This window comes from Bacillus sp. UNCCL81, from assembly GCF_900112535.1.
GTDB lineage: Bacteria > Bacillota > Bacilli > Bacillales > Bacillaceae_G > Gottfriedia > Gottfriedia luciferensis_B.
Map to the genome: position 1 here is coordinate 115344 of NZ_FOMF01000008.1, position 57671 is coordinate 173014.

At 33.6% G+C, this 57671-nt stretch carries 55 protein-coding genes and 3 riboswitches (2 of these 58 cut by a window edge); of the genes, 18 read left to right on the top strand and 37 right to left on the bottom strand.

Going from position 1 to position 57671, the window contains the following annotated elements; genetic code table 11:
* Positions 1–67: the 3' end of a small acid-soluble spore protein H gene (locus BM319_RS17475; RefSeq protein ID WP_056467551.1), read on the top strand. Its footprint begins 113 nt before the window's first position; only the last 67 of its 180 coding nucleotides appear in the window; the start codon falls outside the window, past its left edge; it ends in the stop codon at positions 65–67.
* 247 nt (positions 68–314) lie between these two features.
* On the opposite strand, the gene thiC is transcribed toward BM319_RS17475, so the two are convergent.
* Positions 315–2093, bottom strand: a complete 1779-nt coding sequence (thiC, locus tag BM319_RS17480) for a phosphomethylpyrimidine synthase ThiC (protein ID WP_091023866.1) — start codon at positions 2091–2093, stop codon at positions 315–317.
* A gap of 136 nt (positions 2094–2229) precedes the next feature.
* A riboswitch (TPP riboswitch) is annotated at positions 2230–2345 on the bottom strand.
* Positions 2346–2579: 234 nt separating this feature from the next.
* Positions 2580–2689, top strand: a riboswitch (TPP riboswitch).
* A gap of 87 nt (positions 2690–2776) precedes the next feature.
* On the opposite strand from thiC, the gene BM319_RS17485 reads away from it, so the two are divergent.
* From BM319_RS17485 to BM319_RS17505, 5 genes are read left to right on the top strand one after another with little or no spacing between them, the layout of a single operon-like run.
* Positions 2777–3391 (top strand): thiamine phosphate synthase, encoded by a 615-nt coding sequence (locus BM319_RS17485; RefSeq protein WP_069033238.1) that lies wholly within the window; start codon positions 2777–2779, stop codon positions 3389–3391.
* Positions 3375–4466, top strand: a complete 1092-nt coding sequence (gene thiO / locus BM319_RS17490; protein ID WP_091023869.1) for a glycine oxidase ThiO — start codon at positions 3375–3377, stop codon at positions 4464–4466. The genes BM319_RS17485 and thiO overlap by 17 nt, the downstream gene beginning before the upstream one ends.
* A 26-nt stretch (positions 4467–4492) precedes the next feature.
* Positions 4493–4696: a sulfur carrier protein ThiS gene (thiS, locus tag BM319_RS17495; protein WP_175495635.1), complete on the top strand. Its 204-nt coding sequence runs from the start codon at positions 4493–4495 to the stop codon at positions 4694–4696.
* 2 nt (positions 4697–4698) lie between these two features.
* Complete coding sequence (locus tag BM319_RS17500; RefSeq protein ID WP_091023873.1) at positions 4699–5466, top strand: thiazole synthase; 768 nt, start codon at positions 4699–4701, stop codon at positions 5464–5466.
* Positions 5463–6470, top strand: coding sequence for a ThiF family adenylyltransferase (locus BM319_RS17505; RefSeq protein ID WP_091023875.1), 1008 nt, complete (start codon positions 5463–5465; stop codon positions 6468–6470). The genes BM319_RS17500 and BM319_RS17505 overlap by 4 nt, the downstream gene beginning before the upstream one ends.
* A 236-nt stretch (positions 6471–6706) precedes the next feature.
* Here the strand turns inward: BM319_RS17505 and BM319_RS17510 are convergent, their stop codons facing one another.
* From BM319_RS17510 to BM319_RS24785, 4 genes are all read right to left on the bottom strand, one after another.
* Entirely contained in the window at positions 6707–7513 is an 807-nt protein-coding gene (locus BM319_RS17510) for a DUF8832 domain-containing protein (RefSeq protein WP_091023877.1), read from the bottom strand.
* Between the two features lie 80 nt (positions 7514–7593).
* The gene (locus BM319_RS17515; protein ID WP_069033232.1) at positions 7594–7794 is read right to left on the bottom strand and encodes a cation transporter; all 201 of its coding nucleotides are present in this window, start codon (positions 7792–7794) and stop codon (positions 7594–7596) included.
* Between the two features lie 13 nt (positions 7795–7807).
* The gene (locus BM319_RS17520; RefSeq protein ID WP_175495636.1) at positions 7808–10201 is read right to left on the bottom strand and encodes a heavy metal translocating P-type ATPase; all 2394 of its coding nucleotides are present in this window, start codon (positions 10199–10201) and stop codon (positions 7808–7810) included.
* A gap of 15 nt (positions 10202–10216) precedes the next feature.
* Complete coding sequence (locus tag BM319_RS24785) at positions 10217–10516, bottom strand: metal-sensing transcriptional repressor (protein WP_025671826.1); 300 nt, start codon at positions 10514–10516, stop codon at positions 10217–10219.
* 118 nt (positions 10517–10634) lie between these two features.
* Between BM319_RS24785 and BM319_RS17525 the strand changes: the two genes are divergently transcribed.
* The gene (locus tag BM319_RS17525) at positions 10635–11192 is read left to right on the top strand and encodes a hypothetical protein (RefSeq protein ID WP_091023879.1); all 558 of its coding nucleotides are present in this window, start codon (positions 10635–10637) and stop codon (positions 11190–11192) included.
* 131 nt (positions 11193–11323) lie between these two features.
* Here BM319_RS17525 and BM319_RS17530 read toward each other — a convergent pair whose 3' ends face one another.
* Positions 11324–12535: an acyl-CoA dehydrogenase family protein gene (locus BM319_RS17530; protein WP_091023999.1), complete on the bottom strand. Its 1212-nt coding sequence runs from the start codon at positions 12533–12535 to the stop codon at positions 11324–11326.
* Positions 12536–12704: 169 nt separating this feature from the next.
* Entirely contained in the window at positions 12705–13919 is a 1215-nt protein-coding gene (locus BM319_RS17535) for an MFS transporter (RefSeq protein ID WP_091023882.1), read from the bottom strand.
* 456 nt (positions 13920–14375) lie between these two features.
* Here BM319_RS17535 and BM319_RS17540 point away from each other — a divergent pair, with 456 nt between their 5' ends.
* Positions 14376–15107, top strand: coding sequence for an IclR family transcriptional regulator (locus BM319_RS17540; RefSeq protein ID WP_254664566.1), 732 nt, complete (start codon positions 14376–14378; stop codon positions 15105–15107).
* Positions 15108–15326: 219 nt separating this feature from the next.
* Here the strand turns inward: BM319_RS17540 and BM319_RS17545 are convergent, their stop codons facing one another.
* Positions 15327–16991, bottom strand: coding sequence for an acyl-CoA dehydrogenase family protein (locus BM319_RS17545; protein WP_069033227.1), 1665 nt, complete (start codon positions 16989–16991; stop codon positions 15327–15329).
* A 31-nt stretch (positions 16992–17022) separates the two neighbouring features.
* A complete protein-coding gene (locus tag BM319_RS17550) occupies positions 17023–17400 on the bottom strand; it encodes a MerR family transcriptional regulator (protein WP_091023884.1) in 378 nt (125 codons plus the stop codon).
* 247 nt (positions 17401–17647) lie between these two features.
* Between BM319_RS17550 and poxB the strand changes: the two genes are divergently transcribed.
* Positions 17648–19384 (top strand): ubiquinone-dependent pyruvate dehydrogenase, encoded by a 1737-nt coding sequence (gene poxB, locus BM319_RS17555; protein WP_091023886.1) that lies wholly within the window; start codon positions 17648–17650, stop codon positions 19382–19384.
* A 223-nt stretch (positions 19385–19607) separates the two neighbouring features.
* Here poxB and BM319_RS17560 read toward each other — a convergent pair whose 3' ends face one another.
* The 6 genes from BM319_RS17560 to BM319_RS17585 all read right to left on the bottom strand — a co-directional run bounded on the left by BM319_RS17560 (position 19608) and on the right by BM319_RS17585 (position 27446).
* Entirely contained in the window at positions 19608–20291 is a 684-nt protein-coding gene (locus BM319_RS17560) for an ABC transporter ATP-binding protein (RefSeq protein WP_069033224.1), read from the bottom strand.
* Positions 20291–21376, bottom strand: coding sequence for an ABC transporter permease (locus BM319_RS17565; RefSeq protein WP_069033223.1), 1086 nt, complete (start codon positions 21374–21376; stop codon positions 20291–20293). The genes BM319_RS17560 and BM319_RS17565 overlap by 1 nt, the downstream gene beginning before the upstream one ends.
* 123 nt (positions 21377–21499) lie before the next feature.
* The gene (locus tag BM319_RS17570) at positions 21500–22888 is read right to left on the bottom strand and encodes a sensor histidine kinase (protein WP_069033222.1); all 1389 of its coding nucleotides are present in this window, start codon (positions 22886–22888) and stop codon (positions 21500–21502) included.
* Positions 22885–23562 carry a response regulator transcription factor gene (locus BM319_RS17575; protein WP_091023888.1) on the bottom strand — a complete coding sequence of 226 codons (678 nt, stop codon included), beginning with the start codon at positions 23560–23562 and terminating at the stop codon, positions 22885–22887. The genes BM319_RS17570 and BM319_RS17575 overlap by 4 nt, the downstream gene beginning before the upstream one ends.
* 701 nt (positions 23563–24263) lie before the next feature.
* On the bottom strand, positions 24264–25526 hold the full coding sequence (locus tag BM319_RS17580) for a helix-turn-helix domain-containing protein (protein WP_069033220.1): 1263 nt from the start codon (positions 25524–25526) through the stop codon (positions 24264–24266).
* A gap of 216 nt (positions 25527–25742) precedes the next feature.
* A complete protein-coding gene (locus BM319_RS17585; RefSeq protein ID WP_091024000.1) occupies positions 25743–27446 on the bottom strand; it encodes a M4 family metallopeptidase in 1704 nt (567 codons plus the stop codon).
* A 263-nt stretch (positions 27447–27709) separates the two neighbouring features.
* On the opposite strand from BM319_RS17585, the gene BM319_RS17590 reads away from it, so the two are divergent.
* The 3 genes from BM319_RS17590 to BM319_RS17600 all read left to right on the top strand — a co-directional run bounded on the left by BM319_RS17590 (position 27710) and on the right by BM319_RS17600 (position 29798).
* Positions 27710–28513 (top strand): DUF4047 domain-containing protein, encoded by an 804-nt coding sequence (locus BM319_RS17590; RefSeq protein ID WP_091023890.1) that lies wholly within the window; start codon positions 27710–27712, stop codon positions 28511–28513.
* Positions 28514–28565: 52 nt separating this feature from the next.
* Positions 28566–29111 (top strand): signal peptidase I SipW, encoded by a 546-nt coding sequence (gene sipW, locus BM319_RS17595; RefSeq protein WP_439097773.1) that lies wholly within the window; start codon positions 28566–28568, stop codon positions 29109–29111.
* 72 nt (positions 29112–29183) lie between these two features.
* The gene (locus tag BM319_RS17600; RefSeq protein WP_069033217.1) at positions 29184–29798 is read left to right on the top strand and encodes a TasA family protein; all 615 of its coding nucleotides are present in this window, start codon (positions 29184–29186) and stop codon (positions 29796–29798) included.
* Between the two features lie 63 nt (positions 29799–29861).
* Here the strand turns inward: BM319_RS17600 and BM319_RS17605 are convergent, their stop codons facing one another.
* Both BM319_RS17605 and BM319_RS17610 read right to left on the bottom strand, forming a co-directional pair.
* A complete protein-coding gene (locus tag BM319_RS17605) occupies positions 29862–30242 on the bottom strand; it encodes a hypothetical protein (protein ID WP_069033216.1) in 381 nt (126 codons plus the stop codon).
* A 117-nt stretch (positions 30243–30359) separates the two neighbouring features.
* Positions 30360–32090: a M4 family metallopeptidase gene (locus tag BM319_RS17610; RefSeq protein WP_069033247.1), complete on the bottom strand. Its 1731-nt coding sequence runs from the start codon at positions 32088–32090 to the stop codon at positions 30360–30362.
* Between the two features lie 359 nt (positions 32091–32449).
* Between BM319_RS17610 and BM319_RS17615 the strand changes: the two genes are divergently transcribed.
* Positions 32450–33064 carry a TasA family protein gene (locus tag BM319_RS17615; protein WP_069033215.1) on the top strand — a complete coding sequence of 205 codons (615 nt, stop codon included), beginning with the start codon at positions 32450–32452 and terminating at the stop codon, positions 33062–33064.
* 255 nt (positions 33065–33319) lie between these two features.
* Here the strand turns inward: BM319_RS17615 and BM319_RS17620 are convergent, their stop codons facing one another.
* Positions 33320–33880 carry a DEAD/DEAH box helicase family protein gene (locus tag BM319_RS17620; RefSeq protein ID WP_091023892.1) on the bottom strand — a complete coding sequence of 187 codons (561 nt, stop codon included), beginning with the start codon at positions 33878–33880 and terminating at the stop codon, positions 33320–33322.
* Between the two features lie 313 nt (positions 33881–34193).
* Between BM319_RS17620 and BM319_RS17625 the strand changes: the two genes are divergently transcribed.
* The 4 genes from BM319_RS17625 (at position 34194) to BM319_RS17640 (ending at position 39216) form a co-directional block, all read left to right on the top strand.
* Positions 34194–35546: an Nramp family divalent metal transporter gene (locus tag BM319_RS17625; RefSeq protein WP_069033213.1), complete on the top strand. Its 1353-nt coding sequence runs from the start codon at positions 34194–34196 to the stop codon at positions 35544–35546.
* 133 nt (positions 35547–35679) lie between these two features.
* Positions 35680–37035, top strand: a complete 1356-nt coding sequence (locus BM319_RS17630; protein ID WP_091023894.1) for a spore germination protein — start codon at positions 35680–35682, stop codon at positions 37033–37035.
* A complete protein-coding gene (locus tag BM319_RS17635; RefSeq protein ID WP_091023896.1) occupies positions 37028–38098 on the top strand; it encodes a GerAB/ArcD/ProY family transporter in 1071 nt (356 codons plus the stop codon). The genes BM319_RS17630 and BM319_RS17635 overlap by 8 nt, the downstream gene beginning before the upstream one ends.
* Positions 38095–39216: a Ger(x)C family spore germination protein gene (locus tag BM319_RS17640; protein ID WP_091023898.1), complete on the top strand. Its 1122-nt coding sequence runs from the start codon at positions 38095–38097 to the stop codon at positions 39214–39216. Before BM319_RS17635 ends, BM319_RS17640 begins: the two co-directional genes overlap by 4 nt.
* Positions 39217–39819: 603 nt before the next feature.
* Here the strand turns inward: BM319_RS17640 and BM319_RS17645 are convergent.
* The 17 genes from BM319_RS17645 to dsdA all read right to left on the bottom strand — a co-directional run bounded on the left by BM319_RS17645 (position 39820) and on the right by dsdA (position 54667).
* A complete protein-coding gene (locus tag BM319_RS17645; RefSeq protein WP_091023900.1) occupies positions 39820–40695 on the bottom strand; it encodes an alpha/beta fold hydrolase in 876 nt (291 codons plus the stop codon).
* An 84-nt stretch (positions 40696–40779) separates the two neighbouring features.
* Positions 40780–41169, bottom strand: coding sequence for a YidH family protein (locus BM319_RS17650; RefSeq protein ID WP_069033207.1), 390 nt, complete (start codon positions 41167–41169; stop codon positions 40780–40782).
* Between the two features lie 273 nt (positions 41170–41442).
* Positions 41443–42633, bottom strand: coding sequence for a M20 family metallopeptidase (locus BM319_RS17655; protein WP_091023902.1), 1191 nt, complete (start codon positions 42631–42633; stop codon positions 41443–41445).
* A 46-nt stretch (positions 42634–42679) separates the two neighbouring features.
* Positions 42680–43528: a MetQ/NlpA family ABC transporter substrate-binding protein gene (locus BM319_RS17660; RefSeq protein WP_069033205.1), complete on the bottom strand. Its 849-nt coding sequence runs from the start codon at positions 43526–43528 to the stop codon at positions 42680–42682.
* Entirely contained in the window at positions 43525–44193 is a 669-nt protein-coding gene (locus tag BM319_RS17665) for a methionine ABC transporter permease (RefSeq protein ID WP_091023905.1), read from the bottom strand. Before BM319_RS17665 ends, BM319_RS17660 begins: the two co-directional genes overlap by 4 nt.
* Positions 44183–45199, bottom strand: a complete 1017-nt coding sequence (locus BM319_RS17670) for a methionine ABC transporter ATP-binding protein (RefSeq protein ID WP_091023907.1) — start codon at positions 45197–45199, stop codon at positions 44183–44185. Before BM319_RS17670 ends, BM319_RS17665 begins: the two co-directional genes overlap by 11 nt.
* 176 nt (positions 45200–45375) lie before the next feature.
* Positions 45376–45493: riboswitch (SAM riboswitch) on the bottom strand.
* Positions 45494–45785: 292 nt separating this feature from the next.
* Positions 45786–46220, bottom strand: coding sequence for a hypothetical protein (locus BM319_RS25140; RefSeq protein WP_091023909.1), 435 nt, complete (start codon positions 46218–46220; stop codon positions 45786–45788).
* A gap of 5 nt (positions 46221–46225) precedes the next feature.
* A complete protein-coding gene (locus BM319_RS17680; protein ID WP_091023911.1) occupies positions 46226–46576 on the bottom strand; it encodes an ASCH domain-containing protein in 351 nt (116 codons plus the stop codon).
* A gap of 198 nt (positions 46577–46774) precedes the next feature.
* On the bottom strand, positions 46775–47566 hold the full coding sequence (locus BM319_RS17685) for a sulfite exporter TauE/SafE family protein (protein WP_069033200.1): 792 nt from the start codon (positions 47564–47566) through the stop codon (positions 46775–46777).
* 68 nt (positions 47567–47634) lie between these two features.
* On the bottom strand, positions 47635–47862 hold the full coding sequence (locus tag BM319_RS17690) for a sulfurtransferase TusA family protein (RefSeq protein WP_069033199.1): 228 nt from the start codon (positions 47860–47862) through the stop codon (positions 47635–47637).
* 21 nt (positions 47863–47883) lie between these two features.
* Positions 47884–49011, bottom strand: a complete 1128-nt coding sequence (locus BM319_RS17695) for an MBL fold metallo-hydrolase (RefSeq protein ID WP_091023913.1) — start codon at positions 49009–49011, stop codon at positions 47884–47886.
* 44 nt (positions 49012–49055) lie between these two features.
* A complete protein-coding gene (locus BM319_RS17700) occupies positions 49056–49628 on the bottom strand; it encodes a sulfurtransferase TusA family protein (RefSeq protein ID WP_069033197.1) in 573 nt (190 codons plus the stop codon).
* A gap of 54 nt (positions 49629–49682) precedes the next feature.
* Entirely contained in the window at positions 49683–49979 is a 297-nt protein-coding gene (locus BM319_RS17705; RefSeq protein ID WP_069033196.1) for a rhodanese-like domain-containing protein, read from the bottom strand.
* Positions 49980–49999: 20 nt separating this feature from the next.
* Positions 50000–50476, bottom strand: a complete 477-nt coding sequence (locus tag BM319_RS17710) for a DsrE/DsrF/DrsH-like family protein (protein WP_069033195.1) — start codon at positions 50474–50476, stop codon at positions 50000–50002.
* Between the two features lie 135 nt (positions 50477–50611).
* Positions 50612–50872, bottom strand: coding sequence for a metal-sensitive transcriptional regulator (locus BM319_RS17715; RefSeq protein ID WP_069033194.1), 261 nt, complete (start codon positions 50870–50872; stop codon positions 50612–50614).
* A 672-nt stretch (positions 50873–51544) separates the two neighbouring features.
* Complete coding sequence (locus tag BM319_RS17720) at positions 51545–53020, bottom strand: aminotransferase class V-fold PLP-dependent enzyme (protein ID WP_091023915.1); 1476 nt, start codon at positions 53018–53020, stop codon at positions 51545–51547.
* 309 nt (positions 53021–53329) lie between these two features.
* A complete protein-coding gene (gene dsdA / locus BM319_RS17725) occupies positions 53330–54667 on the bottom strand; it encodes a D-serine ammonia-lyase (protein ID WP_091023917.1) in 1338 nt (445 codons plus the stop codon).
* Positions 54668–54828: 161 nt separating this feature from the next.
* On the opposite strand from dsdA, the gene BM319_RS17730 reads away from it, so the two are divergent.
* Positions 54829–56022 carry a chromate transporter gene (locus tag BM319_RS17730; RefSeq protein WP_069033191.1) on the top strand — a complete coding sequence of 398 codons (1194 nt, stop codon included), beginning with the start codon at positions 54829–54831 and terminating at the stop codon, positions 56020–56022.
* A 128-nt stretch (positions 56023–56150) separates the two neighbouring features.
* Here BM319_RS17730 and BM319_RS17735 read toward each other — a convergent pair whose 3' ends face one another.
* Positions 56151–57272: a glycerate kinase gene (locus BM319_RS17735; protein WP_091023918.1), complete on the bottom strand. Its 1122-nt coding sequence runs from the start codon at positions 57270–57272 to the stop codon at positions 56151–56153.
* A gap of 9 nt (positions 57273–57281) precedes the next feature.
* A protein-coding gene (locus BM319_RS17740) for a glycoside hydrolase family 65 protein (protein WP_091023920.1) crosses the window boundary here: on the bottom strand, positions 57282–57671 show its end. 1833 nt of this gene lie beyond the right edge of the window; 390 of the gene's 2223 nt are visible here — the last part of the coding sequence; its start codon lies off the right edge, out of view; the stop codon is at positions 57282–57284.

Genomic DNA, 57671 nt, shown 5'->3' on the forward strand with positions numbered 1-57671 from the left:
AATCTATCCGCTTGGTCAACCAGATCGGGAGGAAGAAGTTTCAATCAATAGTTTGTCGGAACATTAATTCTCGAGTAAAAAAACAAACCTCTTTGTTTTGAGGTTTGTTTTTTCATTGTTAATTCCTATTACCAGCTTAAACTTTCAATTAAATTGCATTTAAGGCATTCTTGTATCGTATCTTTCTTCTGGAAATCGTGTACACAGTTTTTTTGAATTGTGCTCAGTTCAATTTTCAACTGATTCATATTTCTTTCCAAATTCTTTATTTCTTTTATGATTTCTTCTACCCTATTCATATAAGGCTCACACCCTTATTGATAGATTTCTCCGCCTTGTTTTCTAAATTCAAGTGCTTTTTCTTGCATTCCTTCTTCAATGATTGAATCATTCTGAAGTTCTTCTTGTTTTACTATATCTCGAATATCTTGAGAGATTCTCATACTACAGAATTTTGGACCACACATTGAACAAAAATGCGCTGTTTTAGCTCCTTCAGCAGGTAATGTTTCGTCGTGATATTCAATTGCTCTTTCCGGATCAAGTGAAAGATTAAACTGATCACGCCATCTAAATTCAAATCTTGCTTTTGAAAGTGCATCATCTCTTTTTTGTGCACCAGGGTGGCCTTTTGCTAAGTCAGCTGCATGCGCTGCTATTTTGTATGTAATAACACCTACTCTTACATCTTCTTTATTTGGAAGACCTAAATGCTCTTTCGGAGTTACATAACAAAGCATTGCAGTACCAAACCAACCAATCATTGCTGCACCGATCGCTGATGTAATGTGATCGTATCCAGGCGCAATATCAGTCGTTAACGGTCCTAATGTATAAAATGGCGCTTCCTGACAAATTTCTAATTGTTTATCCATATTCTCTTTAATTAAGTGCATTGGTACATGTCCCGGTCCTTCAATCATAACTTGAACATCGTGTTTCCATGCAATTTTCGTTAACTCACCTAGAGTTTCTAACTCAGCAAACTGTGCTTCGTCATTTGCATCGGCGATTGAACCTGGTCTCAGTCCATCTCCTAAAGAGAATGTTACGTCATAACGCTTCATAATTTCACAAATTTCTTCAAAATGAGTATATAAAAAATTCTCTTTATGATGAGCTAAACACCACTGAGCCAAAATAGAGCCACCACGAGATACAATTCCTGTCACTCGTTTTGCCGTTAATGGGATATAACGTAATAATACACCCGCGTGAATTGTAAAATAGTCTACCCCTTGTTCCGCTTGCTCAATTAGAGTATCTCGAAACACTTCCCAGCTTAAGTCTTCCGCAATTCCATTAACCTTTTCAAGCGCCTGATAAATCGGAACTGTCCCTACTGGTACTGGAGAATTTCGGATAATCCATTCACGTGTTGTATGAATATTCTTACCAGTTGAAAGATCCATCATCGTATCCGCACCCCAGCGAGTAGCCCATGTCATTTTTTCTACTTCTTCTTCGATTGAAGAGGTAACCGCTGAATTACCTATATTGGCGTTTATTTTTACATGAAAATTACGACCGATGATCATTGGCTCACTTTCAGGGTGATTAATATTCGATGGAATGACAGCCCTTCCTTTTGCAACTTCATCGCGAACAAATTCAGCTGAAACATTCTCTCGAATCGCAATAAATTCCATTTCAGGTGTAATAATCCCTTTACGAGCATAATGCATTTGAGTAATATTTCCATTATCTTTTGCACGTAACGGTTTTCTTTTTAACCCTTTAAATACCTCAACATTATGTTGATCTGACTCTTTTCTATATCCATTATCTTCAGGCTTAATTTCACGCCCTTCATACTCTTCAACATCATTTCGTTCGATTACCCAGTTTTGTCTAATCGCCTTAAGTCCCATTCGAATATCAACTGAGCTAGCTGAATCTGTGTAAGGTCCGCTAGTGTCGTATACTCTAACTGGAGCATTTTCTTCTTCGCCAAAAGTGCCAGTTGTTGGACTTAATTGAATCTCACGCATTGGCACCTTAATGTCAGGTCTAGATCCTTCAACATACACCTTCTTACTCCCTGAAAAACTAGACATGATGGAAAAATTCATTTCATTTACAGAATTGTTCATTTGATTTCATTCCCCTTTTTAATTAGTTTAAAAAGGACGAAATCCAATCCATTTAAAGCATGAAAAAAGCCGGAATCTTATATTTAAGACCCGGCTAAATGTTAGTAAAACTACATTAACAATTATGTAATCATTAATGAGAAATTTCTAACTTCCCCACGCTGGTATGAACCAGATCAGGTCCTGAGGGTTAAGAAACTAAGATCGCGTTTCTCTCTCAGCCCAACTAATTGGACACCCCTAGTCAATCTATTAACTTGTTCCACCTAAATATAAACCCACAAATTTAAAATGTAAATGATTTTATTTCCCTAAATTTTTACAGAAATTCCAAATTAAAAAAATTATTAGTTTTTTTATCACCCTAAAAACACTGATTTCACTATACTTCAAGCCCAATTTCTGGTAATAAATTGGACTAGTAAAAATAAATTTAGTATTGAATATTATTTTTTATATGCTATGCTAAGATTAATTTTCATACATATTCATCACTAGGGGATCCCTTGATAAGGGCTGAGAATAAAGTAGTTACTTTTAAACCCTCAAAACCTGAACAGGCTAGTACCTGCGTAGGAAAGTGGCGCATTTTATACTTTTTTCGCGTGCAATGTAACCACTTTCTTTTTTTAGGGAAGTGGTTTTTTTGTTGAAAAAATTTTGATAATGAAAGTGGCTGGGACATGGAACTTATTGCAATTACAGATGATCAGCACACAGTGGAAGTACTTGCTACAAAAATAATTCAAATAATCGATGCAGTTGATTATGTACATATTCGCGAAAAATCGAAAAAGGCAATCGAGCTAATATCACTCTTAAATCTACTAAAAATGAACAAAGTAGATATGAAAAAAATTGTTTTAAATGATCGATTAGATATAGCTATTTTCTCTAACCTAACAAATATTCACTTGCCAGGACATGGTCTTCCACTTGTTGATGTAAAAGAATATTTTCCTAATTTACGAGTAGGAAAATCAGTTCACACACTTACTGAAGCAATACAGGCAGAAAATGATCAAGCTGACTATATTATGTACGGTCATTGTTTTGAAACAGAGTGTAAAAATGGATTAACACCTAATGGAATTGAACTAATTCCAGAAATGAAAAAAACGTTAACCATACCAATCTATGCGGTCGGAGGAATATTACCTGAACATATACAAGTTCTAAAAAGGAACGACATTGACGGTATTGCTGTAATGTCTGGTATATTTTCTGCCCGAAATCCCCTAGAAGCTGCGTTGCAATATTTTGAAAGGTGTAAATTTACTTATGAACAAGAAATTTGATGTTGTCGTAATTGGTGGTGGAATAATAGGTTGTTCCATTGCTTATTATCTGGCCAAAGAAAACATTAATGTCGCAGTTCTTGAAGGACAGCAAGTTGGGCAGAAAACAACTAAGGCAGCTGCTGGAATGCTTGGTGCCCATTCCGAGTGGGATCACTCTGAGTCATTTTTTACTTTTGCTAGAAACAGTCAATTAACTTATTTTCACCTTCAAGAAGAATTAAAGGAATTATGTGGAATTGATATTGAACTTAAAAAAGGTGGCATTTTCAAACTAGCTTATACAGATTTAGAAAAAAAACAATTAACTCCCCTACTCACTCAAACTTCGGCACGTTGGTATAACGAGGAAGAGTTAAAAGAACAGATACCTGGCATTTATCCAAACATAATTGGAGCAGCTTATATTGAAGACGATGTGAATGTATTGCCTGTTTCTGTCTGTAACGCATTTTGCAAAGGTGCTCAAATTTTAGGTGCATCTATTTTTGAATATACACATGTATTTCAGATTCAAAAAAATGATTCACATTATTTAATTAAAACAACAAATGGCAATTTTGAAGCAAAAACCATTGTAGTTGCAAGTGGAGTCTGGAGTAATTCATTGTTTGGACAGCTTGGATTACATCACGAAATTATTCCCGTTAAAGGTGAATGCATCTCGGTTAGAAGTGAAAAGGTTGCATTAAAACATACTCTTTTCCATGAACAAAAATATATTGTTCCAAGGAATGACGGTCGCCTTGTCATCGGAGCTACTATGGTAGACAACGAATGGAATGAGAACCCTAGCTTAGGGGGGATTGAGTCATTAATACAAAGCGCTAAAAAAATGCTTCCTGACATTGAAGACATGAAAATTGATTCATTTTGGGCAGGATTACGTCCGCGAACTCTCGATTATAATCCCTTTATTGGAACTCATCCAGAAGAAGATCAAATCTTATTTGCTACTGGCCATTTTCGAAATGGAATATTGCTTGCACCTGCAACTGGAAAGTTAATTCGAGATTTGATTCTTAAGCGGAAAGTCAATCGTAATTGGATCGAAGCATTTAAAATCAATCGTTAATTTTAACTCTTTGGAGGTGTATGCATTTGGAAATAAGATTAAATGGAAAGAATATCGATATTTCGAGCAATACCTATACAATTCAGGATCTGCTTAATAAATATCAATTAGAAAACCGAATTGTTATTGTCGAGGTTAATAAAGAAATTATTTATAAGGAACAGTATTCATTAACTCATCTCTCTAACGGAGATTCTGTAGAATTAATACATTTTGTAGGTGGTGGCTAATCATGTTAAAAGTAGGAAATCATACGTTTCATTCAAGATTATTATTAGGAACAGGAAAATACCCTTCATTTGAAGTCCAGAAAGAAGCTGTTGAAGTATCGGAAGCCGAGATACTAACTTTTGCTGTTAGAAGAATGAATATTTTTGAGGAATCTCAACCAAATTTTCTTGAACAATTAGATCTAACGAAATATAAATTATTGCCAAATACAGCTGGTGCAAAAACTGCTGAAGAGGCAGTTAGAATTGCAAGATTGGCAAAAGCGTCAGGCTTATGCGATATGATCAAGGTAGAAGTAATTGGGTGTGATAAATCATTATTACCTGATCCAATCGAAACATTGAAGGCATCAGAAATGTTATTAAACGAAGGATTTATTGTATTACCTTATACTTCCGATGATGTTGTGCTTGCAAGAAGACTAGAAGAACTTGGTGTCCATGCGATTATGCCAGGTGCATCTCCAATCGGTTCCGGAAAAGGAATTATTAATCCATTAAATCTTAGATTTATCATCGAGCAATCCAATGTACCTGTTATAGTAGATGCCGGAATCGGATCTCCAAAAGATGCAGCTTTTGCAATGGAGCTAGGTGCTGATGGAGTCCTTTTAAATACTGCGGTCTCTAACGCAAAAGATCCTGTAAAAATGGCAGTTGCGATGAAACTTGCTATTGAAGCAGGAAGACTTGGTTATGAGGCAGGAAGAATTGAAGAAAAAAATTATGGTGAAGCTAGTAGCCCAATCACAGGGTTGGTGAATTCTTGACAAACCGTTATGCAAAACAAGAATTATTTTTAGGAAGAGATCGTCAATCACACTTACAAAAAGCCAGTGCTATTATTATTGGTGTTGGTGCACTAGGCTCATCAATAGCAGAAATGCTTGTAAGAGCGGGAATTGGAAAGATAACAATTGTTGACCGTGATTACGTTGAATGGACTAATTTACAAAGGCAATCTCTTTATACGGAAGAAGATGCTAAAAATAAACTCCCTAAAGTAATTGCGGCTAAAAATCGACTTCAACAAATTAATAGTGAAGTAGCGATAACTAGTTTAATAAAAGATATTACTAGTCTTAATATTGAAGAGTTGATTAAAGGTCAAACAATCATACTAGATGCAACAGATAATTTTGAAACTAGAATGGTAGTAAATGATGCAGCAATTAAACATGGCATTCCTTTTATTTTTGGTGCGTGTGTTGGAAGCTATGGCCTCTCGTTTCCAATTATTCCAGGAAAAACTCCATGCCTTAACTGTTTATTAAATCATATACCAACTTTAAATATGACTTGTGATACAGTAGGCGTTATTAGTCCAATTGTGCAAATGATTGCTGCCTACCAAGTAACCTATGCCATGCAATATCTTACTAACTATGAACTCTTACCAATCTTACAATCGATTGATGTTTGGAAGCATGAAAAGTCTGATATAAACATCGAAAAATTAAAAAATAAAAACTGTCCAACATGTGGTCCTATAAGAAGTTATCCATTTTTAAAAGATGATGACCATATGAAGTCATATGTCTTATGTGGAAGAGATGCAGTTCAATTAAGAGTATCATCTCCTAAAATTCCAACACTAACTAACCTTTCTGATAGATTACAAGGGATAGTAAATGATTTGATTGTAAATCCTTATTTATTGTCATGTACTTATGAAGAACATCGCATTGTTTTATTTAAAGACGGTCGAGCGATTATTCACGGTACAAAGGAACCATCTGTTGCTAAGGAACTCTATCGGAAAGTTTTAGGTTGAAAAAGAAACCCTTTCAAAGACTACTAATTTACTAGTTTTTGAAAGGGCTAATTATATAAAATCTCTATAAATTAATTAGACTCAAACTAAATACTTATCACTTAACGATGCTAGCAAGACTGATGGTTTAAATAAAACCAATAGTCGACCAGCAGATATTAAGCCGAATATTTTATAAAGCGATTAAATAAAAAAGCAGGAAGACTTTAAAAGTTTCCTGCTTTTTTCTGTTTAATTTATGGTACGTCTACTATAAATGGTACGATAAACACATTTCCATTTTGCTTAAACTGTCCCCATATTTTATATAATCCCTTTTTTGGAAAACTCGTCATGAATTCCGCAACAGGTCCGCTTGATTTTTCATTCATAGGGTGCACATGTAAATATGTATTAGTGTCGCCACTAATCGCAACTACATGACCAACTGCACCTAAATAAGGCTGTAAATCATTAATCTCTTTTTTTGTTTTAGCATCTTTGATCGTATATGTCATTTTAACTTCTTGATCTGTCGTTAATTTATCAAATTTTAATGTAATTTCTTTTCCATCGATTACTTTTGTTAATACTTTATCTGGTATTAGTGATACTGGTCCTGCTGGTTGCCCCGTTACCTTTACTAATTTGGATTTTACATTTTTATCTGAGCCCTTAGGGATAAAATCAGTAAATAACTTATACTCACCCCCATTTGGAAAGTTCGGTATTACTGTAAATAATCCTTTACCTTTATATTGTGGATGCAAATGGTCAAAAAAAGATAAATCCTTACTTACAATGATCAGGTGCATTAATTTTTCATGTTCAAGTTCAAACTGATCAACTGGTTTACCTTTTAAACTATTAACCTGTATGTTTAAATCTACTTTATTATTACTCTCTGGAGTACCATTAAATGAAAAGCTCACTTGAGTAGTATCTTTTTTTTCTTTTGTTTCATGATTCATATTTTGATGAGTTGATCCTACGTGTGTCTTACTTTCACAACCACTTAAACCTATAACAGTAAAAAAACTAAGTATCAACAATAAGTATTTCATCTAATTCTCTCCCCGATATAGTATTTTTCCCAAATAAAAAGCGAACCTATAGTTCGCCTTTTATTTGTTCGATATCACTTTTAAACGATATCGTAACCTTGATCTTCAATAGCCTCTTTCACTTTCTCAACTGTTTCAGCGTTTGAAGTATTGAAAGTTACTTCTTTATTTTCCAAACTTACGATTATATTATTTGTACCAGACACTCCTTCTACAGCTTTCATAACTGCAGCTTTGCAGTGTCCACATGTCATACCTTCTACTTTTAAAATTGTTTCCATTTTCTAAATCCTCCTAAATTTTTATGCGTTTTAATCGTAATGCATTTATGACAACCGATACAGAGCTAAATGCCATGGCAGCACCTGCAATCCAAGGCTGCAACAGCCCTAAAGCTGCAATCGGTATACCTAAACTGTTATAAAATAGCGCCCAAAATAAATTTTGGCGAATATTATTCATTGTTTTCTTACTTAAGCTAATAGCTTTCGGAATATGTGATAAGTCGCCACCTACTAGCGTAACATCCGCTGTTTCAATCGCTACATCTGCACCAGTACCAATTGCCATCCCAATATCAGCTTTCGCAAGAGCTGGTGCATCATTAATCCCATCTCCAACCATCGCAACAATTTTCCCTTGTTTTTGTAGTTCAGCTACTATATCTGCTTTTTTCTCTGGTAGAACTTCAGCAAATACATTTTCAATCCCAACTTGATCTGCAATCGCTTTTGCTGTGTGTTTATTATCACCGGTTACCATAAAAACTTGTATTTTTAGATCCTTTAATGCTTTAATCGCATTTCTTGAAGATTCTTTAATTGTATCGGCTACAGCAATAATTCCTTCTAGCTTGTCGTCAATTGCTACTAACATTCCTGTTTTCCCGGCAGATTCAAATACGATTAATTGTTCTTCAATTGGAGAAAAATCGATATTCTTTTCATTCATTAACTTTCGAGTACCGATATATACCTTTTTATTTTCAATCAAGGCTTCTACACCATGTCCAGGTATAGCAATAAACTCTGTAAGATCCGTTAGTTGCAATTCCTGTTGAAGAGCGTATTGAACAATTGCTTGTGCTAAAGGATGCTCTGACATTTTCTCTACACTTGCAACAAGCTTCAATAAATCATCCCGATGATTTAAATTAATGATATCTGTTACTTCAGGCTTTCCTTTTGTAACAGTTCCTGTTTTATCAAGAATGATTGTATTAATTTTTTGTGTAGTTTCTAAAAATTCTCCGCCTTTATATAAAATCCCATTTTCCGCACCTTTTCCACTTCCAACCATAATCGAAGTTGGTGTAGCAAGCCCTAAAGCACAAGGACATGCTATGACTAAAACAGCTATTGCTACTTCAATTGACTTAGGTAAATTTTGTGGATCGACTACAAAAAACCAAATGATAAAGGTCAATATGGCTATGCCAATTACAATTGGAACAAATATATTCGAAATTCGATCAGCTAATCTTTGAATTGGAGCTTTTGAACCTTGTGCCTCTTCAACTATTTTCACAATATTTGCTAATGCGGTATCCTTACCAACCTTTTCAGCTCGTATTGTTAAAATACCATTTCCATTAACTGTTGCTCCAACAACTTTATCATCAGTCTTTTTATCAACTGGTAAAGACTCACCTGTAATCATTGATTCATCAACTGTAGATACTCCCGAAACAATAACACCATCCACTGGAATTTTCTCACCTGGTTTAACAAGTAGTAGATCTCCAACTTTTACAGCTTCCAATGGTACATAAACTTCATTTCCATTTTCTAAAACAATTGCTTCCTTAGCTTGTAATTCCATTAGTTTTGAAATTGCTTCAGTCGTTTTCCCTTTCGCGATATGCTCAAAATATTTTCCAAGTAAGACTAATGTTATTAATACTGCACTTGTCTCAAAATAAAGATGTGGCATATACGAGCTATTATTTATTGTCTTAATCGACTCAGCTAAGCTATAAAAATAAGCTGCCGAAGTTCCGAGTACGACGAGCACATCCATATTTGCACTATAATTTCGTATTGCTTTAAAAGCTCCTACATAAAAATGCCAACCTATAATAAACTGAACAGGAGTTGCAAACAATAATTGAAACCATGGATTCATTAATAAATGTGGCATCCAAATATTTGAACTAAATGGAAGATGAGATACCATCGAATACAATAGTGGAAGTGAAAGTAAGATTGAAATCATCAATTGAATCTGTTTGTTTTTTGTTGTATCTTTTTCTTTCACTGCATTTTCTTCTTTTATAGCTGCTGCATAACCGATATGACTAATTTTATCGATTATCGATTGAAGTGAACGTACTTCAGGTAAATATGAAATCGTTGCTATATTCATAGCTAGATTAACATTGATTTGAACAACTCCATCCATTTTCCCTATTACTTTTTCAATTCGAGCTGAACAAGCAGCACATGTCATTCCTTCAATATTTAACGTAATTTTTTCAACTGCAACCTCGTAGCCAATCGAATGGATTTTTTCTATTAAATCAGAAGTTTGATATTGTCCGTTATCATAGACAATAGTAGCTTTTTCTAATGCCAGATTCACATTCGCATTCAAGCCATCCATTCGATTTAAGCTTTTTTCGATTCGGGTTGCACATGCGGCGCAGGTCATACCCTCTATACCAAGGGTTAACTGCTTTGCATTATTCATTCTAATCAACCCCCTTTACTTTACGTAACGCTTAATAACCTCCATTAATTCGTTTACGGATTCTTCGCCATTATTTTCTTTAACTGCCTTAACCATGCAATGATTCGCATGTCTTTCAATTAATGAAAAACTTACCTTTTTCATAGCAGCTTCAACTGCCATAATTTGGGTCAAAATATCTATACAATATCGGTCCTCTTCGACCATTTTTTGAATTCCTCTTACTTGGCCCTCTATTCTACGAAGACGCTTCATTAAATCATTAATTTCGTCTTCACTTCTTGGAACCATTTGGTCATCATGGCAATTTTCCATTTTTTATCACCTCTCCATTATTATATACTCATAGGGGGTATAGGTGTCAATTTTTTATTCTATTTATTTTTAGTTGTCCATATGATGATATAAAGCGAAAAGTTAGGGGGTATCATATATGTTCACCAGTTGGGTATGTATTAGCATTATGCTCTTTATCACAATCATTTCGATCCACCTCAAACCAACAAAAAATGACCAGATGCATCAAATGATGTATATGATGATGATCAGTATGACTACTGGTTTAACAATAGGTGTGCTCATTACACTTTCAAATCACCAACAATTTTTCAATTCTTTACTCATTTCGATGGGCTTATCTGCATTCATCGGATTATGTATCGGCTTTCGATTACATTTCCTTGCATTACTTGAGGGGATCTTTACTGGCATGATGGCCGGTATGATGGGGAGCATGATCGTCGTTATGATTTCAATATCAGAAGCACATGCTTTATTATTAATTTGTTTATTATTATTAACTTGTTCGGCCATATTTTGTTCTACTATGTTTTTAAGTCAGCGATTCCCAAAACTACTATCATCATTCTTTCCAGTAATTATTATTTCTAGCCTGCTGCTCATCGTAACTGTTTTTTATTCTTTCACTCATTTTGAAACTACTGTTTTTTCAAACTATGATCAAAATCCACTTAAATTTTTAAAAAGCTGATTTATTCAACTTTAGTGCTATTATTAAGTAGAAAATAATTAACATAGAGGAAAGCAAAAAAAAGAACAGACATGAAGATTTCTTTTTCAAGTCTGTTCTTTTTTCACATCTTAAGATACAAAAAATATTATTTATTTACTAGTTTCTAAACTCTCGACAAATGGCCATGTTGGAAGCTTTTTACTAATTGGTTTATCTTCACGATAACCTAAAGTATATTCAGCTTCCGTAATTGTGTGAATTTCTCTTGTGGCCTCGTATATATCAGGTGCTTTTGCATTTCTTAGAAATCTTTCTACCGAATACTCATTCGAATATTCGTATGCTCTGTGTATTTGAATCGCATCATTCGCTGCTTCAATCGCAGCATCACATGCAAACCATTTTGCAATCGATGTTTCATGGGTATTTCGTTCCCCTTCATTTTTTAAAGAGCCTGCCCGAAAGACAATTTGACGAGAGATTTCTAGATTCGCAGACATCTTGGCAATCATTTGCTGTACTAATTGGGGGTTTTCTGTTTCTTTACCAAATGTTTTACGTTCATGACAATATTTAATACTTTCTTCTAAGCATGCATTAATTAATCCACAAGCACCTGCTGCTACAGTAAACCTGCCATGATCTAAAGCAGACATTGCAATTTTGAAGCCTTCACCCTCTTCGCCTAATAAATTTTCAGCCGGTACATGAACTTCTTCTAGGAACATTTCTCCAGTATTCCCTGCACGAATACCTAAATTTCCTTTGATTGCTTTTGTCGTTAATCCCGGGAACGTTCGTTCAACTATGAAACAGCTAATGCCGTGATGGTTCTTATCTTTATCCGTTTTTGCAAAAATTAAGAAATGATCGGCTACATCACAAAGCGAAATCCATGTCTTATAGCCACTTAAAACATATTTATTTCCTTCTCGTCTCGCTGTTGTTTGTAATGCAGCAACATCCGATCCAGTATTTGGTTCTGTTAAACCAAATGCACCGATCTTTTGACCACGCGCTTGTGGTACTAGATACTTTTCTTTTTGAGATTCATTGCCCCACTGTAATATAGTCATACTGTTCAAGCCAGTATGAACTGATAAGGCTGTCCTGAATGCAGTATCACCTCGTTCTAACTCGTCACAAACAATCGCTAGTGTATTGTAATCCATTCCGACACCGCCATATTTCTCCGGAATACCAACTCCCATTAACTCTAAATTAGATAATCGTTTCAAGATTCCTCTTTCAAAATGCCCTTTTTCATCCCATTCTTGAATAGAAGGAATAATTTCGCGATCAACAAATTTACGTACCATTTTTCTTACTGATTCTTGCTCTTCCGTTAGTGAGAAATTCATCATTTCAAATTCCTTCTTTACAAATTGTTTTTTACTTTTTATATACCGTCTTACAAGGTACTCTTATTGATCAATAGAATGAGGTTTTCAATTTCAATAAATGCTTTTCAGCTTTTGAATTTTATATAATACGCACACTGTTTGCGCTCTCTTTTTGATTTATGTTTTTTTAATTTTCAAATGGATCATACATTTTTTCTCGGATGAACAATGCTGGAATAAGTGCAGATATGATATAAGCAATTCCTAATGTAGCTAAGCCGAATCCGATTGACTGAGATTCTGCAATGATGCCAATAACATAAGGTGCGATTGCTGACCCAACTCTACCAATATTATAGGAACCTCCAACCGCTGTACCGCGAATAGAAGTAGGGAAACTTTCGCTCATATATGTTGCATTAACTGCATAAGGCATTCCATAGAAAAACCCTAATATTGTAAGTAAAACAATAATATTAGTCGGTGAATGATAAAGATAAACGACTGGTAAAACAATTGCTGTAGACACTCCTCCAATGATAAACATTGTGCGGCGTCCAAAACGGTCTGCCAGCCAACCTGTAATGATTTTTCCTAAAATTGCTGCTAAATAAGTTCCAACAATGTATCCTGTCATCTTTTTAAAATCAAAACCTAAATCAGTTACTATATATGTAGGAAGCCAAGTACCTACTCCGTAATAGGCAAATTGCAAGAAGGTTGCAGTAATAACCCATAATATAAAAATTGATCTTGTTTTTGAATCTTTAAAGATTGCCAGCCATTCATTTTTCTTTGATTCTTGAAATTTTTGTATTTTATCTGTCCATCCTTTAGGCTCTGGAATCCTAAATCCAATGTAAACGGCCAATACGACAGGTATAATCGCAATAAAGTAAAGTGGTCTCCATCCGTATTGAGGTAAAATTGAGCCTGCTAATAATGCTGACACTAAATATCCAACTGAATAAGCCGCTTGTAAGGATCCTAGAATTGTCGTTCTCTTTTTTGTAGGTACGTATTCTGCCATCAACATCGTACATATTGTATATTCCGCTCCTATTCCGATGGCAGAAATAAGCCGAATAATAATAAATTGTTCGTAGGTTTGAGCAAACCCTAGTAACGCTGTTCCGACAGAGAATAGAACCATCATCCAAGCAACCATTCTTACTCGGCCTAAACGATCAGATAGCCATCCCCCAGTAATTCCACCAATTGCCATACCTACTAAAGACCATGTAGCAATTAGTCCCGCATCCACTGCTCCAATATTGAACTCTTTCATCAAACTTGGCATCGTTATTGAAAGCATTTGTAAGTCCATACCATCAACCAAGAGACTTAAAAAACATGTAACAAAGACTACAGTCCATGTTCGATTAGATGTATTCTTCTCCATCATTAACACCACTTCTTTGCCTATTCTTACACCTTCTATTTTCGATTTCTTTTACATGGGAATGGAATTAATTTTTCACTAAAGAAAATAACTCGATAACTCGTTTTAAAATTCTGATAATGTATTAAATTCGGACGTTGATTTCCATATTGTAAAGGAAGTTTTCCCGTATCTAGGAAACCTATTCCAATATTAAGCAATATCTGTTATTTCATTTCCTACAATACTAACTTTACTAACTAATTCATAATATCGGAATTTAGATTCCTTTATTATGAATATAAAGATAATTTTCTTAAGGGTCAATTAATTTTTACTGGAAATTGCTTCATATTTTTGGTAATTAAAATCGATCAATTCTACTATCGCCTTACCTCTGTATGGCCAATTATATTAGTATGATATAATGTATTTATTAACTAAATCGGAATGGAATTGGCTTGGGGGAACATATTTATGAATTCAAAGATTTCGTCAACAGTTCAACGCGCAATAAAAATTATTAACTATTTAAATGAAACATACGGGCCACAAGGAATAAAAGATATCAGCGAAAACCTTAATATTTCACCTCCAATCACTCATAGACTACTTACGACTTTAAAGTTGGAGGGAATGGTTTATCAGGATCTCAATTCTAAAAAATATTCACTCGGTACGGTATTTATTGATTATGCAAATAAAGTAATTTCTGATGTGCCTATTATTTCTTTAATTGATCCACATTTAATGAAGTTACGGGACGAAACTGAGGAAACTGTAGGCTTATATATGTTAACGGGAATGGATCGGATATGTGTTGTAGAACACGAAAGTAAACAGGAAATAAGCAGAAGAGCGGGAGTTGGGAATAAAATACCACTTCAACTAGGTTCAAGTGGACGAGTAATTTTAGCGTTTCTAAGTGAAGATATAAAAGCTCAAATATTAAGTTTCCTATCCGAGGAAGAAAGAAACATACTTCAAGCGAAATTAGAAACAATCGTAAAAACTGGTTACTCAACTAATGAAGAAGAACTTACAGAGAATGTAGCTGCATTATCTGCTCCTGTATTCGGTGCAAAAGGTAAAGTTATTGGTGCCATAGCCATTTCAGGCCCTCTTTTTCGCTGGAATAAAAAATCAATGGAACAACATATACCGTTATTGTTGAAAACTAGTGAAATTATTTCTAAATCGTTATATTAAAATAAGTTTTCACCTAACTACCAAAATAGTGTATTAAAAAGAAACCTTGTCGACTGACGGCCTTTTAGGCGAAGTCAAAAGCGTGGCATTTATACTTTATTACTAAAATTGGCAACTACGGCGAGTACTCATCATCGCTGCCAATTTATACTTACTAAAATTGAATTAAAAGGAACCCCTTATTCGCAGAGTAAGGGGTTCCTTTTTTTTATATTAAGATTATTTATTAACCGAAACTTTATAATTAACAATTTCATCAAAATACTTTAAATGAATTTGTTCCTTATTAATTTCATCCTTAAAATATCGTTCATGGATCAATACTTTTGCAATATACTCTTTTCGAACATGCTCTTTTGTATCTTCAAGAGCAGTAACCGCTTCTACTAAATCTGCCATTTTATTTGCTATTTTCTTTGCATAATATGTTTGTTTATTAGTATCTAAAGTAAATAGATACTGAACATTTTCATGTAATTCATCCAGCTTTTTCTTTATTATTTCACCTTCATTTACTAGTGATTGAGGTATATCTAATAATTTTTCTTCAATGAATAATTTAAAGGCTTTGTAACCATTCATTTTGTTAAACAGTCTCAAAATCTCTAAACCTAAAATATTGGCAGTTCCTTCCCAGACTGTAAGTACTTGAGCATCTCTTAAAAGTCGAGGTGTAACAAAATCTTCAATATAACCATTTCCTCCATGCATTTCAATCGCCTCATGAGAAAAATGAATTGCTTCTTCTGCTGTACGCATTTTTAAAATAGCAATTAAAATTCGTACTAATGTTTGTTCTTCAGTTGTTCCATTTTCTTTCCCGATTACTCGATCATATAAAGCAACTAAATTAAATACTGCATTAGTTTGTACTTCTTGAATCGATGCAAGTTTTGCTAATGTCTCTTGAATCATCGGAAAATTTGTTAGTAATTGTCCAAATGCTGGCCTATTTTCTGCATATTTCTTCGCTTCTACATAAGCTCTTCTCATTATTCCAACTGATGCTACAGCATTACATATTCTAGATAGATTCAATGCTTCCATCATATAATTAATTCCTCTAGAAGGATCTCCGATTAGAAATGCTTTCGCTCCATTAAACTCAACTTCTCCTGATGGAACAGCTCTTACACCTAGCTTATCTTTTAATCGCCTAATCGTGAATCCGTTATTTGTACCATCATCATTCTTCCAAGGAACTAAAAATAAACTTAACCCCTTACTCCCAGCAGGAGCTCCCTCAATTCTTGCTAAAATCGTTGTAATACCACACTGACCTGCATTGCTAGCAAAATATTTTTCTCCGTAAATACGATAGTAGTCTCCTTCCTTAACTGCTTTCACTACATTGGCTCCAACATCTGAACCACCCTGTCTTTCGGTTAAAAAAGTCGCTCCTTCATATAATTCTGTTTCCCCAGTCGATAATAAATGAGGAAGATATTTTGCTTTTAATGCTTCATCTGCATATCTCTCAACTAAAAACGTAGCAGCCATTGATAATGTTACCGGACAATAAAAACCAGCTTCAGTCTGCGATAGTAAATAACCTTGGGCATAGGAATAAATATAATTCCCCTTAGTACCAAGCTCTGGTATTGGCTTATGGATATAGCTAACAATCCCTCTATTATAAGTATCTTTTACAGTTTGTTTGTAACCTTCATTTACCCAAACATGTGAAATATCATTACCATATGCATCATATTTGATTAAACGGGGTTGGCCTTCTCTGTCAGTGTGGATTGCATGTTGATCAATTTCATTCGCACAAAGCTCTCCGTATTCTTCTAGTTCTCTATTAGCCCATGTAAAAAAATCTTCATTAAAATATTTTCTTAAAATCATCTGTAGATTAAGATCTTCTTTATAAAAATTCATTTAGCCTTCCACATCCTTTTTCGGAAGTATTTCATTCGATTTCAAATAAATTTCGCTCAAGATTGCTCTTAATCCTCATAATTTCTTCTTTTAATTGGATTAAATCGTTTATTTTTTTATCTAACTCTCTAATCTTCTGGTTCCCATATTCAATTGTTTTTTGTAATTGTTTTTCACCTGTTCGATCAATCATAAATAAATCAATCATTTCTTTTATTTCCTGTAAATGAAAGCCTAAATTTTTACCTCTTTGAATTAAATAAAGACGTGTACAATCTTTTTGGGAGTACTTTCTTCTACCACTTTCAGTATAGGTAGGCATTAATAATCCGATTTCTTCATAATATCTAAGGGTTCTATGAGTCGTATTAAATTCCTTCGTCATCTCTCGAATCGAATAAAACTTCAAAATGCCCTCCTCCTTCTAGCTATAGATTCATTATAAATCTTACGTAAACGTAAGTTTCAAGATAGATTCCTTCGACAAAAAATTCGAGGATAAGAGACTTTTTAAAGTATTTATTCTCAATACCTCCTACTTTTCCTGCCTTTTTTTGGTATAACGTTTTAATGTTCTGCAAAACATAACTTTATCTGTAGCCTAAGGTTTAATAAATTGAATTAGTTCCATCATGGTGAACTAGAAGGAGATTACAATGAGGAAAACAATTGCAGATTTACTAATCGATTCATTGATTCAAGCAGGGGTTACTAGAATTTATGGTATTGTTGGTGATTCTTTAAATGCTGTTTTGGATTCAATTAAAAGCTCAAAAAGAATTGAATGGATCGGCGTTCGACATGAGGAAGTTGCAGCTTTTGCTGCAGGTTCAGATGCTCTAATGAGTGGAAGTATCGCAGTTTGTGCGGGAAGCAGTGGTCCAGGTAACCTTCACCTAATTAATGGATTATACGATTGTCATCGAAGCCGTATTCCTGTACTTGCGATTGCGGCTCAAATTCCAAGCATCGAAATTGGAAGTGAGTATTTTCAACAAACTCGTCCCGAGCAATTATTTAAAGAATGCAGTCACTTCTGTGAAACGGTGTATAGAGCAGAACAAATGCCTCGTCTAGCAACAATTGCTATGCAGCATGCAATCGCAAGAAAAGGTGTATCTGTACTTGTTTTACCTGGTGACATTGCTGCTTTAGAAGATCAACAAACTGTTCCAGAACAAGTTATTCACGTAACTAATCCACTGATTAGTCCATCGAAACCTGAATTAGAAAAACTAGCTGGCTTTCTTAACGATGGTAAGAAAGTTACATTACTTTGCGGAGCAGGCTGTGAAGGTGCTCATTCTCATTTAATGCTTCTTTGTGAAAAGTTAAAATCTCCAATGGTTATTGCACTTAGGGGAAAAGAATTCTTAGAATACGATAACCCATACAATGCAGGGTTAACCGGATTAATTGGCTACTCATCAGGTTATCACGCCATCATGGATTGCGATGTCTTATTGATGCTAGGAACAGATTTTCCTTATCGACAATTTTATCCGGACGATGCAGTTATTTTGCAAGTAGATGTTCGAGCTGAGCATCTAGGTCGACGAGCTGCACTTACTTATGGACTATGTGGTGATGTAAAAGAGACAATTAGTCAGTTACTACCTCTCTTAACTGATGTAAAAGATTCAATCCATCTAGAAAAGTATGTTTCAGCATACAAAAATGTACGTGAAGATTTAGATAAATTTGCTGTAGGAAAACCAGGGCGCACGCCGATCCACCCTCAGTATTTAACAAAGATTGTAAGTGATCTTGCAAGTGAAGATGCTATATTTACATGTGATGTCGGTACGCCAACATTATGGTCTGCACGCTATTTACAAATGAATGGAAAAAGAAGATTACTTGGGTCATTTAATCATGGAACTATGGCTAATGCCATGCCTCAAGCAATTGGTGCTCAAGTTTCCCAACCTGGACGTCAAGTAGTCGCATTATGCGGAGATGGTGGATTATCAATGTTATTGGGTGACTTATTAACAATCCATCAACATAAATTACCTGTAAAAATAGTTGTATTTAACAATAGCGCGCTAAGTTTCGTAGAATTAGAAATGAAAGCTGCTGGTTACCTAGAAACTGGTACTACTTTAGAAAACCCTAATTTTGCATCATTAGCTCAAGCGATGGGGATTGAAGGAATTCGTGTAGAAGATCCTGCTGATTTAGAATCCGCTGTACAACGTGCGTTTGAACACAATGGACCGGCATTAATCGATGTTTTAGTAAACCGTCAAGAACTTGCAATGCCTCCTAAAGTAAGTATTGAGCAAGCACATGGATTTACACTTTGGACATTAAAAGCTGTATTAAATGGCCATGCAAGTGATGTAATTGATCTTGCTAAAACGAATCTTTTAGATCGATTCCATCTATAATTAAAGAACCCGTTCGATTTGAACGGGTTCTTTATTGTTTATTATGAAATTGGCAAATCAAAAAGTTATTACTCATAACTGCTTCATGAGTCACTATAATAGCTCTATTTTCAAATTTACTTACTCATAACACCTTCATGACTCACTATAATAGCTCAATCTTTAAGAGTACTTACACATAAACAATCTGAAAAGAACCCGTTCATTTAAAACGGGCTTTTCTTTAAATTTGTTCAGTTAGTTTTCCATTTTCAATATAAACAACACGGTCACACAAGTCTAGCATCCTTTTATCATGAGTAACCATTATCGCAGCTTTTTGTCTTTGCTTTACTTCTCTAGATAGCATTTCAACTACTGATCTTCCTCTTTCAGAATCGAGACTAGCTGTAGGTTCATCCGCAAAGATTACTTCTGGATCATTCATTAGTGCTCTTGCAATGGCTACTCGTTGTCTCTCTCCTCCTGATAAATTTTCTGGATAGTTTTTCATTCTCTTTGATAATCCTAATTGTTCAAGTAATTCGTTAGCTTTCTTCTCGGCAATTTTGTTTTTTATTCCAGCTAATTCGGCAATTAATAGAAGCTGATCCTTAACTGTTAAATACGGAATTAAATTAGACATTTGAAAAATGAATCCGATTTTAGATAATCTAAATTCATTCAATTTATTTGCTGGGAGATTACTTATTTCAATATCATCTATTAAAATTCTCCCACTAGTAGGAGATAATAAGGCACCTGCTATTGAAAGGAAGGTACTTTTACCTGAGCCTGATGGACCAACAACTGCTACTAGTTCGCCAGCTTTTACTTGAATAGAAACTTGGTCTAATACTGTTGTTGCTAAAGAATCTCCGTCATTGTATGTTTTGCTAATATTATCTAACACTAGTTTATTACTCATTAAAAAGCCCTCCCTATTGCTTCAATCGCATCAATTTTTATTACTTTTAATAAAGATATTAACGAGCCGACTATTGCTACAAATAGGAATAATAATGAACTTCCGATGATTAACTGAGTATCAAATACAAAAGGTAAGCTTGCTGGTAATACTTTAGATAATCCAAATGTAATTGAAATACTAATCATTAGACTTAACAGTGTAAGTGTTAAAACTTGAAAAATAATATTTTTAGCTAAATAACTAGTTTTTGAACCAATTGCTTTTAGCACGCCAAATTGATTAATTTTTTGAATCGTAATGATATAGAAAAAGACTGCTAACACAAAAGCACCGATAAAGAATAAAAAGACAATCATCATTAATAAAGAACCTTGTTCTTCTTTATAACCAGGTATACCTTTTAATGCTTGATTTTTATTAATTACTTCTACTCCTGTGACTTTTTCACTTACCTTTTTTGCCGTACTTTCGTTTGTTTTTAACGCAATTGCATTAAATGAATTCTTGCTATTCACCATCGACCACTCATTGTAATTCATATGAATTACTGGAGCGTGGCTATATGATTGATTTTCAGTAAATCCAACAATTTTAAATTCTTTACCCGAGATTTGATCAGAAATGCTGTCACCAAGCTTGATCCCTTTTTCTTTCAAAGAAATATCACCGACAACTTCATTCTTTGTTGAATTATTAATCATTTCGCCTTCAATTACCTTTGGAGCCGCTAAACCATTCACATCAATTCCAAATAAGGTAGCATCAATTTTTTTAGATGTTCCTTCCTTTAGAAAAGTAGTCATTTGAACTCCTAAAGTTGCAGAATTCTTTTCATCAACAAATTTCTGAACTTCATTTATTTGACTTTCCGTTAACATTGAATGATTAATTTGTTTACCTGATTCCTTTTGTAATACAAAATAGTTTGAAGCCATGCTATCAATAGAAGAAGCATTATCAAAAGATAATCCTTTCGCTAATCCTGAAACGAATAATACTAGGAATGATATAAGGATCATGATTAGACTAATTAATAAAAAACGTAATTTTGCGTGTTTAAATTCCCTTAATGCAAGAAACACCTGTCATTCATCTCCTTTAAATTACTAAATTTTAAAAAGTGTAAAAAGTAGAAGCACTCTTTGTAATTCAGAGTATAGGAATGTTAGATGAACAACAGGTGAACAGTCGATTACAATTTTAAATCAGAACTCTTTAATATTAGGTATGGTTAGATGAAATTTTGTTCCTTCTCCTACTTTACTGCTAACTTCTATATGGCCATTATGTAATTCAATGATTTGTTTAACAATTGCTAAACCTAAGCCACTACTGGATTCCTTTCGATTCCTTGCTTTATCAACAATAAAAAACCGATTAAATATTTGTTCCAGATCCTTTTCGGAAATGCCAATCCCAGTATCTTGAAATTCAATATGAACATACTCTTCATTACTACTAAGTTTGATTGAGATTGACCCACCTTCATGGTTAAATTTAATGGAATTCGTCATTAAATTTGTCCAAACTTGATGCAGTAGATTCTTGTCACCAAACACATAAGTTTGTGGTAATTCCAAATCAATGGCCAACTCTTTGTTTCTCCAACTCCATTCAGTTGTAAAAACTACTTGTTTAATTTGTTCGGCAACATCAAAAGTTGTTTTTTGAAGAATACTTTCTTCTTTATCCAATGCAGCTAACGTTAATAATTGTTTACTTAACAAAGACATTCTTTTACTTTCTTCCTCTATAATCGATAAGTAATGTTTCTTTTGCTCTTCGGTTAATGTTTCAGTTTGTAGAGATTGCGAAAAACCTTGTATCGATGCAAGTGGTGATTGAATTTCATGAGATACATTCGAAACAAACTCCTGACGCATCGCTTCAATTTGTCCTAATCTTTGTGACATATGCGAAAAGTGATTAGCAAGTTTTCCTATTTCGTCTTGGCGTTTAATTTGCAATTGAACATTATATTTTCCTTCTGCAATTTTTTTAGTTGCTTCAGTTAATTTAATAATCGGTTTTACTATATATCTTGTACTAACTAGAACGAATACAATACTTAATACAATTGTCAGTAATAGGAGAATAGAAAAGAGTATACGCAATTCACCAAATTGAAGCTGTACATTCGGACGCATAAATAGCGCCAAATGATTAGTAGTCGACTTTATAGGAACACCAACTGTATTACTCAATGTATTATCAAAAAATCCAGTCACAAATAATGATGTTGGAAATTCGGCAATACCATGATAGACCTTTCCGTTTAAAACTGAATCAATCACTTTACGATCTAGTTTTTTTTCTCTAAAAGAACCACCATAAAAAGATTGATTTCCTTGTTGATCTACTAATAAAATTTGATATCCTAATTTACTAATACTTTTTAAGTAATTGCTTAATTCAATATCATTATTTTCTTCATAAAAAGTACCAACGTCTAAAGCCATTTTAGTTAATTTTTTATCATTATAAGGCTTTAAATTATAGTGGTAATACACATTTGAAAGAAAGAAAGCCAATAAACTGCTACAAATCATTACACCGAGGATTGTAAGAACAATTCTTATGTATAAAGTTTTCACTTTTTAGTGACCTCCAATTTATAACCAACACCGCGAACGGTTTTTATACTAAAGTCATTCGTTAAACTAGAAAACCTTTCACGTAAACGTTTAATATGAACATTTATTGTTCGATCATCACCTTCAAAATCAGCACCCCAAATTAATTGGATCAGCTCATCACGTGTAAAAATTCGATCCGGATAACTTGCCAATTGAGACAATAATTCAAATTCCTTCATTGGAAGCATAAGTAATTTTCCATTACAGTAAACTTCATAGCTTTTTCGATCGATAACGGTTTCGTTCAGTTTTATTTTTTGAGCACTAATCATATTGTATCTTCTTAACAGTGCCTTAATCCGGAATAGTATTTCTTTTGGTTCAAATGGTTTAGTCAAATAGTCATCTGTGCCTACTGCAAACCCTTTTTCTTTATCAGAAAGCTCACTTTTTGCAGTTAACAATATGACTGGAAAATCATAATACTCTCTTATTTCTTCACAAAGCTGGTACCCATCTTTACCTGGCATCATTATATCTACAATCGCTAAATTAATTTGTTGTTGCTCAAGCAATGCAGAAGCTTCGTCTCCGTTAGCTGCTTCAAATGTCGTATAGCCTTCAGTTTGTAAATACATTTTCAGTAACTCTCTTATATGAGAATCATCATCCACAATTAAAATTCGAATCATACTTTATCCCCATTCTTAGAATTTAGTGCAATTATTTAAAAAATCATATCATATTTTAATTTTAATATCCTTATTCTCTTTTTCATGGGCAGAAAATGCTGATGAATTATAACTTTATAAAAAAAATTTCTATAATATAGTTTGTCCCCCATACATTTTTGTATTTTAAACATAAAATTATTATTGTAGTACATTAAAGCTGTTTTCGTAATTCTTGTTGCTCATTAAGAAGATGACTAGTTGATTTTAGTCTGAACATAGAGTAGTCCGTTAGCATCTAAACTATTTCACTTTTTCTGATACTCCTACAGAAACCCCACACCTTGTTTTAACAATCAGCTTTAAAAAGCTTGTTTACAACAATTATTTCGAAAAGAGTCTACCTACAAAATGAGTGGTATTTCAGCTTATACTCCTGGAGCTACGGGTGTTAGTTAATTAGCGATCACTGTACCTGCTGGAGGAGACGGAATATAGCTGACACTCCAATTGTGTTAGAAATAGTAAGTACTGCACCTACTTCCGATATTACTGTTTCAACATAATAACTGATCAAAAAAAAAGTTCCTTAAGGGAACTTTTTTTGAATCTTATCTTTTTTAATCATTGTCTTTTATAGGACCACTTTTTATCATGCATTAATGATAAAATTTTGGTCAGATAAAAGAGATTCAATAAAAGAACTGTTCTAAAACAATCCTTTAGTTATACGTTTTAACAACAGGATCAATTAAGAAATTAGACATTTCTACTGCCTTCTCAAACTCTTTTTCTTTTACATAATGATCATACAACTGCTTACCATATCGTTTTATTAGAACTGTATGATTCCGTGACTTAAAATAAGGGAACGCTTTCTTTTCTATGTATTTAATATATTCTTTCGTTTTATTTTCAATCGAATAGATTAGCAAAGTAAAGAGTACTTGATAATGTTCATTGTTTAGATCTTCTGCGATTGTTAGCCCTTTTTGAGCGCTACTTAATAAGGCAGATTTGCGCATTAATTTACCTTCGAAACAGCTCTTAAGATAATTATTAAGTCGCTGAAGATAGATTACTGATGGCTTTTTCTCTAATTGCAACGCAGCTTTATAATATTTTTGCGCTTTTTCATAATCTTTTCTTTTAAAATATTCCAAAGCAAAATTATTTAATAACATCCCTGTTTTATCTGGTGCATTAAGTGTTTCACTATCATGGATCAAATTTTTATATGATTGTTTCAATTTTTTGAAATCCAAGTGAGAATCATGACTTGATTGATAAAGCATAATTGATTCAGCATTTATGGCACGTAAATAATTACTTGTATCTTTGAAATATTTAAGTGCCTTTTCTGCGTATACATATGCCATCACCTTAGAATCTGCCCAACCGTAAGCAACTGCTAAATGATAATAGTATTCTGGATTGCCGTACTCATTTATATCAATTTTCTTTAATGTTTGTATTGCTTTATGATGATTCTCTGTACTTGAATTATTATAATTATTTAAATAATAAACCCCTATCACGTGCAAAAAGAGGTTTCTTTCAAAAGGAGGTAGATCCTTATAGTTTCTTTGGATAAATTGAATAATCGTATCAGTGTTCTTATAATCATTCTTTAAAAGATAATATCTTGCTAGTAATAATTGATACATTACATCGTATTTTGGTGAATTAATAAAAGGACTTTCTTCCAACTCTTTCTTTAATGATTCAACTTCCTTCATTCTTAGTTTAATAATTGCTGTATGCCAGTTATGTAGTTTATTTTCAAGATTTTCAAAGTTCGCAATTTCTTTTCGAATATCAATTTGTAATCGTTCAGAAAACAAGGTAATAATTTCAGAAGAGTAGGATGTATTCCCTCTTTCAATTTTTCCTACGTGCTTGGAAGAGCAGATTCCTTTTCCTAGTTCTTCTTGTGTTAGACCGGCTTTAGTACGATAAAATTTTATAACTTCTCCTTCGATCATTGATTGCTCCTCCTATCCTAAAACTTATACTAAATATACAATAGTTCAACTAAGTTTCCATCATGCTATTCACACAATTTATTAGGATAATCTAATGAAGAATTAATAATAAAATATAGTATTTTATTACTATCACATTGGAATAATTAGGAAAAATTTAATATGAAATAAGAAAACCATGAACAGGCAAGCTAGCTCATGGTTTGAGGTTTATTATTAATTTACACCTACAGAAGAATATGCATCCATTACTGCTTTCGTTTGAGCAGAAGGCGCACCAGTAGTTTTATTATCTGGGTATAGATCACGAGCTGCTTGTACAGCTGCTTCACGCATTTCTTTAAATCCAGAAGAAGCAGTTAAGTATTTCGTTAAAGCTCGATAGTAAATTTTTTCTGCAGTTGTTACACCTACACCTTTAATCGTGTATCCTTCATTCGTACCACCTTGTGAAATTAAATATGCAGCTTTGTTGTTAATTCCACTATTAATGTGAACTCCACCATTATCTTCAGCACCTAAATATCTTTCAGCATAAGTATCTGGGTAGTAGCCAGATGGCATATATTTTGTGCTGACACGTACTGAACCTGGATCTTTTAATGAACGAAGACCTCCGTCACCTGGTTTAGTTGGAGTGTATACATCTTCACCCATCTCCCACTCGTTTTCCTTAGTCGAATAAATTTCAACGAATGTTCCAAAAATGTCTGCTAGTGACTCATTAATAGCCCCAGATTCGTTTTTATATGTTAAATTAACACCGGACTTTTCAATAACACCGTGAGTCATTTCATGTCCAGTAACGTCTAATCCTCCAGCAAGTGAACCTAGTACGATTCCGTCGCCATCTCCGTATAACATTTGTTTACCGTTCCATGCAGCATTATTCCATTTTGATCCAATGTGCACCGTACTAATTAAAGTCATGCCTTTATCATCCAGGCTGTTACGCTTCTGAACAGTTTGATAATATTTGTTTACTTTATCAGAGTTCATATGCGCTGATACTCCTGCAGGATCATAGAAGAAATTAGTTGAACTAGTAGTAGAAATTTCAAATCCTGTAAAACCTAAAAGTCCTGATAATAAAATAAATGCAGTTTCAGGCATACGATGAGCATCAAAAGTTGCTAATGGAACAATATTTGGTGCCGTTGTTGTACCACCCGCAATTGATCCACCATACATATAACTAGTACCAGTTGCCGCATCTTTTCCTACTGGGAAAGATTGCATTTTACCAAACACGTCCAAACCTCTTCCAATCGCAACTGTAAGATTTGCAGGATCTACTAAGTTATCAATTGCATCAAAGCTATCAATTATTTCTCCGCTAGTAGCATCTACAAAATAATGGAAGTATCCCGGTGCTGGAACAGATGTTGAAGCCTTAACTAAGTATGCTAAATAGTACTTACCATCATGAGGATAAATGGTTAATTCAGTATCAATTCCATCATATCGTTTAACTTCACCAAGTTGTTCTTCAACTTTTGATTTTGTAATATTAACTGCTTCGTCCTCAGAAATCGATGCTTCAGTTGGAATGATTGCACGTGATAATCTTTGTGTTACATTACCGAATGATGCATATACATTGTTATTTGCATCTAGTGCTACAGTTTGTCCTGATCCGAAGATTGGAATTCCTTTGTATTGTTCAACTGTTCTCACATGGTATGTATTAGTTGTGCTGTCAGCTTGTTCACTAACAATTTTAAATTGTTCCCATGCAGAACCTGATCTTGCTAGACCATCTACTTTTGAATTAAGAAAGGCTTTTACAACATCTTCCTTACTTAAAGCTTGATTAACAGTTGCTGCACTTGCTTTTACATTTACAAATGAAGGTAAAGTTAGTCCGCCCCCAAATGCTACAGTTAATGCCATTACTGATGGTATTGCTTTTCTGCTCATTCTTTTCTCTTTTTTCATTCTCAAAACTTTCACCCCTTATTAATTTGTGTTGCGATTGCAATTTTCATTATTGAGAAAATTCTAAATTAAATCAATATGTCAAACCCGGGTTCTTTTTGAGCTGTCTTTTAAGCTTTTTATCCTTCTAACGACTATTTACGACAAAATACTACCTATAATTAGTCCGAAAATAACCCGGTTTCAATTTTCTGATAACTGAGCAATAATGAATTTCAACAGGGCTTTTGCAAAGGAGTGAAAATTTGAAACAACCAATGAAAAAAGTCTACATAATAGTAAGTTTATGTTCGATTCAATTTTACTTAGCAATGCAAACAGTTGGTCAAACCGAGGCAACATTTTCTAGTCAGGCTTCATCAGAACAAGTCGTTTCTGCCGCAATTGTGTTTCCTAAAACAATTCAACAACTAGCAACAGCTGCAAAAGATCATTCAACAAGAGCTAATCAATTATATGAATCGATTATGGAAGCAACACTATCTGGTAGCGAACCTGAATTGTCCAAGTTACTTACAAATGTTCTTAATGAGGAACATGAATTATATGGTGAATTACAAAGTTTACATACCATTCAAGACCAAATGGACACCTATCATAATCAAATCCATGAACTTCCAGAAACTGAACAAAGTAGTTATGAATTTGAGAGAAAAGGCTACCAAGCTCTTAACAAACTAATTCTTCAAGTAAATGAAACAATTAATCTACAAAAAATAGAAAGTATTAAATCCACAATTCAAACCGAGCTAAATGAAAGTAAGGAGAAGATTAATAACGATATTATTGAACCTAAAAATGATACAGAATCAAATAAAAGTCATAATTCTGAAAAAGATTCAACTCTAAAGCATGATTCAAATAATTCTGATACAGATTCAACTCTAAAGCACGATTCAAATGATTCTGATACAGTTTCAACTCTAAAGCTCGATTCAAATAATTCTGATAAAGATCCAACTCTAAAGCTCGATTCAAATAATTCCGATACAGATCCAACTCTAAAGCACGATTCAAATAATTCCGATACAGTTTCAAACCAAAATTAAAATTCTAATAATTCTGCAAATACAACTCAAAACGAATAGGTGATATCTCATGTTGAAGAAAGTTTTATCAATTGTAGGTAATATTTTTAAAAGTATTTCTATTGTCATCTTGTGCTTCTTAGCTTTTATTGTGATTTCTTCTAGGTTTACAGGTGGTGATTCCACCATTTTAGGCTATCAATTAAAAGCTGTTTTATCCGGATCAATGGAACCTACCTTTCATACGGGCTCAATAATTGCCATTAAGCTAGGAGCAAATCCTTCAACTTATCAGAAAGGTGATATTGTTACCTTTCACATGGACAATAAGCTGATCACTCACAGAATAGCAGCTGTCCATAAAAAAAATGGTGAAATTTCCTATAAAACAAAAGGTGATAACAATAACGCCCAAGACTTATGGACCGTGTCCCCTCAGAATATCGTAGGAAAATATTCGAATTTCACGATTCCATATGTTGGTTATGCATTAAATTTTGTAAGCTCAAAAGCTGGATCTGCACTATTGTTAATTGTTCCAGGGCTTCTTCTAACTCTTTCAGCAATACGCAATTTGTTTCAATTAAAGAAAGAGTTTGAGCAAAAAACTGCAGGATAAAGTTGGTTAGATCTCTTAAGTACAAAATAAAAGCTTAAGAGTTTAATAAATAAACCTTAAGGGGGAAATGAAATGAGTTTTACTAAGAGAATAGGTCAAGTAGTAATGAGTGGAGCAGTTGGATTATCGTTAATTAGTGGAGGTACATTTGCGTATTTCAGCGATACAATTAAAACTGATAATACGTTTGCAGCAGGTACATTAGACTTAGGTATGAATCCTAATGCTGTAGTTAACATTAGTAATTTAAAACCTGGTGATGAAATCTACCGTGAATTTACGCTTGAAAATAATGGTACTTTAGATATTAATAAAGTTTTATTAAACACTAAATATCAAGTTGAAGATGTAAAAAATGATAACAATGAAGATTTAGCAAAGAATATTAAAGTAACAATCATGTACAACACTAGCAGTGCTACAAATGAGATAGTTGACACGACTTTATATGACTTACAAAATCAAACACCAGATCTAACAGAAATTCAAGGATTTGTTGGTAGTACGAAGGTTCCAGATGGAATTCCAGCAGGTCAAAAGGAAAAGATTTTCGTATTATTCGAGTTTATTGATAATGGACAAGACCAAAATCAATTCCAAGGCGATAAGTTAAAAGTTGATTGGACATTTAACGCTCAAACTGGCGGAAGTACATACTACGACGACACTGATCCTAACAACAACTAAAAATAAAACCACCTAATAGATTAGTTAGGTGGTTTTATTTTTTTAACCTTTTAATCTCCTTTGCTATGGAAAGCTATTCTCGTATATATCCAAAAATTTTGAAATGTCCACGCATTGCTTTTGAATTCTTTCATTCATAACCGTAGTTTGCCAGCTGTACACTTCGTACTCTTTATAATTATGATGACTGATCGGCTTTAATTTGTATTCAAGAGCTATTGCCTTAAAGGCTTCTTTATAGTCTAATTTAGCTTGTTTTAATGCCTTTTTAGTATCCTTAAAGACTGGCATACCTTTGTAATTAGCTCCTATATTATATGCTTTGTTCTCACTAAATTTTATATTCAACTTACCCACATCATACTCTTTTACAACAATTGATAAAGAGTTGTTTTCACATGCAGTTAACCAAAATATTGAAAAGAAAATAAATAGTTTCTTCATTTTATACTCCTCTTAAAGAAGTTCATTCTTCCTATTCTATTTCTATAAGTTTTGAAAAAAGTACTTATTTAAAAGACCAAATCGCTTGCGCGGTTTGGTCTAAGAAGTTGATTCTTATTAATTTATACCTACAGAAGAATATGCATCCATTACTGCCTTTGTTTGTGCAGAAGGCACTCCATTTTTGTCAGGATACATCTCTCTAGAAGACTGAATTAGAGCCTCACGCATATCTTTAAAGTTAGAGGCAGGAGTTAAATGAAGGGTTAAAGCACGATACAATATTTGTTGTAAGGTTGCATTACCCAATCCTTTAATAGTATATCCATTATTCGTACCGCCCTTTGCAATTAAATAAGCAGCCTTGTTGTTAATTCCACTATTAATATGAACTCCACCATTATCTAAATCACCTAAGTATCGCTCATCATACGTATCCGGATAGTAACCAGAAGGCATATAGGTTGTACTAACACGTTTAGAACCTGGATCACTTAGAGAACGAAGTCCCCCATCACCAGGCTTGGTTGGAGTATAGATCGTTTCTCCCATTTCCCATTTAGGGTCCGTTGTAGCGATTGTTTGATACTCTAAATAATCCTGCGCTAATTGTCCAAAAATATCGGCAATTGATTCATTAAGAGCCCCTGACTCCCCTTTATATGTTAAATTCGCTGAATTTGAAATAACACCGTGAGTCATTTCATGTCCTGTTACATCTAATCCTCCAGCTAACGAACCAAGGACAATACCATCGCCATCACCATATAACATTTGCTTTCCATTCCAAGCAGCATTATTCCACTTCGAACCAACATGTACTGTACTTGTTAATGACATACCTTTCCCATCTAAACTATTACGCTTCACCGATAGTTGATAGTACTTATTAATTTTATCAGCATTCATATGAGCAGATACCGCAGCTGGGTCATAGAAAAAGTTAGATGAACTATTTGTTTGTACTTCAAATCCAGTAAACCCTAATAAACCTGAAAGAAGGATAAATGCTGTTTCTGGCATACGATGAGCATCATATGTATTCAAAAGAACAGTATTAAGTGTGCTAGGAGATGATCCATATACAGAGGCACCATGTAAATAACTTGTACCTGTCTTAAGATCTTTCACAGCAGCAAATGATTGCATTTTTCCATTTACATCCAGTCCTCTACCCGCTACTGGAGTCACCTCTGGTAAAGCATAATCAATTGCATTAAAGCTATCAACGATTTGTCCATTTGTCGCATCTACAAAATAGTGAAAATATCCAGGTGCTGGAACTGAAGTTGATGCCTTTACTAAATAAGTTAAATAGTACTTACCTTTAAACGGATAAAGCGTTAATTCTGTATCAATTCCATCGTATCGTTTAACTTCACCAATTTGATCTTCTACCTTTGATTTTGCAATACTAACCGCTTCTTCCTCAGAAATTGCTGCTTCACTTGGAATTATAGAACGACTTAAATTTTTCGTTACATTACCAAATGAGGCAATTACGTTATTATTCTCATCTAACGCTACAGTCTGTCCAGAGGCATAGATTGGTATTCCTTTATACTGTTCGACAGTTCTTACATGGTATGTATTGGTCGTACTATCCGTTTGTTCGCTTATAATTTTGAATTGATCATAAGGTGTTACAGATTTAGTAAATCCACTATCAAGTTTTGAATTAAGGTATGCTTTTACTACTTCTTCTTTACTCAATGCTTCATTAACTGTTGCTGCACTTGCTTTTACATTTACAAATGAAGGTAAAGTTGTTAATCCACCTGAAAAAGCAACAGTTAAAGCCATAACAGCTGGAATAGTCTTCTTTCTCATTCTTTTTTCATTTTTCATTTTCAAAACATTCACCCCTTATTTGAATTGTGTTGCAACCACATTTCTAATTATTCAGAAAATAATGTTTTAAATCAATATGTCAAGGGCGGGTTCTTTTTTGCAAGTATTTACCTTGCATTTTGTCTTTTTACGTTTAAATTCGATAAAAATTTCATGAATTTCTAATCAAAATAACCCGGTTTTAATTTTCTGAAAATTAAGTAATAATGGATTCCAACAGGGCTTTTTGCGAAGGAGTTCTCGATAATGAAAACATCACAGAACAGTTCTTACTCTGAGTTAAAAAATCTGTTAGATCTCTTAAGCACTATAAAAGCTTAAGAGTTTAATAACTTAACCTTAAGGGGGAACATGGAATGAGTTTTACTAAGAGAATTGGTCAAGTAGTAATGAGTGGAGCAGTTGGATTATCGTTAATTAGTGGAGGTACATTTGCGTATTTTAGCGATACAATTAAAACTGATAACACATTTGCATCTGGTACACTAGACTTAAGTATGAACCCTAATGCTGTTGTAAACATTAGTAATTTAAAACCAGGTGATGAAGTATATCGTGAGTTTACTTTAGAAAACAATGGTACTTTAGATATTAATAAAGTTCTATTAAACACTAAATATCAAATCCAAGACGTAAAAAATGATAACACTGAAGATTTAGCTAAGAATATTAAAGTTACAATTATGTACAACACTAGCAGTGCTACAAATGAGATCGTTGAAACATCATTATATGACTTACAAAATCAAACTCCTGATTTAACAGAAATCAATCAATTCGTAGGTAGCACAAAGGATCCAGATGGCATTCCTGCTGGTCAAAAGGAAAAGATTTTCGTATTATTCGAGTTTGTTGATAATGGACAAGACCAAAATCAATTCCAAGGCGATAAATTAAAAGTTGATTGGACATTTAATGCTCAAACTGGTGGCGGTACATACTACGACGACACTGATCCTAACAACAACTAATACATAACAAATAACCACCTAATATACTAATTAGGTGGTTTAACTTTCCCTTAAGAAGCTGACCACTTTGCTTGCGAAGCTTGTCAATTAAGTAGGTGTAAGTTAACAGTTGCAAAGTTGTGATGAAGTAAAATTAAACGGATAAATCTATTCGTTATCGTTAGAAAAAACTTTTTTATTCACAAAAGCAATTTTCTACAATAATGGGTAAACATTATTAAAATGAAAGTTAGAAGTGAATCTATTAATTACTACTTACAAATCAAATCTTTCTTTAATTAATTTAGCAACTTCTTCTGCACTCATATTTGTGTTATTTATTTTAAGATAATTTTCCTTCTGAATTTCCCCTTCTATCGAATTTAATCTAAATTTTTCCATTGTCTTCAATAAATTATCTTCAGACCATTCAATGTCTCTTTTTGTTGGCTTATGTTCTAATCTGTGCGGAGTTTTATTTCGTGCAAGTCTCTCATCGAGTTCTGCTTCAAGTTCAACAAAATAGGTTGTCGCCCCTTTTGACTCAAATATGGTACAAACTTTCTCGACATATTCCCAATCAGATTTTAGATCGAGAGCCCAAACATAAGTAAAAATCATGCCGTATAAGTTACTTTTGGACACCTCTTCAAATATTTCATTTCGAAATAAATTAACTAATCTACTCCCTTCCTTTGTTCCATAATCAAAAAACTTACTAACTAAATCGATTGTCATGTGATTATGAAACAATTTTAAATCTGTTATTTTTTCTAGTGCATGCCCTACAGTCATTTTTCCGACTGCTTGAGGCCCAAATACTAATACAAACTTCATAGAACTCTCTCCCAAATATAACTGAATTTTTCGACTAGTATATCACACTTAAAAATAATTAACTCGATAATAAACGTCAGTATATTTTTAAAAAAGAACTATCTGAAAAATTGCATAAGAAATATTAAAAAAGCAGAAACAAAAGAAAACGAAAATATTCTACGTATATTATCTGTTTACTAAAAATTTACGAAGTTATCAAAAATTTTTTATTACATTTGGGAACTATTGTGTTAAAATCAGCATATAATTTAAAAAACTTTCCCTAGGGAAAAACTATTTGATGTGCACAATAAAACAGGTGGTGGGAAACATGTCACAAGAATCACAAGAAAAAGTCATATATAAAGAAGCTGGATGGAGACAGGAACATACACAACCTAGTTTGCAAGAGGTTCATCGTTCATTATCTGTTCCAAAGAAAGCTAGTAATTTTCGTAAGTTTCTAGCATTTGCTGGCCCAGGATATTTAGTTGCAGTTGGATATATGGACCCTGGAAACTGGGCAACTTCAATAGCAGGTGGATCTGCATTTAATTACAATTTATTATCTGTTATTTTAATTTCTAATCTTATGGCCATCATTCTACAATCATTAGCTGCTAAATTAGGTATCGTTACCGGTAGAGATTTAGCTCAGGCATGTCGAGACCACTTCAGTAAACCTGTATCATTTATGCTTTGGGTGCTTTGTGAAGCTGCAATTGCTGCATGTGACTTAGCTGAATTAATAGGGTCAGCCATCGCTTTAAATCTATTATTTGGTATTCCGTTGTTTTATGGAATTTGTTTGACAACTTTAGATATATTCATTGTTTTACTTTTACAAAATAAAGGATTTAGGTATATCGAGGCTTTTGTTATTTCATTAATCATATTAATTACTGGTAGTTTTGTTTTTGAATTGATTATGTCTCAACCTGATGTAAAAGCTGTATTTGGTGGATTTATTCCAAGTTCTCAAGTTATTACAGATCCAAAAATGCTTTATATTTCTTTAGGAATTTTAGGGGCAACTGTTATGCCTCATAACTTATATCTTCACTCTTCAATCGTTCAAACTAGAAAGTTTGATGTATCAGATGCTGGTAAGAAAGAAGCGATTAAATTTGCAACAATTGACTCAACAGTTGCATTGATGATTGCATTGTTTGTAAACGCAGCGATCTTAATATTAGCTGCTTCAACTTTCTACAAATCGGGTCATACAAGTGTTGCATCAATTGAGGATGCATTCCAGCTTCTTACTCCATTACTCGGTACGACTTTAGCAAGTACATTTTTCGGATTGGCATTATTGGCTTCAGGTCAAAATTCTACTTTAACTGGTACTCTTGCTGGGCAAATTGTAATGGAAGGCTTTTTAAATATTAAGCTTAAACCTTGGATAAGAAGATTAATTACTCGTTTAATTGCTGTTACACCAGCTCTTATCGTCACTTATTTTTACGGGTCAAAAGGAACTGCAGATTTATTAATACTAAGTCAGGTAATCTTATCTTTACAGTTATCTTTCGCGGTTATACCACTAGTTATGTTCACTAGTGATGCTAAGAAAATGGGTAAATTTGTTAATAAAACTTGGCTCAAGTCAGTAGCTTGGACGATTGCTTCAGTTATTGCAGTATTAAATGTATATTTACTTTGGGCAACATTCTTTAAATAATAAAAAAGATTGAACAGATGTTACATTACATTAGTTCAATCTTTTTTTATTTATCCACAGTTACGTTACTTTCCATACATAACCATTTATTTGCTGACTCATACTATTAATATAGTGAAGGAGTTGATGCACTTTGAAGGAAAATGAAACAATCCCTTTTATTCAGGACTTAAAAGATGAATTTCATTCAAGTGCTGATTTTCAATACCGAAAATTTATATGTGATGGTAAAGTTCTTCATCTTTGCTATTTAGATACGATGATAGACTCTGATGATGTTCAAACCCATTTACTACAAAAAATCATCTATAATCCAAAAGAAGATAAAGTAGAATCCAGTGTTTTACAAACGATGGAATTACATTCGAAAGAAGATTGCATTCAAGCAATAATTGATGGCAATGTAGCTATTATTTATGGAGAAAAAGGAATTGCCTTTTCGATATCTCAAAAAATTGATCGTTCGATTGAAGAATCTAGTTCAGAACGTGTTATTGCTGGAACGCACGATAGCTTCGTTGAAAGTTTAAAAACAAATACTACATTAATCCGAAAAAGAATTCGCTCTAAAGAACTTGTCATTAAAAATATGACATTAGGGTCACAGTTTCCTACTACTCTTTCATTGTTTTATATTAATACGCTAATTCCAAAAAACATGATAGAAAAGTTAGAGAAAAACTTAAAAACCCTTGAATCTAAACCTTATGTAGAATCTATCCAAGTACATACTTTACTAGAGGAATCTCCTTTTTCGCCATTCCCTCAAGTAATGCGTACAGAGAGACCTGATCGTACATTTCAGCATTTATTAAAAGGTAAGCCAGCAATAATACTAGATAACGACCCAAATGCATTATTATTTCCTTCTAATTTATATAGTTTTTTTCAAAGTCCCGAGGATTTTAATTTACGGTGGTTGCTTGGCGTATTTTTTTATGCAATTAGGATTATTGCTTTTTGGATGTCCGTCTTATTACCAGCATTCTATATAGCAGTTACTGCATTTCATTCAAATATTTTACCAATTGGAATATTTTATACTCTTAAATTATCGGTAGAAAATGTACCTTTACCTCCGCTTTTAGAAGCCCTTACGATGCAAATTTTCTTAGAGCTTTTAAGAGAAGCATCCTTACGTTTACCACAAGCAGTAGGTTCAACAATTGGTACGGTTGGTGCGATTGTGATTGGAACATCTATTGTCCAAACAAATTTAATATCAAATTCAATGATTGTAGTAATAGCCTTAACCGCTGTTGCATCTTTTACAATTCCAGTGAAAGAAATGTCAACGGCTGCAAGATTAATTGGCCTTCCACTTACAATACTAGCTTCAATATTTGGATTTTTAGGGATCTCCTTTGGAATGTTAATGATTGTCTGCCATCTTTCTAAAATCAAGTTGTTCGGCGAGCGTTATGTTGAAAATCCAGGCTTTAAAGAATTTACACTTCTTAATAGTAAAAAGGTAAAAAAACATGATTAAAAATAAACACTTATTCTTTATCATTCTGACTACACAATTTGGTGTTACGATTTCTCAACTACCTTATACTGTTTATAAAAAAGCCGGACCTGATGGATGGATTTCAGTTTTGCTGACAGGTGTCTTCATCCAAGTTCTTTTGTTCATCTATTACAGCTTGTATAAGTCATTTCCAGATAAAGCCTTTACTGAGTATACAAAAACGTTAATGACTACTTATATTGGCAACTTCATTAATGCTTGTTATTTTTTATACTTTTTTTATATTTGTATCAAATTATCAATCGAGTTTGTTGACGTTATTAATAATTGGATGTTTCCAAATACTCCTCCTTGGATTATTTTCTGTCTATTCATACTTACAGCAATTTTTATTGCCAAAGAAGATATTCAAACGATTGGACGAACTTTTTTATCCTTTTCGTTTATCTTTATTTTTGTCATTCTCTTTTTAATGTTTGCTTATAAAGATGCTCATTTTGGTAGATTACTTCCAGTTGGCGGTAGTGGGATTAGAAAGATCAGCTCGGGAATGAGCTCATCATTTGTAAACATGTTAGGATTTGAAGTGTTTCTCTTCCTATCCACTCATTTTGAAAAGACAAAAAAGAAGCTATTTACTATTTCAATGGCCAACCTAGTTTCAACAATCTTATTTACATTTGTTGTATTGACATGCTATGTATCACTAAGTCACTACCAAAGTACAAAGATAACGTACCCAATACTCTATATTATCAAAGGCTATCAGCTACAAATGGTCGAAAATCTTCATATTATTTTACTAAGTTTTTGGACAATCATAATCGCTTTATCAATTATTATTTATTTCTATATTCTTAGCGATGGCATTCTAAAACAGTTCAAAACTAAATTTCAAAATCGCACTTTAATTGTTATCGTCATCTCTTTCATTTTGATTTGTACATATCCTATATTTTCAATACCAATTATAGACAAAATACAATTTCTACGAATCAGTATATACTTTGACACTATTTTCATCATCGTCATTCCGTGCCTATTATTTATCGTAAATAAAGTAAGAAGGTTGATAACTTGATAAAAAAATTAACCAGTTTGCTCTCCCTACTTTTCGTTACTGTAATATGTACTGGTTGCTGGGATCAGAGACCAATAAAAGATCGAATGTTAATTAATGGACTAGGTTTTGACATTAAACAAGATCATAAAATTGAATTAAATGCTTCAATTTTAAATATTATTGGTAAAGGAACTGGGGCATTTGATTTAGAAAATGAATTAATTACTACAGAAGCAGATTCAATAACTGATGCCGCAGTGAAAGTTCAAACGGTTTTACCTGGTGGAATTGAAACTGCTAAAACAAGACTTTTCTTATTAGGAGAAGATTTCTCGAAAGAAAAATTCCAATTTATCTTAGACCAGTTTAACCGTACTCCATTTACAAATGTAAATGTGAATGTTGTTGTAACGAACAAACAACAAGCAAAAGATATTCTAACATTAGAAAACGTGAATAAACCAATTTCATTTATTATTAATGAAACAGTGGATCGAGCAAAAAGATTATCAATTATTCCAAATATGGATCTTCAGAAAGTATTTACACTGATTACAGATGTTGGGATTGACTTAGTATTACCTGTAATTGATGAAACAAAGGATAAACATGCTGGTGTGTTAGGAGCTGGACTATTTCATAAAGGATCTTACACTGGTAAATATATTGAAAAATCTGATGCTCCGTTAATGTTGATGATGATGGATCAGTTTAACACTACTAGTTTACTCTCTACTAGGATAGAAAAAGAAAATTCAAATGTATCACCATACAATATTCTATCCTACGAAATACGCAGGCCTTCGAGAAAATTGATTGTCCATGCGTCAAATACTAAAATTGATGTTGATATTCCAATAAAAGTAAAATTAAGAATTGCTGAATCTACAAATAGACAACATTTATCTAAAAAAGAAATAAAGTCAATGATTGAAAAAGATTTAAATAAAAGAGCAAAAGACGTAATTAAGCAAACTCAACAAGCAAATAGCGATGTTATAGGTGTTGGACGATACATTAAGGAGCATAATCCTAACCTATGGAAATCATTGGACTGGGACAAAAAATATCCTACAATTCAAATCCATCCAAAATTTAATATTTATATATCAAGTACAGGGGTTCTTGAAACATAAAAAAACAGAAAAATCTTAATGATTTTTCTGTTTTTTTATGTTTATTAAAATTTAATTTTTGATGATAAAACATACTAGCTTGTCTAACAAAGTCTAATTCTATGGTGTTTAAAGTTTGAACTGCAAATAAGGGATGCATCTGCGCAAATAAAGGATGAAAAGTTGCAAATAAACAGCGGACTGCAAATAAAATCTGAAAATCGCAATTAAAATTGGCAAAACTGCAATTAAAAATAGAGAATCGCAATTAAAATTTGTAAAACTGCAATTAAATCCGAGAGAATCGCAAATATGAATAGAAATTACCCATACCAGTAAAGGTAATATGACCTTAAAATTGTAAGATTGTTGATACTTTCGATTGGAAAACCCTTTAATTCATACAAAATCGAATAAAAAAATTGATAAAAACCACCTACATTTTCTTTAAATCTCAACTACAAATGAAAACGCATCTGAGATACCTCCCACTACTACCAGGAACACGAAACGTAAGTACATTAAAATTGATGCGTTCTTTTTACAAATAAAGGGGACGCCCCTGTGTCAGTTAAACCGACTTTCTAGGACAGCCCCATTTTCAGACTAAATATCGTATATTGCCTAAGCTTTTTTTAAAAATTCATCAATGATTGAAATTTGCTCATTCGTATTTAATGCAGGTGCATGACCAACTTTAGGTATTGTTTCCATTTGAAACTTCTGGGTTTCCTTCATTTTTAATGCTACATCAAGTGGCAAGACATCCGAAACTTCTCCTCGAATAAGTAAAATTTTTGATTGAATAGCCTCCCAGTAATTCCACAAAGTTAAATCTTCTGTATGCTGAAATTGTAAAGCAATCTTTGGATCATAATCAGGGCCAATTCCACCCTCATCTCTTCTACGGCAAGAGTTTTGCGTAAAATCATTCCATTCTTCTTCGCTCGAAACACCGAATGAATGATAAATTAATTTATAGTAATTCTTCAATTCAGTAAATGTTTTAAATTGAGGTGGTGTTCCAACATAGCTAATAATTCTCTTAATTCCTTCAATATCTTGTGGTTGGTTTTCTGAAGCTCCTGCCCCAATATCATTTAATGCTAAATGGGAAATACGATTTAGATGTTTCGGCGTACCAGCAAGTCGCATTCCAATTGCTCCACCCATCGAAGTCCCTACCCAACGAACTTGTTCAATTTCTAAACGGTCTAATAAACCAATCGCTATATTTACATAGTTTTCAAAACAGTAATCTTGCTCAGGAGAGGTGCTCCACTGACTTAATCCTCGTCCTATCGTATCTGGGCAAATTACATGATAATCCTTAGCTAAATGACGAGCTAAAATATCAAAATCCCTACCATTTCTAGTTAAACCATGCCAGCAAACAACTGTTGGATTTTTTCTTTCTCCCCATTCTGCAAAATGAAGCTCCATTCCATTAATCGATTCAAACCGAGACTCAGGATAGAAAATATTAATCACTCCATTCATTTTAGTGTCCACTTTATGTAATATTCGATTTTTATAAAAATATCCCTATAAAAACTAGAGAGAAAATACTGAAAAGATTCGGGTCTATTTAAATAATAATAATGACAAATACAACACAATCATGAATATTAAAAAAGAAAATAGAATTGATACAAGAATAATTGAATTATGAGTAGGTAAAAATTTTCCATTTTGAATTTCTTTCCGCTTTTTACTGTACTGAATAGTAGCTAATACACCCGTAATAAAACCAACAACACATGCATATATGCCAAGAAAAATTGCTAATGTATTAATGAATTGGTTATCACTAATTTTAATTGTAAAGTGTAGTGACGTTGTTAAAAACCCTACACCAGTAATTGAGATTGCAGTTCGCAACCATGCTAAATATGTCCTTTCATTAGCTAGATGCTGTTGTGCATATTTAACACTTTCATCTGATAAATCATTTACTTTACTTAAAGAGACCATATTAAATTACCCCAATCAAAGATTTATAGAGTGATAAACTTAACGAAAACATATCTTAGTTTTAGTTTAATCTTTAATATTTAAGATTTAGTAAAACTTAGATTACGTTTTGATAAAATTGAAATGGGGTAAAGTAAATCTATATTATTTACGAAGGAGTTAACAGAAGACTTCTATATAAATAGAACAAATAACAGCATTAGTATTAGCTATCAAAAATAAAACGATCAAAAAGATGGTAATTCAGTCCATCTTTCTGACCGTTCAATCTAACTATTTTTCTGTTTGTTGAAATTCGTTTTGAACCTTTTCCAAAAGGTTTTTTTCGGTAATTAAACGATAGCCTGTAAGAGCCAATGCTTTTGCCCCCGTTACTAGAGCATGATCACCAAGTGGCGACCTTGCAGCTTCACGGAATTCATTCGTATGAGCTATTAAATCATCAGGTCCAATTTTAATATATGCGTGAGAAGTAGGAACAACATGGCTTACGTTTCCTGCATCAGTGGATCCAAGACCACCGCTTTTGCCATTTACTTCTTCACCCAATAGGCTTAGTTCTTCACCTACAATCTCATCAAGAGATTGATTGATAATAAAATCATGGACTTCATTTTGGAATCTTTCAATTTTCACTGTACTACCAGTTGCAAGTGCTGCTCCTTCGGCAATATTTCGAATTTTAGTTGATACTTCCTCTGTACGCTTCCAAGTACTGGCACGGATGAAAAATCTTGCTGAAGCATATTCTGGAATAATATTTGGTGCATCGCCTCCATGAGTAATAATTCCGTGTATGCGTACATCACTAGAAAGTTGCTGACGAAGGGCATTAATTCCATTGAATAATTGGATTACTGCATCTAAAGCATTAATTCCATGTTCTGGTGATCCAGCAGCATGGGCAGCTCTTCCATAAAAATGGAAGTCTAATGGATCTACTGCCAAAGTTGGACTCGATAAACCTGTTTTACCACTTGGGTGGAGCATAAGTGCTGCATCAACACCTTCTAGTAATCCGTGTTTTACGAAACTCCCCTTAGCGCTTCCATTTGGTCCCCCCTCTTCTGCAGGTGTTCCAAATATGACAACCTCTCCTCCGGTCTCAGAAATAACTTCAGCAAGAGCGATTCCTGCTGCCACACTTGTTGTTCCAATAATATTATGTCCGCATGCATGACCAAGACCAGGTAGTGCATCGTATTCTGCTAAAAAAGCGATGGTCGGTCCTTGCTTAGATGACTTTTTCCTTGCTACAAAGCCTGTTTCATGCCCCGCTATATTACGTGTTACATCGAAACCAGCTTCTACTAGAATTTTAGTATGTGTTTCTGATGCAAAAAATTCTTGATTGCCAATTTCAGGTTTCTCATGAATCTTGTGGCTAATTTCAAGATAAACTTCCTTCGATTCCTCAATACTTTTCACAATTTGTTCTCTTTGTGTTTCAATTTTAACTGTCATTTAAACTGATCTCCCTTCCATTCTTTTAAATAAGCATGAACTAGCTTTATAGATTTTTAATTTTATCAACCGAAATGACTACTGGAACCGTAGCGCCTTTGTCACGTTTAATAATGTAATCATGAACTTCTTTTGATTGATAAGCCTTTACAATCTTTGAAAAATCCTTGTCATTTTTATTCTTCGTACGAGATGCAATAACATTGATATACGGCATAGCTGCTTTATCATTTGGATCTTCTTTATAAAGTGGATCGTTTGCAGGGTCTAAGCCTGCTTGAACGGCAAATCCATTATTGATGATAGCTGCTGCCACATCATCCAATGATCTAGCTGTTTGCCCTGCAGCAATCGGTTTGATTTTTAGATGCTTAGGATTTTCTTTAATTTGTTCAATACTTCCTTTAGGGTCAAAATTATCTACTAAACTAATTAACTTTGAAGATTGTAATAGTTTAAGTGCACGGCCTGCATTCGTAACATCATTTGGTATCGTAATAGTTGCTCCATCTGGAATATCACTTAACTTTTTAAACTTATGTGAGTAAATTCCCATTGGCGCAATCACCGTCGAGCCAATCGCAGAAATATCTAAATTATGATCACCTTTAAATTGGTTCATATACGTAATCGTTTGAAAAGCATTTAAATCAAGACTACCGTCATTAAGTGCTGTGTTAGGTTGAACATAATCTGAAAATGAAATAATTTTCAATTTAATGCCTTCACTTTTTACTTGTTTTTGTACAATATTCCAAAGTTCATAGTCATCACCGTTAATACCAATCTTAACCGTTCTCTCCTTTCCGTTACCTGATGATGCTTTAGAACCACATGCTGATAATACCGAAACCGTTAATAATAATGCTGCAAAAATAGTAAAAAACTTTTTCATCCTCTTTTCCTCCTTACATATCTTGACCACGTATTTCCTAAACTTTGTATGAGTTGAACAATAACTACTAGTAATACAACTGTAATGACAATAACCAATGTTTCAAAGCGCTGATAACCATATGTAATAGCTAAGTCACCTAATCCCCCAGCACCAACGGCACCAGCTGCCGCAGTCGATCCAATCAATCCAATCGTTGCAGTTGTAAATGATAGAATCAACGATGGAATCGCTTCAGGTAAAATAAACTTCAAGATGATTTGAAACTTTGTTGCTCCCATTGAATAGGCTGTTTCTAGCACCCCTTTATCAACTTCTAGCATGGAATTCTCAATCAATCTTGCCAAATAAGGTCCTACAAAGATTGAAAGCGGAACAATTGCTGCAATTACACCAATGGACGTTCCCGTCAATAATCTAGTAAACGGTATAATGGCAACTAGTAAAATAATAAATGGTACAGATCGAACAATATTTATAATGGTATTTAACAACGTAAATAAAGGTTTGTTTTCCATTATATGACCTGGCCTTGTTACAACTAGGATTATACCCAACGGCAATCCTATGATTGTGCCAAAAATAAATGACCCTAGCACAGTTAGAAATGTATCTTGAGTTGCCTGCAAAAACTGCGGCCAAAAGAATTCCCAATTAAGCTCCATTTAACTCAACCTCCCTTACGTCTATCCCCTTTTCCGAAATAAATTTTATAGCTTTTGCGCTTTCCTCTTTTGTTCCTTCTAGTGCCACAAGCAAATTCCCATAAGGTCTTTCTTGTAGCTCTGTAATGGATCCATAAAGAATATTTAAATGGATATCGAATTTTTTAAGAACCTCTGATAATAATGGGTTACCTGCCTTGTCACCTAGGAAGACTAATTGATAATATTTTCCCTTTGATAATGATTTCGATAACTTAGATGGCACCTCATTTTGTAATACTGTGTTAACAAAATTCTTTGTAATACTTTTTTGTGGATTCGTAAATACGTCGTAAACATTACCTTCTTCTACAATTTCACCATTATCAATGACGGCCACTTTATCGCATAGATCACGAATTACACTCATTTCATGGGTAATAAGGAAAATTGTAAGATTATAGGATTTATTTACCTTCCTTAAAAGCTCTAATACATTCTTTGTTGTTTCAGGGTCTAATGCAGATGTAGCTTCATCACATAGCAAAAGATCTGGATCTGTTACGAGTGCCCTTGCAATCCCCACTCTTTGCTTTTGTCCTCCCGATAAGTGGCCCGGAAATACATCTTGCTTCCCTGTAAGTCCTACAAATTCAATTAACTCCATTACCTTTTCCTGGACATCTCGTTTCTTTTTTCCTTCTAGATATAGCGGCATTGCTATATTATCAAATACCGTTTTGGCAGAAAGTAGATTAAAGTGTTGGAAGACGACACCAATTTTTCTACGTGTCTTACGTAACTCTTCATCTTTTAATTTCATTAAGTCCAATCCATCAATGAAAACTGATCCTTCTGTTGGCTCCTCAAGTCTATTTAAACAACGAATCAATGTACTTTTTCCTGCTCCGGAAAAACCAATGATCCCAAAGATCTCTCCTTTCTCAATTTTCATATTAATATTATTTATAGCTTTAATTGGTGGTCTTCCAGGATAAACCTTGGAGACATTTTTAATTTCAATCAAATTACTTCCCCCAATGCAAGTTATTTCAATTCACTATAACTAAGTAAACAGATTTGAAAACTAGGTTTTATAACTATATATCCCCCTTTTTCTCCTATGGCACCTCATCAAAAAACCCCTCTTCTTATCCAAGAAAACAGATAAGAAGAGGGGTTATAATATATAAGCCACTTTACTTCTTATCTTTCAAATCGCATGAACGATTTGCAGGAATTAGCACGGTATTTGTTACGAAACAACAAACCCGTTGCCGAGGTATCGCAGGGCCAGTCCCTCCACCTCTCTGGATAAGTAATAGAATTTATTAAGTTTTTAAATTATTGTGTTCATGTTATCTCTCTTTTTATAATCCGTCAAGAACTATTTTTAAATTTTTTAGTCAAAATTGAGTTTTGATAATAGTAATTTTATTAAACACACTGTTTGGCATAAGTCTTAGGTCCTTCATATTCAAATCAAGAAACTTATTTCATAAACCGTTTGGAATAGGTCTAGATACACATTTTTTAGTTTTTATTAGTAATTCATTTAAAAGAAGGAAAAAAAGCAGACAAGGATAGAACTTGTCTGCTTTTTTGAATTGTGCCTACCATAATGTAGGCTTTACCACCATGAACCATAGCATGATCATCAAAAGAACGATGTAAATCCAGATAGATCGACGAAGCTTCTGAATCAACATTCTCCCGTCATGGGTTGGTTCACTGAATTTCCGAATGGTCGGTGAAAAGGCTCTAGCTAGGAAAAATAATGAACTCACCAAAAGAAGAATAGTCATCACAATCCAAGATGTTTTCCACGACCAATGGCCCGCTAGTACCAACAAGATCCCTGATCCAACCAGTACATGCCCAGCATGCTTTGCCAATCTGACAGCAAACCGGAATACATCCAAATAGCTCTGTTGTATCGCGGACTGTGTGGTATGCAGCTTTTTAAGTATAGGAATCAATACAAAAAAAGGACCAATCGATAAAATTACACTAGCAATATGTATGTAAAGAAGCAGTCTATACAGCATAAAAATTAATCTTGGATGAGACGAAACTCATGAACCCATACCCTCATTTTTGGCAGCCAAGGCATTCCAGGATGGATTGATAAGATCGATTGCTTATACTCTTCCACTGTCGCATAGCCTTCTTGCTTAGCATCCTCATCTGTTAATTCACCAAGGGATTGAGAATAAACTTTTTCAACAACATACTGGTGATTTTGAAGGGTCATCACTTCCCCAACATCTGCATATCTTCCGTTTCGGCGAGTAGCAGTTTTTTGTCCTGCTAATACCTTTTTGACATCCTCTTGAAGAGTAACAAGGCGTTCAATCGTACATGTTTTTGGTGGTAAAGCGTTCGTTTCATTTTGATTTGACATTTAATCCATTCTCCATTTCATTTTAATTTTATAGTTAAGTCTATTAAAAAAAACGACTAGTTCCATTTTAATTAAATTAGTACATGATTAGCAAATTTTATTTAAGAATATTGCAATAAGTACCACCATAATAGGGACCAATAAAAAAACAGAAAAACTCCCAAGATAGTTTTTCTGTTTTTTACAGTTAATACTCATTCAGCTAATCCATGATTTAATAATCGTAATCCAAATCTTCAAAGCGGTAAAACCAATTAATACTGCCAGAATTCCTCGTAAAACCTGCGTTTTTGTTTTTTTGCCTATTTTTGCTCCTAATGGTGAGGCAATTAAACTTGCAATAACAACAATAATTGTAGGCAAAATTTCAACCTGACCAGTAGAGATTTTCCCAATCGTTACGCCTATTGAAGAGATAAATGTAATGGCTAATGACGAAGCAATTGTCACACGAGTTGGTATTTTTAAGATTGTTAACATGATTGGTACTAACAGAAATGCTCCTCCTGCACCAACAATACCCGCACTAATTCCAACGATAAATGCCAAACCTGAAGCAAGCCAAACATTAATTGAAATTTGACCATCTGCTGACATCTCGACGTTTTTTCTAGGAATAAACATTAAAACGACCGCAATCATTGCTAAAATACCATAAACAAGGTTAATACCATGTTCTGAAAGTAGATTTGAACCAAATCCACCAAGAAAACTTCCTATTAGTACACTTATTCCCATACTTAATATAACTTTTTTATTTAAATAACCGCTTTTACGATAACTTAATACCCCACCTAAAGTTGCAAATACTACTTGGACAGCACTTATACCTGAGACTTGATGTGGTGTAAAAGCAGCAAATCCTAATAATGGAGGGATAAATAAGAGCATTGGATAATTTATAATCGCTCCACCAATTCCTACCATCCCTGAAATAAAGGACCCAAAAAAACCAACTAAGAAAAGTACTAAAATTAAGGTCCATTCCATTTTAAGTCCCCCTATAATAGAAAAGGAGATGTGACTCTTAACTCTCCTTTTCATATTAATCTTTTAACTTATCCCTTTTTAATCCAAAATTTTAAAACATTGTCTTCTTCTGTATAATTTAATAATTCGTGTCCACCTGATTTAGCCCAAGCTGCAAGGTCGTTTTTAGCACCTTTATCAGTTACATGAATTTCAAGTACTTCGCCTGCTTCAATCTCTGCAATTGCTTTTCTTGTTTTTACAATTGGAATTGGACATGCTAAACCTTTTGCATCTAATAATTTTGTAGTTTTCATTCTATTCTCCTCCAAGTCTCATTATCGTACTGCACAGCGATTTGGACCAATTTCCATTTCTCTCTGTTTTTCTTCATTTAAATTAATTTTGCCCATATTCACTTCACGGATTTCTTGATATGAGTTGGGTTGTGGAGGTAAGTTCTCAGTTACTAATTTTCTAAACTCACTTTCACTCTCAATGTTCAATCCATGATTCTGATCAAATAAATATCCTAGTTTCTTATAAACACTACCATCTTCGTTCAATTCACTAATCACCATAAAATGTGATGGAAGCACAATTAATTCAAGCGATAAATTTCGGTATTTTTTATAAAGGGTTTCGCGTAAGTCCCCTACCCAATCCTCTGCCATACCAGCAAGATCAGGTCTACCAATTGAATCGATAAATAAAATATCACCAGAAAGTAAGAACTTTTCATCAATAACAAATGAAGTTGATCCGATTGTATGACCTGGTGAATAAAGAGCCTCGATATTGATTGACGTTTCACCAATCAATACCTTATTACCATCTTCTAATGGACTATATTCAAAAGTAACTTCTTTAGCATCCTTTGGCGGTAACCAGTATGTTGCTCCCGTAATCTCAGCAATTTTTCTACCACCAGAAATATGATCTGCATGAAGGTGAGTATCAAATACATTTGTGATTTTTGCGTTCTTTGTATTTGCAAAATCAATGTAGAGATCCGTCATTCGAGTAGAATCAAATATAGCTGCCTCATTATTTGAGATAACCATATAGGATAAACATCCCTTGCCGATTCTGACAAATTGATACAGCTCTCCACCATTTTTCAAATCTGCAATTTTTACTGGTTCTAGATGTTCACTCCACTCTTTCATTCCGCCTTTAAGGTAAGCTACGTCTAGTCCCTCGTCTGAAAGCATCTCTGCAATCATGATGGAAGACCCTTCTTTAGCACACACAACTAAAACATCTTTACTTGTAGGTATCTTATCTAAAATATCTTCAACCCCATCAAGTAAATCAAAATAAGGTATATTTAAATGTTCAAAATTTGAACCTTCAATTTTCCAATCGTTATAACCATCAGTATTTCGTACATCTAGAATAAATAGTTCTTCTTTATCAAATATTTTTTTTGTAATCTCTTTTGCAGACATTGCTGTGACTGCCATATCTTATACCCCCTATAGTATAATTTCATTCAAAAAAAATTAGATTAACCTTTTATGCTCGTTGTTTTCCCAGACCATTCAGTCATTCCAGGAATGACATTAAATACATTAGTAAAACCGCTAGAAAACAGTAATTGAGCAGCAAGATCACTACGGTTTCCAGTTCTGCAAACAATATATATTTCATTATCTTTATTTAATTCTGTCATACGGTTCTCCAATTCACCTAAAGGGATTGATACCGCATTTGGTATATGATTAAATACATATTCTGCTTCTTCTCTTACATCTAAAACGATTATATTTTCGTTTTGTAGCTTTTGATTTAATTGATCGTTCGAAATGACGTTTTCAAATCTTTTTTCAATTGTATTTTCATCTGAAGATTTTCTTAAATAATGAAGTAATACTTCTCCATTTTCAATTGTACCTAAATATTGATTTCCAGTGCTTTCCGCCCAAGCTTTAATGTCTGCTTTTGAACCTTTATCAGTCGCTTGAACCTCAATCACTTGTCCATTATCTAGATCCTTCATTGCTTTTCTAGTCTTTACAATCGGCATTGGACAAGCTAATCCTTTTGCATCTAATTTCATGTTAGTTTTAATGAACTCCATATTATGACCTCCGCACTTATGATACCACCTAGGGTATTAATTTAATCAAAAAAATTATTCTACGTTTCCTTCCCAAGAAAGCATTCCGCCTACCATGTTTTTAACGTTAAACCCTTGAGATTGAAGGAATTCCGTTGCACGCCCACTTCGAGCACCTGAACGACAAACCATAATATATTCTTTTGATTTATCTAATTCATGTAATCGAAATTCGATTAACCCAAGTGGAATATGAATTGCTTCATGGATTTTTCCAGCTGCAACTTCATCTACCTCACGTACATCGATAATATTTACTTCTTTTCCAGTTTTCAATTCATTTTCAAGCTCAATCGCAGTAATTTCATTCATGTCATTCAAATCCTTTCTAATTAAATAAATAAGTTAACTTGACCTTCTTCTGCTTCACCTAAGTAGGCTGCAACACCAGCATATTGAATATTCTCTAATAACTCTTCGGTTTGTAGACCTAACAGATCCATTGTCATTGTACATGCTACTAAATTTATATCTTGTTCTTGGGCCATTTCAATTAATTGTGGCAAAGGAACTGCATTATGCTTTTTAATAATATCCTTAATCATTTTTGGACCGAAACCAGCAAAGTTCATTTTAGAAAGTCCCATTTTATCAGCGCCTCTAGGCATCATCTTTCCAAACATCTTTTCAATAAAACCTTTTTTTGTTGCTACATGTTCACTTTTTCGTAAAGCATTTAGTCCCCAAAATGTATGAAAAATGGTTACTTCATGATCAAAAGCTGCTGCACCGTTCGCAATAATATAGGCGGCCATTGCTTTATCATAATCTCCACTAAATAAAATGATATTTGTTTTCTTAGTTGTCATATTCCTTCTCCTTCTCGTTCTTTATACCCATTGGGGTATATTAAAAAACAAAAAAATATATTATATCTTATATATACTATTACCCCTATGGGTATATGATATTAAAAATAAAAAATGGTGTCAAACCATTTCTTCTTATCTACTTTTTACAAGTAAGTTTACTGCTTCCTTCACTAAATCTTCGGCATCTTGCCCGTTTTCATTCGCATTTCGGACACAATCAACTAAATTTGAGCTTACTATTACGCCAATCGTACGATCCAAAGCTGATTTAACTGCTGATAACTGTGTAATGACATCTTTACAGTCTTTATCTTCTTCCATCATTTTTAAAATTCCACGAATCTGTCCCTCAATTCGCTTTACTCTATTTTTTACTGGATCATCATAATTCATTAAATCACCCCTAACTTATAAAACTAAGCTTAACCATTTTTTTAAGAATATATGTGCGATATTCTTACTTAAAATATATACCCCACAGGGTATATTGTCAACCATTTAATTTTATATAAATTAGTCTTCTTTTAGTAAGTTAAAAGTAGATATGTAAAAAAAGATCACAATAATGTAATCTTTTTTTTCAAAGTTTTGCAATATAAAACAGTTTAAACGGAAAAACAATATTAAGTGGAACATTATTAATGTTAAATTTAGTGATTTATTATTTAATGTTAAACTATAGTAATTGTTTTTTTCAGAAGTTAAAAATATTAGAACAAATTTTAGATAAAATAATTTCAAATGATACTATATATAAGTTGGTGCTCGTGCTCGATTGACCTCAAACTGATTAACTATCTGTTATATTGCACTAAGTAAAGGATATTAAATTATGTTCTTATCATAAACTTTTTTTGATGGATTAGTTGATTGGAATGGAGGGATGCTCGACTCCTATGGGATATGCGGGAAGGCTAAAGACCCCGCAGGCTTGCCGAGGAGGCTAAAGAATCTCGCCCCATGGAAAGCGAGCATCCTGTAATGGAAATCAACATCATTCTACTCCTTTTACGAAAACTTGATAATTAATTGACAAGATTGTTTTTCAAGCGTTACCTTGAAATTTTAAGATTTTACAGTCATCCCCATCTCAAAATAAGTACCTACTTCCATAACTGCTTCGTCTTTATGAATAAAGTCATTTTTCTCTTTTAAATAAAGATAATCATTAGACCATTCGCCAATGTTTTGAATTATATCTTTTAAAGCATTAGTGAATATGACTACTTCTTCATTCGTAGTCGTTGGATGGACACTCATGCGAATCCAACCAGGCTTTACGCTAATATTGCCATTATCGATTTCATCTGTAATTGCTTTAGACATTTCTCTTGTAATATTCAGTAGCATATGTCCATAAGTACCCGCACATGAACAACCACCTCGTACTTGAATACCGTAACGGTCATTTAACAATCTAACTACTAAATTATGATGAATATCTTTTAAATAAAAAGAATAAAAACCTAATCGTGGATTACTTGAATCTTCAAGTAAGACTACATTTTCAATTGTACGAAGCTCATCTAATACGATGTGTGCCAATTCTTCTTCACGATTTAATATATTCGCTGTACCCATTGCATTTTTTACTTTAATTGCAAGAGCTGTTCTAATTGTTTGCAGAAATCCTGGAGTACCGCCATCTTCTCTTTCACGAATATTGTTAATGTATTTTTTCTCCCCCCATGGATTTGTCCATTCAACAGTTCCTCCGCCTGGATGATCAGGGATTTTATTTTGATACATTGTAGAGTCAAATATCAAAACTCCACTACTACCAGGTCCTCCTAAAAATTTGTGTGGAGAAAACAGAATGGCATCTAGTTTTTCCATCGGATCACTAGGATGCATATCAATGTCAACATACGGCGCAGAAGCTGAGAAATCCACAAAACAAACGCCATTATATTCATGCAATAGTCTAGCTAGCTTATGATAAGGTGTAATTAATCCAGATACATTAGAACAAGCACTGAAAGATCCAATTAATTTTCGTTTATTTTTATAAAACTCAAGTCGATTTCTTAAATAGTTTAAATCGATTACATTATTAGTACAATTAGGTACAACTTCTACATCACAAATCGTTTCCAACCACGAAGTATGATTGCTATGATGCTCCATACTTGTTATAAAAACAACTGGTCTTTCTTCCTCAGGTATACTTAAACGGAAGTGGAAATTTTCATGTATTTTTAGGCCTAAAATGCGTTGAAATTTATTCATAACTCCAGTCATACCTGATCCATCCGTAATGATTGTGTCGGAAGCGCTTGCATTAACATGCTCTTTTATAATCTGTAATGCTTCATGATAACAATTCGTCATCGTGCTTCCAGTAATATTTGATTCAGTATGCGTATTTGCAACATACGGCCCAAAAGTTGAAAGTAATTTTTCTTCAACTGGTCCATATAACCTACCACTTGCAGCCCAATCCAAATAAATAATGTTCTTTTCACCAAATGGCGATAAGAATGTTTTTTCATTTCCAATAATCTCTTTTCTAAATTGTGAAAAATACTTTTCTAAATTCAATTTTATCGCTCCTAATGAGAAAATGTTGTGTGCTTTTTAATCGGAAGCTCTGTTTAGATAATTAAGATAAAACCGAGTATTCCAATACCCAATAGGGTATTATACAAAATGCACTGAAGCCAGTCCGCTCATGACGGAATGGCTTTTTTAAAGTAATTTATCAGTTTTAAAACAGAACCAATTAGAAAATATCTTGCGTCAAAATCTAAATAGAAAACTTATTTACATATACAAATATATGTCATATTATTCTGTATTAAAAGAATTTTTTCACTTTTAAAATATTAGTAAAATTTTACACTATCTATTTTATTTAAAAAGAGACCCTTTTTGATAGTACTCTTTCATCATTTTTTCTGGGACCATACTACCACCTGTAGCCCAAATGACATGGGTACTTTTTTCCATTTTTTTCGATAAATTATTTTTTAGTAAATAATCTTTGCCTTCTTTAAATAATTTAATTGGACCAATCATACCAGCTAGTGCCGACGGTTCTAAATAAAGATCCTCAGTATCAACTAACTCTTTTAACATGGTGTATAGTTTTTCATCACTTATTGTGTAGCTACCGCTTAAAAAAGGCTCGATGATTTTTCCTACAAAACCAGATGGTCTCCCTACAGCTAGGCCATCTGCATCCGTTTTATTATCAATGCCAAAATCTTGTACAGAAACTTGATCGTGAAGACCTGTCATTAATCCAATCAACATACAAGGAGAATGAGTTGGCTCAGCAAAAAAGAAATGAACATTATCTTTAAATAATAGTTTCAGACCAAATGCGACACCACCTGGTCCTCCTCCAACTCCGCAAGGTAAATAAACAAATAATGGATTATTTTCATCTATTGTAATGTCTAATTCTTCAAATTGCTTTTTTAAACGTGAAGCTGCTACTGCATATCCTAAAAATAAATCATTTGAATTTTCATCATCTACAAAATAACAATTAGGATCTGCTTCTGCTTGAGTTCGTCCTTCTTCTACTGCCTTACTATAATCCGCCTCGTATTCAATAACATTTACATTTTTACTTCTAAGTAAATCTTTTTTCCATTGCTTTGCATCCGCTGACATATGTACGGTTACTCTAAAACCTAACTTAGCACTAATAATGCCAATGCTCATACCTAAATTACCAGTGGACCCTACAGCAATTGAGTAGTTGGAGAAAAATTCTCTAAAAATATCACTATCTATTTTTGAGTAATCATCTTCAATCTTTAATAGATGATGCTTTATAGCTAGGCTTTCAGCATGCTTTAATATTTCATAAATGCCACCTCTTGCTTTAATTGATCCTGATATTGGCAAATGGCTATCACATTTTAAAAATAATTCTCCTAATATAGTTTGTTGGAAATTTTTCTCTAACGATTGTTTCATAGAAGGAATTTGTACCAAAGGAGATTCAATAATGCCGTTTGTATCTTTTGTTTCTGGAAAAACCTTTGAAATATATGGTGCAAACCTTTTTAATCGCTCATCCGCATCGTTTACATCATCTTGAGTAAGTGGTGACAGTTTCATTGCTTTTTGAAACGTCTCAAAATTTGGGTTCAACCAAAGATATTCCTCTAAGTTCATCAGTTTTTTTAGGGTTGGATAATTTTCTATATATGTCTGTATATCAATTCTTTCCATCTATATACCTCCTAGACTTAATCTGTTTATATGTAGTTTATCAGATATTATCACTTGAATAGCTTTGATTGTTAATCTTTTGTAAATTCACATGAAAAGAGATTGGTTTAGATTTTGATTCAAACTATACTGTTTTTATGTATCAGTTGTTGGAGGAAAATATGAATTCTAATCATAAAAATAATAAGTTATCTCTTTTGTTAGAAATACTTATTGTTTCTACTAAACTGGGTTTAACTTCTTTTGGTGGACCAATCGCTCATTTAGGTTATTTTCGTGCAGAATATGTAAAAAGGAAAAAGTGGATTGACGATCAAAACTATGCTGACCTAGTCGCTTTGTCACAATTTTTACCTGGACCGGCAAGCAGTCAGGTTGGCATTGGTATTGGGGTAATACGTGCAGGTGTCTTAGGAGGCATTGTCTCATTTATTGGATTTACATTACCATCAGTCATTGTACTTGTGTTATTTGCATTATTACTACAAGACTTGGATATAAAAAATTCCGGTTGGATCCATGGACTAAAACTGGTTGCAGTACCTATTGTTGCACAGGCTATTTTAGGTATGGTAAAGAACTTGACGCCTGATTTAAAAAGGAAAGCTCTTGCTTTGTTTGCAATGATCGCCACACTAATATGGCAAACGACATTCACTCAAATTGCTGTCATTTCAATTTCTTCAATTTGCGGATTTTTTCTATATCAAGATAATGAAAATAGTGATAAAACTACATTAGTTACGAATATATCAAAAAAAGTTTCAATCATTTGTTTGGCTATATTTTTTATATTATTAGTTTTATTACCCTTAATTAGTTCATTTACAGCGTCAAAATGGATATCTATATTTGACAGTTTTTACAGAGCAGGATCAATGGTATTTGGGGGTGGCCATGTTGTTCTTCCTTTACTTGAACGTGAGTTTGTTCCTACAGGATGGATAAACAAAGAAACATTTTTGGCTGGATATGGTGTAACGCAGGCAGTACCAGGACCATTATTTACGTTTGCATCCTATTTAGGAACTGCAATGTTGGGCTGGCGAGGAGGTTTAATTGCAACGATTGCCATCTTTTTACCTGCTTTCCTACTTATTATAGGTACTCTCCCATTTTGGTCTAGTATGCGTCGTAGTTCAAAATTAAGGAGAGCTTTATTAGGCGTAAACGCAGCAGTAGTTGGGATCTTAATTTCAGCTTTTTTTAATCCAATATGGATAAGTTCTGTTTTTTCGATTGCTGACTTTCTAATCGTAGCGATGTTATTTAGTATGTTAGTAATTATGAAATTACCACCATGGGTTATTGTACTTGTAGGAGCAATTAGTGGGGAAATCATATCTAGAATCTAAATTTAATTTGGATGAATAGATCTGTTCAAACTCTAGAAGAACCGCTCCTCGCATTTATTAATAGAAGAACAATCGAATAAAAAAAGCAGAAAAACTCAGACAAGGTTTTTCTGCTTTTTTATTTTCAATTATTTTAACAATACAGCAATATTTCTTGCAGTTCTTTCAATGTTTTCAAATGCGTTTTTCATAATATCTTCAATCGGTAAGATTGCAGGAATTGTAGGAAAAATAGCATCGATTCCGTGTTTATACAATTCCTCGATTCCATCGCCAATACTTCCACAAATTGCAATTACTTTCGCATTAGCTGGGGCACAAGCAGCCGCCCCAATAGGTGCTTTACCATAAATTGTTTGTCCATCAATTCTGCCTTCTCCTACAATTACAATGTCAGCATCCTTACAAACTTCTTTAACATTTAATTGATCAAGAACCAGTTCAATCCCTTTTTTTATTGAAGCATTTGCGAATAGCATTAAGCCTGCACCCATGCCTCCACCAGCTCCACTACCAGGGATCTCTGTGACGGACTTATTTAGATAATGCTCAGTAATCTGATAGAAATTTCCCATTGCTTCATCCATTGTAGCTAATTGATCCGCAGAAAGCCCTTTCTGTGGTCCAAATATATATGTTGCTCCATTTCTACCAATCAATGGGTTTACAACATCTGCCGCTATAGTGATTTTTACTTGATCTAATAGTGGTGACTTGTTTTTATCAGACATTGAAGCTACTTTTAGCAATGCCTCACCATTGCATGCAATTTCCCTACCGTTTTGATCGAAGAATTGGTAACCTAGCGCTTGAGCCATCCCAATCCCACCATCATTTGTTGAGCTACCTCCAACACCAACAATAAGCTCAGAAGCTCCACGATCAATAGCATGAAGAATTAATTCGCCAACACCAAAGGAAGTAGTTTGCAAGGGATCACGTTTTTCAAGCGGTACAAGATGCAAACCACAAGCTTCAGCCATTTCTATAAATGCCGTTTTATTATCCTTTGAAAATGCAATTTTAGCTTGTACAGTTTCACTAAGAGGGCCTGTTACATTAATGGTTTCTACATCTCCACCATTTGATGCGATTAAAGCTTGAACAGTGCCCTCCCCTCCGTCGGCCAATGGTAATAAATGATACTCTGCATTAGGGAATACGGAATGAAAGCCTTTATGAATGGCATTAGCTACATTCGTTGCATCCAAGCTTTCTTTAAAGGAATCAGGTAATATTACTACTTTCATTTTTCCTCCTTAAAGTGAAGCGATAATTTGATCTGTTAAGTTAAATAATTCTCCATTAATTTCAATCGCAACTTCTGTATCAGTTTGTTTAGTCACAGTTACAGATTCTTGCGAAATTGAAATCTCAAGATTTGTACCTTGCCAATGGAACGGGAAAGAAAGTTTGTCCCAATTTTTAGGTAAGTTTGGATTAATCTTTAACTTATTTGTTTCTACCGTTATGTTTGCAAAACCAAAGATTGTTGCTAACCAATTTGCACCTAGTGATGCTGCATGAATTCCTTCATCTGAAGACTTCGGATTAGGCCCTAGATCAATTAAGCAAGCTTCTTGGAAAAGTCGATAAGCATTTTCTTTTTCTCCACATCTTGCAGCAACAATAGCATGAATCGCTTTACT

Bases quoted from the DNA above. Each gene is read 5' to 3' on its own strand.
- thiO (WP_091023869.1), top strand. From the start codon at position 3,375: ATGAACAAGAAATTTGATGTTGTCGTAATTGGTGGTGGAATAATAGGT.
- BM319_RS17580 (WP_069033220.1), bottom strand. From the start codon at position 25,526: ATGATCGAAGGAGAAGTTATAAAATTTTATCGTACTAAAGCCGGTCTA.
- dsdA (WP_091023917.1), bottom strand. From the start codon at position 54,667: ATGGAAAGAATTGATATACAGACATATATAGAAAATTATCCAACCCTA.
- thiC (WP_091023866.1), bottom strand. From the start codon at position 2,093: ATGAACAATTCTGTAAATGAAATGAATTTTTCCATCATGTCTAGTTTT.
- BM319_RS17620 (WP_091023892.1), bottom strand. From the start codon at position 33,880: ATGAAGTTTGTATTAGTATTTGGGCCTCAAGCAGTCGGAAAAATGACT.
- BM319_RS17735 (WP_091023918.1), bottom strand. From the start codon at position 57,272: ATGAAAGTAGTAATATTACCTGATTCCTTTAAAGAAAGCTTGGATGCA.
- BM319_RS17530 (WP_091023999.1), bottom strand. From the start codon at position 12,535: ATGAATTTCTCACTAACGGAAGAGCAAGAATCAGTAAGAAAAATGGTA.
- BM319_RS17545 (WP_069033227.1), bottom strand. From the start codon at position 16,991: ATGAATTTTTATAAAGAAGATCTTAATCTACAGATGATTTTAAGAAAA.
- BM319_RS17660 (WP_069033205.1), bottom strand. From the start codon at position 43,528: ATGAAAAAGTTTTTTACTATTTTTGCAGCATTATTATTAACGGTTTCG.
- BM319_RS17700 (WP_069033197.1), bottom strand. From the start codon at position 49,628: ATGGAGTTCATTAAAACTAACATGAAATTAGATGCAAAAGGATTAGCT.
- BM319_RS17575 (WP_091023888.1), bottom strand. From the start codon at position 23,562: ATGATTCGAATTTTAATTGTGGATGATGATTCTCATATAAGAGAGTTA.
- BM319_RS17730 (WP_069033191.1), top strand. From the start codon at position 54,829: ATGAATTCTAATCATAAAAATAATAAGTTATCTCTTTTGTTAGAAATA.
- BM319_RS17645 (WP_091023900.1), bottom strand. From the start codon at position 40,695: ATGAATGGAGTGATTAATATTTTCTATCCTGAGTCTCGGTTTGAATCG.
- BM319_RS17710 (WP_069033195.1), bottom strand. From the start codon at position 50,476: ATGACAACTAAGAAAACAAATATCATTTTATTTAGTGGAGATTATGAT.
- BM319_RS17615 (WP_069033215.1), top strand. From the start codon at position 32,450: ATGAGTTTTACTAAGAGAATTGGTCAAGTAGTAATGAGTGGAGCAGTT.
- BM319_RS17485 (WP_069033238.1), top strand. From the start codon at position 2,777: ATGGAACTTATTGCAATTACAGATGATCAGCACACAGTGGAAGTACTT.
- BM319_RS17650 (WP_069033207.1), bottom strand. From the start codon at position 41,169: ATGGTCTCTTTAAGTAAAGTAAATGATTTATCAGATGAAAGTGTTAAA.
- BM319_RS17665 (WP_091023905.1), bottom strand. From the start codon at position 44,193: ATGGAGCTTAATTGGGAATTCTTTTGGCCGCAGTTTTTGCAGGCAACT.
- BM319_RS17605 (WP_069033216.1), bottom strand. From the start codon at position 30,242: ATGAAGAAACTATTTATTTTCTTTTCAATATTTTGGTTAACTGCATGT.
- BM319_RS17625 (WP_069033213.1), top strand. From the start codon at position 34,194: ATGTCACAAGAATCACAAGAAAAAGTCATATATAAAGAAGCTGGATGG.
- BM319_RS17705 (WP_069033196.1), bottom strand. From the start codon at position 49,979: ATGAATGAAATTACTGCGATTGAGCTTGAAAATGAATTGAAAACTGGA.
- BM319_RS17520 (WP_175495636.1), bottom strand. From the start codon at position 10,201: ATGAATAATGCAAAGCAGTTAACCCTTGGTATAGAGGGTATGACCTGC.
- BM319_RS24785 (WP_025671826.1), bottom strand. From the start codon at position 10,516: ATGGAAAATTGCCATGATGACCAAATGGTTCCAAGAAGTGAAGACGAA.
- BM319_RS17635 (WP_091023896.1), top strand. From the start codon at position 37,028: ATGATTAAAAATAAACACTTATTCTTTATCATTCTGACTACACAATTT.
- BM319_RS17715 (WP_069033194.1), bottom strand. From the start codon at position 50,872: ATGAATTATGATGATCCAGTAAAAAATAGAGTAAAGCGAATTGAGGGA.
- BM319_RS17540 (WP_254664566.1), top strand. From the start codon at position 14,376: ATGAATTCAAAGATTTCGTCAACAGTTCAACGCGCAATAAAAATTATT.
- BM319_RS17510 (WP_091023877.1), bottom strand. From the start codon at position 7,513: ATGAAATACTTATTGTTGATACTTAGTTTTTTTACTGTTATAGGTTTA.
- BM319_RS17600 (WP_069033217.1), top strand. From the start codon at position 29,184: ATGAGTTTTACTAAGAGAATAGGTCAAGTAGTAATGAGTGGAGCAGTT.
- BM319_RS17515 (WP_069033232.1), bottom strand. From the start codon at position 7,794: ATGGAAACAATTTTAAAAGTAGAAGGTATGACATGTGGACACTGCAAA.
- BM319_RS17525 (WP_091023879.1), top strand. From the start codon at position 10,635: ATGTTCACCAGTTGGGTATGTATTAGCATTATGCTCTTTATCACAATC.
- BM319_RS17655 (WP_091023902.1), bottom strand. From the start codon at position 42,633: ATGACAGTTAAAATTGAAACACAAAGAGAACAAATTGTGAAAAGTATT.
- BM319_RS17680 (WP_091023911.1), bottom strand. From the start codon at position 46,576: ATGTCAAATCAAAATGAAACGAACGCTTTACCACCAAAAACATGTACG.
- BM319_RS17560 (WP_069033224.1), bottom strand. From the start codon at position 20,291: ATGAGTAATAAACTAGTGTTAGATAATATTAGCAAAACATACAATGAC.
- BM319_RS17690 (WP_069033199.1), bottom strand. From the start codon at position 47,862: ATGAAAACTACAAAATTATTAGATGCAAAAGGTTTAGCATGTCCAATT.
- BM319_RS17535 (WP_091023882.1), bottom strand. From the start codon at position 13,919: ATGGAGAAGAATACATCTAATCGAACATGGACTGTAGTCTTTGTTACA.
- BM319_RS17695 (WP_091023913.1), bottom strand. From the start codon at position 49,011: ATGGCAGTCACAGCAATGTCTGCAAAAGAGATTACAAAAAAAATATTT.
- BM319_RS17500 (WP_091023873.1), top strand. From the start codon at position 4,699: ATGTTAAAAGTAGGAAATCATACGTTTCATTCAAGATTATTATTAGGA.
- BM319_RS25140 (WP_091023909.1), bottom strand. From the start codon at position 46,220: ATGCTGTATAGACTGCTTCTTTACATACATATTGCTAGTGTAATTTTA.
- BM319_RS17610 (WP_069033247.1), bottom strand. From the start codon at position 32,090: ATGAAAAATGAAAAAAGAATGAGAAAGAAGACTATTCCAGCTGTTATG.
- BM319_RS17585 (WP_091024000.1), bottom strand. From the start codon at position 27,446: ATGAGCAGAAAAGCAATACCATCAGTAATGGCATTAACTGTAGCATTT.
- BM319_RS17685 (WP_069033200.1), bottom strand. From the start codon at position 47,566: ATGGAATGGACCTTAATTTTAGTACTTTTCTTAGTTGGTTTTTTTGGG.
- poxB (WP_091023886.1), top strand. From the start codon at position 17,648: ATGAGGAAAACAATTGCAGATTTACTAATCGATTCATTGATTCAAGCA.